The organism is Photorhabdus sp. CRCIA-P01, assembly GCF_003545805.1.
Classification (GTDB): Bacteria; Pseudomonadota; Gammaproteobacteria; order Enterobacterales; family Enterobacteriaceae; genus Photorhabdus; species Photorhabdus antumapuensis.
This window is the reverse complement of record NZ_NMQR01000013.1, coordinates 57,672-115,342: the sequence shown is the minus strand read 5'-3', so window position 1 is coordinate 115,342 and position 57,671 is coordinate 57,672. Positions and strand designations below refer to the sequence as shown.

52 protein-coding genes and 6 pseudogenes (1 of these 58 only partly in view) are annotated in these 57,671 nt (G+C 41.0%); 39 read left to right on the top strand and 19 right to left on the bottom strand.

What is annotated here, in order from left to right; genetic code table 11:
• Nucleotides 1–933 precede the first annotated feature (933 nt).
• The 3 genes from metF to metB form a co-directional block, all read right to left on the bottom strand.
• Complete coding sequence (gene metF / locus D3222_RS10570; protein ID WP_118986118.1) at nucleotides 934–1,818, bottom strand: methylenetetrahydrofolate reductase; 885 nt, start codon at nucleotides 1,816–1,818, stop codon at nucleotides 934–936.
• A 344-nt stretch (nucleotides 1,819–2,162) separates the two neighbouring features.
• Entirely contained in the window at nucleotides 2,163–4,598 is a 2,436-nt protein-coding gene (locus D3222_RS10565; protein ID WP_118986117.1) for a bifunctional aspartate kinase/homoserine dehydrogenase II, read from the bottom strand.
• Between the two features lie 2 nt (nucleotides 4,599–4,600).
• On the bottom strand, nucleotides 4,601–5,761 hold the full coding sequence (gene metB, locus D3222_RS10560) for a cystathionine gamma-synthase (protein ID WP_118986116.1): 1,161 nt from the start codon (nucleotides 5,759–5,761) through the stop codon (nucleotides 4,601–4,603).
• A 287-nt stretch (nucleotides 5,762–6,048) separates the two neighbouring features.
• Between metB and metJ the strand changes: the two genes are divergently transcribed.
• Complete coding sequence (gene metJ / locus D3222_RS10555) at nucleotides 6,049–6,366, top strand: met regulon transcriptional regulator MetJ (protein WP_036780112.1); 318 nt, start codon at nucleotides 6,049–6,051, stop codon at nucleotides 6,364–6,366.
• Nucleotides 6,367–6,485: 119 nt separating this feature from the next.
• Here metJ and rpmE read toward each other — a convergent pair whose 3' ends face one another.
• The gene (gene rpmE, locus D3222_RS10550; RefSeq protein WP_118986115.1) at nucleotides 6,486–6,701 is read right to left on the bottom strand and encodes a 50S ribosomal protein L31; all 216 of its coding nucleotides are present in this window, start codon (nucleotides 6,699–6,701) and stop codon (nucleotides 6,486–6,488) included.
• Nucleotides 6,702–6,920: 219 nt separating this feature from the next.
• On the opposite strand from rpmE, the gene priA reads away from it, so the two are divergent.
• From priA to rraA, 7 genes are all read left to right on the top strand, one after another.
• Nucleotides 6,921–9,119, top strand: coding sequence for a primosomal protein N' (gene priA / locus D3222_RS10545; RefSeq protein WP_118986114.1), 2,199 nt, complete (start codon nucleotides 6,921–6,923; stop codon nucleotides 9,117–9,119).
• Nucleotides 9,120–9,445: 326 nt separating this feature from the next.
• Nucleotides 9,446–10,474 (top strand): DNA-binding transcriptional regulator CytR, encoded by a 1,029-nt coding sequence (gene cytR / locus D3222_RS10540; protein ID WP_118986113.1) that lies wholly within the window; start codon nucleotides 9,446–9,448, stop codon nucleotides 10,472–10,474.
• A 69-nt stretch (nucleotides 10,475–10,543) separates the two neighbouring features.
• On the top strand, nucleotides 10,544–11,371 hold the full coding sequence (gene ftsN, locus D3222_RS10535; RefSeq protein WP_118986112.1) for a cell division protein FtsN: 828 nt from the start codon (nucleotides 10,544–10,546) through the stop codon (nucleotides 11,369–11,371).
• Between the two features lie 123 nt (nucleotides 11,372–11,494).
• A complete protein-coding gene (gene hslV, locus D3222_RS10530; protein WP_118986111.1) occupies nucleotides 11,495–12,025 on the top strand; it encodes an ATP-dependent protease subunit HslV in 531 nt (176 codons plus the stop codon).
• 11 nt (nucleotides 12,026–12,036) lie between these two features.
• The gene (gene hslU / locus D3222_RS10525; RefSeq protein WP_118986110.1) at nucleotides 12,037–13,368 is read left to right on the top strand and encodes an HslU--HslV peptidase ATPase subunit; all 1,332 of its coding nucleotides are present in this window, start codon (nucleotides 12,037–12,039) and stop codon (nucleotides 13,366–13,368) included.
• A 94-nt stretch (nucleotides 13,369–13,462) separates the two neighbouring features.
• Nucleotides 13,463–14,380 (top strand): 1,4-dihydroxy-2-naphthoate polyprenyltransferase, encoded by a 918-nt coding sequence (locus D3222_RS10520; protein ID WP_118986109.1) that lies wholly within the window; start codon nucleotides 13,463–13,465, stop codon nucleotides 14,378–14,380.
• Between the two features lie 149 nt (nucleotides 14,381–14,529).
• Nucleotides 14,530–15,039: a ribonuclease E activity regulator RraA gene (rraA, locus tag D3222_RS10515; protein WP_118986108.1), complete on the top strand. Its 510-nt coding sequence runs from the start codon at nucleotides 14,530–14,532 to the stop codon at nucleotides 15,037–15,039.
• Nucleotides 15,040–15,107: 68 nt separating this feature from the next.
• On the opposite strand, the gene zapB is transcribed toward rraA, so the two are convergent.
• Nucleotides 15,108–15,350 (bottom strand): septal ring assembly protein ZapB, encoded by a 243-nt coding sequence (zapB, locus tag D3222_RS10510; protein ID WP_011148831.1) that lies wholly within the window; start codon nucleotides 15,348–15,350, stop codon nucleotides 15,108–15,110.
• Nucleotides 15,351–15,654: 304 nt separating this feature from the next.
• Here zapB and D3222_RS10505 point away from each other — a divergent pair, with 304 nt between their 5' ends.
• From D3222_RS10505 to fpr, 3 genes are all read left to right on the top strand, one after another.
• Nucleotides 15,655–16,485, top strand: coding sequence for an MIP/aquaporin family protein (locus tag D3222_RS10505; protein ID WP_118986107.1), 831 nt, complete (start codon nucleotides 15,655–15,657; stop codon nucleotides 16,483–16,485).
• A gap of 30 nt (nucleotides 16,486–16,515) precedes the next feature.
• A complete protein-coding gene (gene glpK / locus D3222_RS10500; protein ID WP_118986106.1) occupies nucleotides 16,516–18,039 on the top strand; it encodes a glycerol kinase GlpK in 1,524 nt (507 codons plus the stop codon).
• Nucleotides 18,040–18,458: 419 nt separating this feature from the next.
• Nucleotides 18,459–19,205, top strand: a complete 747-nt coding sequence (fpr, locus tag D3222_RS10490; protein ID WP_118986105.1) for a ferredoxin--NADP(+) reductase — start codon at nucleotides 18,459–18,461, stop codon at nucleotides 19,203–19,205.
• A gap of 2 nt (nucleotides 19,206–19,207) precedes the next feature.
• On the opposite strand, the gene D3222_RS10485 is transcribed toward fpr, so the two are convergent.
• The gene (locus tag D3222_RS10485; protein ID WP_118986104.1) at nucleotides 19,208–19,642 is read right to left on the bottom strand and encodes a DUF805 domain-containing protein; all 435 of its coding nucleotides are present in this window, start codon (nucleotides 19,640–19,642) and stop codon (nucleotides 19,208–19,210) included.
• Between the two features lie 61 nt (nucleotides 19,643–19,703).
• Between D3222_RS10485 and D3222_RS10480 the strand changes: the two genes are divergently transcribed.
• Both D3222_RS10480 and tpiA read left to right on the top strand, forming a co-directional pair.
• Nucleotides 19,704–20,312, top strand: a complete 609-nt coding sequence (locus D3222_RS10480) for a YiiQ family protein (protein ID WP_118986103.1) — start codon at nucleotides 19,704–19,706, stop codon at nucleotides 20,310–20,312.
• A 132-nt stretch (nucleotides 20,313–20,444) separates the two neighbouring features.
• The gene (gene tpiA, locus D3222_RS10475) at nucleotides 20,445–21,212 is read left to right on the top strand and encodes a triose-phosphate isomerase (RefSeq protein ID WP_118986102.1); all 768 of its coding nucleotides are present in this window, start codon (nucleotides 20,445–20,447) and stop codon (nucleotides 21,210–21,212) included.
• Between the two features lie 48 nt (nucleotides 21,213–21,260).
• Here the strand turns inward: tpiA and D3222_RS10470 are convergent, their stop codons facing one another.
• The 7 genes and pseudogenes from D3222_RS10470 to D3222_RS10445 all read right to left on the bottom strand — a co-directional run bounded on the left by D3222_RS10470 (nucleotide 21,261) and on the right by D3222_RS10445 (nucleotide 26,439).
• Nucleotides 21,261–22,256, bottom strand: a complete 996-nt coding sequence (locus tag D3222_RS10470) for a sulfate ABC transporter substrate-binding protein (RefSeq protein WP_118986101.1) — start codon at nucleotides 22,254–22,256, stop codon at nucleotides 21,261–21,263.
• A gap of 234 nt (nucleotides 22,257–22,490) precedes the next feature.
• Nucleotides 22,491–23,462: a 6-phosphofructokinase gene (gene pfkA / locus D3222_RS10465; protein WP_118986100.1), complete on the bottom strand. Its 972-nt coding sequence runs from the start codon at nucleotides 23,460–23,462 to the stop codon at nucleotides 22,491–22,493.
• A gap of 224 nt (nucleotides 23,463–23,686) precedes the next feature.
• Nucleotides 23,687–23,957, bottom strand: a pseudogene (locus D3222_RS10460) (type II toxin-antitoxin system RelE family toxin).
• A complete protein-coding gene (locus tag D3222_RS25470; RefSeq protein ID WP_198672785.1) occupies nucleotides 23,947–24,114 on the bottom strand; it encodes a hypothetical protein in 168 nt (55 codons plus the stop codon). The pseudogene D3222_RS10460 and the gene D3222_RS25470 overlap by 11 nt, the downstream one beginning before the upstream one ends.
• 75 nt (nucleotides 24,115–24,189) lie before the next feature.
• Complete coding sequence (locus D3222_RS10455; RefSeq protein WP_198672784.1) at nucleotides 24,190–25,134, bottom strand: phosphatidate cytidylyltransferase; 945 nt, start codon at nucleotides 25,132–25,134, stop codon at nucleotides 24,190–24,192.
• Nucleotides 25,131–25,772: a lysophospholipid acyltransferase family protein gene (locus D3222_RS10450; RefSeq protein ID WP_118986098.1), complete on the bottom strand. Its 642-nt coding sequence runs from the start codon at nucleotides 25,770–25,772 to the stop codon at nucleotides 25,131–25,133. The genes D3222_RS10455 and D3222_RS10450 overlap by 4 nt, the downstream gene beginning before the upstream one ends.
• Nucleotides 25,765–26,439, bottom strand: a complete 675-nt coding sequence (locus tag D3222_RS10445; RefSeq protein ID WP_118986097.1) for a CDP-alcohol phosphatidyltransferase family protein — start codon at nucleotides 26,437–26,439, stop codon at nucleotides 25,765–25,767. Before D3222_RS10445 ends, D3222_RS10450 begins: the two co-directional genes overlap by 8 nt.
• Before the next feature lie 327 nt (nucleotides 26,440–26,766).
• Here D3222_RS10445 and D3222_RS25925 point away from each other — a divergent pair.
• From D3222_RS25925 to D3222_RS10415, 5 genes and pseudogenes are all read left to right on the top strand, one after another.
• Nucleotides 26,767–26,958, top strand: a pseudogene (locus D3222_RS25925) (helix-turn-helix domain-containing protein); the annotation flags it as partial.
• 369 nt (nucleotides 26,959–27,327) lie between these two features.
• Entirely contained in the window at nucleotides 27,328–27,570 is a 243-nt protein-coding gene (locus D3222_RS10435) for a type II toxin-antitoxin system ParD family antitoxin (protein ID WP_118986096.1), read from the top strand.
• Nucleotides 27,563–27,847 (top strand): type II toxin-antitoxin system RelE/ParE family toxin, encoded by a 285-nt coding sequence (locus tag D3222_RS10430; RefSeq protein WP_118986095.1) that lies wholly within the window; start codon nucleotides 27,563–27,565, stop codon nucleotides 27,845–27,847. The genes D3222_RS10435 and D3222_RS10430 overlap by 8 nt, the downstream gene beginning before the upstream one ends.
• 895 nt (nucleotides 27,848–28,742) lie before the next feature.
• A pseudogene (locus D3222_RS10420) lies at nucleotides 28,743–29,020 on the top strand (type II toxin-antitoxin system RelE/ParE family toxin).
• The gene (locus tag D3222_RS10415) at nucleotides 29,020–29,334 is read left to right on the top strand and encodes a HigA family addiction module antitoxin (RefSeq protein ID WP_118986093.1); all 315 of its coding nucleotides are present in this window, start codon (nucleotides 29,020–29,022) and stop codon (nucleotides 29,332–29,334) included. Before D3222_RS10420 ends, D3222_RS10415 begins: the two are co-directional and overlap by 1 nt.
• 706 nt (nucleotides 29,335–30,040) lie before the next feature.
• Here D3222_RS10415 and D3222_RS10405 read toward each other — a convergent pair.
• The 5 genes and pseudogenes from D3222_RS10405 to D3222_RS10385 all read right to left on the bottom strand — a co-directional run.
• Complete coding sequence (locus D3222_RS10405; RefSeq protein ID WP_118986092.1) at nucleotides 30,041–30,388, bottom strand: type II toxin-antitoxin system HicB family antitoxin; 348 nt, start codon at nucleotides 30,386–30,388, stop codon at nucleotides 30,041–30,043.
• The gene (locus tag D3222_RS10400; protein WP_118986091.1) at nucleotides 30,381–30,659 is read right to left on the bottom strand and encodes a type II toxin-antitoxin system HicA family toxin; all 279 of its coding nucleotides are present in this window, start codon (nucleotides 30,657–30,659) and stop codon (nucleotides 30,381–30,383) included. Before D3222_RS10400 ends, D3222_RS10405 begins: the two co-directional genes overlap by 8 nt.
• 312 nt (nucleotides 30,660–30,971) lie before the next feature.
• On the bottom strand, nucleotides 30,972–31,211 hold the full coding sequence (gene gpM / locus D3222_RS10395) for a phage terminase small subunit (RefSeq protein WP_232832474.1): 240 nt from the start codon (nucleotides 31,209–31,211) through the stop codon (nucleotides 30,972–30,974).
• 116 nt (nucleotides 31,212–31,327) lie between these two features.
• Nucleotides 31,328–32,050 (bottom strand): annotated as a pseudogene (locus D3222_RS10390) (P2 family phage major capsid protein); the annotation flags it as partial.
• Nucleotides 32,044–32,172 (bottom strand): annotated as a pseudogene (locus D3222_RS10385) (GPO family capsid scaffolding protein); the annotation flags it as partial. The pseudogenes D3222_RS10385 and D3222_RS10390, both read right to left, overlap by 7 nt.
• A gap of 161 nt (nucleotides 32,173–32,333) precedes the next feature.
• On the opposite strand from D3222_RS10385, the pseudogene D3222_RS10380 reads away from it, so the two are divergent.
• Nucleotides 32,334–32,810, top strand: a pseudogene (locus tag D3222_RS10380) (tyrosine-type recombinase/integrase); the annotation flags it as partial.
• Between the two features lie 235 nt (nucleotides 32,811–33,045).
• Here D3222_RS10380 and cpxP read toward each other — a convergent pair.
• Entirely contained in the window at nucleotides 33,046–33,540 is a 495-nt protein-coding gene (gene cpxP, locus D3222_RS10375; RefSeq protein ID WP_118986090.1) for a cell-envelope stress modulator CpxP, read from the bottom strand.
• Nucleotides 33,541–33,697: 157 nt separating this feature from the next.
• Here cpxP and cpxR point away from each other — a divergent pair, with 157 nt between their 5' ends.
• The 20 genes from cpxR to D3222_RS10275 form a co-directional block, all read left to right on the top strand.
• A complete protein-coding gene (gene cpxR, locus D3222_RS10370; protein WP_118986089.1) occupies nucleotides 33,698–34,393 on the top strand; it encodes an envelope stress response regulator transcription factor CpxR in 696 nt (231 codons plus the stop codon).
• Nucleotides 34,390–35,760: an envelope stress sensor histidine kinase CpxA gene (cpxA, locus tag D3222_RS10365; RefSeq protein WP_118986088.1), complete on the top strand. Its 1,371-nt coding sequence runs from the start codon at nucleotides 34,390–34,392 to the stop codon at nucleotides 35,758–35,760. Before cpxR ends, cpxA begins: the two co-directional genes overlap by 4 nt.
• A 400-nt stretch (nucleotides 35,761–36,160) precedes the next feature.
• On the top strand, nucleotides 36,161–37,471 hold the full coding sequence (locus tag D3222_RS10360; protein ID WP_118986087.1) for a nucleotide sugar dehydrogenase: 1,311 nt from the start codon (nucleotides 36,161–36,163) through the stop codon (nucleotides 37,469–37,471).
• Between the two features lie 14 nt (nucleotides 37,472–37,485).
• Nucleotides 37,486–38,535, top strand: a complete 1,050-nt coding sequence (locus D3222_RS10355) for a Gfo/Idh/MocA family protein (protein ID WP_118986086.1) — start codon at nucleotides 37,486–37,488, stop codon at nucleotides 38,533–38,535.
• 18 nt (nucleotides 38,536–38,553) lie between these two features.
• Nucleotides 38,554–39,141, top strand: coding sequence for an acyltransferase (locus D3222_RS10350; protein ID WP_118986085.1), 588 nt, complete (start codon nucleotides 38,554–38,556; stop codon nucleotides 39,139–39,141).
• Between the two features lie 15 nt (nucleotides 39,142–39,156).
• Nucleotides 39,157–40,227, top strand: coding sequence for a DegT/DnrJ/EryC1/StrS family aminotransferase (locus D3222_RS10345; RefSeq protein WP_118986084.1), 1,071 nt, complete (start codon nucleotides 39,157–39,159; stop codon nucleotides 40,225–40,227).
• Nucleotides 40,228–40,247: 20 nt separating this feature from the next.
• Nucleotides 40,248–41,456 (top strand): lipopolysaccharide biosynthesis protein, encoded by a 1,209-nt coding sequence (locus D3222_RS10340; RefSeq protein ID WP_232832473.1) that lies wholly within the window; start codon nucleotides 40,248–40,250, stop codon nucleotides 41,454–41,456.
• Nucleotide 41,457: 1 nt separating this feature from the next.
• Nucleotides 41,458–42,564, top strand: a complete 1,107-nt coding sequence (locus D3222_RS10335; protein ID WP_118986082.1) for a D-glucuronyl C5-epimerase family protein — start codon at nucleotides 41,458–41,460, stop codon at nucleotides 42,562–42,564.
• 346 nt (nucleotides 42,565–42,910) lie between these two features.
• Nucleotides 42,911–43,783: a hypothetical protein gene (locus tag D3222_RS10330; protein WP_232832472.1), complete on the top strand. Its 873-nt coding sequence runs from the start codon at nucleotides 42,911–42,913 to the stop codon at nucleotides 43,781–43,783.
• A gap of 11 nt (nucleotides 43,784–43,794) precedes the next feature.
• On the top strand, nucleotides 43,795–44,883 hold the full coding sequence (locus D3222_RS10325; RefSeq protein WP_232832471.1) for a glycosyltransferase family 4 protein: 1,089 nt from the start codon (nucleotides 43,795–43,797) through the stop codon (nucleotides 44,881–44,883).
• 5 nt (nucleotides 44,884–44,888) lie between these two features.
• Nucleotides 44,889–45,959, top strand: a complete 1,071-nt coding sequence (wecB, locus tag D3222_RS10320) for a non-hydrolyzing UDP-N-acetylglucosamine 2-epimerase (RefSeq protein WP_118986079.1) — start codon at nucleotides 44,889–44,891, stop codon at nucleotides 45,957–45,959.
• 44 nt (nucleotides 45,960–46,003) lie between these two features.
• Complete coding sequence (locus D3222_RS10315) at nucleotides 46,004–47,194, top strand: glycosyltransferase family 4 protein (RefSeq protein WP_232832470.1); 1,191 nt, start codon at nucleotides 46,004–46,006, stop codon at nucleotides 47,192–47,194.
• Nucleotides 47,187–48,344, top strand: a complete 1,158-nt coding sequence (locus tag D3222_RS10310; RefSeq protein ID WP_118986077.1) for a DegT/DnrJ/EryC1/StrS family aminotransferase — start codon at nucleotides 47,187–47,189, stop codon at nucleotides 48,342–48,344. The genes D3222_RS10315 and D3222_RS10310 overlap by 8 nt, the downstream gene beginning before the upstream one ends.
• A complete protein-coding gene (locus tag D3222_RS10305) occupies nucleotides 48,345–48,956 on the top strand; it encodes a sugar transferase (protein ID WP_118986076.1) in 612 nt (203 codons plus the stop codon).
• 9 nt (nucleotides 48,957–48,965) lie between these two features.
• A complete protein-coding gene (locus D3222_RS10300; RefSeq protein ID WP_118986120.1) occupies nucleotides 48,966–50,840 on the top strand; it encodes a polysaccharide biosynthesis protein in 1,875 nt (624 codons plus the stop codon).
• 280 nt (nucleotides 50,841–51,120) lie between these two features.
• Entirely contained in the window at nucleotides 51,121–52,074 is a 954-nt protein-coding gene (locus D3222_RS10295) for a DMT family transporter (RefSeq protein WP_232832469.1), read from the top strand.
• Between the two features lie 636 nt (nucleotides 52,075–52,710).
• Complete coding sequence (locus D3222_RS10290; protein ID WP_118986074.1) at nucleotides 52,711–53,040, top strand: hypothetical protein; 330 nt, start codon at nucleotides 52,711–52,713, stop codon at nucleotides 53,038–53,040.
• Entirely contained in the window at nucleotides 53,041–53,799 is a 759-nt protein-coding gene (locus D3222_RS10285; protein ID WP_118986073.1) for a glycosyltransferase family 2 protein, read from the top strand. It begins immediately after the preceding gene.
• Nucleotides 53,800–53,853: 54 nt separating this feature from the next.
• Nucleotides 53,854–56,901: an HAD-IA family hydrolase gene (locus D3222_RS10280; protein ID WP_118986072.1), complete on the top strand. Its 3,048-nt coding sequence runs from the start codon at nucleotides 53,854–53,856 to the stop codon at nucleotides 56,899–56,901.
• Nucleotides 56,902–57,015: 114 nt separating this feature from the next.
• Nucleotides 57,016–57,671 carry the 5' portion of a WavE lipopolysaccharide synthesis family protein gene (locus tag D3222_RS10275; RefSeq protein WP_118986071.1) on the top strand. It continues 376 nt past the right edge of the window, so the window shows 656 of its 1,032 coding nt (coding positions 1–656); the start codon lies at nucleotides 57,016–57,018; the stop codon falls past the right edge of the window.

Below are 57,671 nucleotides of genomic sequence, written 5' to 3'. Positions count from 1 at the left end.
TAAATAAGTAAATAAGTAAATAAGTAAATAAGTAAATAAGTAAATAAGTAAATAAGTAAATAAGATAAGTATAAACCAGAAACCATATAAATTAAACTTAAAGAATATAGAAAACCTTAAATTAATTTAAAATTACCTTCTATAAATAAATAACGTTTCATAATTCTGCTACACATGGCCTTCTTCAACCCATTGTTATACATAGAATTATGAGTGGTATAAGATGTAGCACTATTTTGGAATCTTATTTATCTCATAAATTGCTTCTATCAAGCTCTCCCGAAGGAGAGCCTGTATTATGTAATCGCGAAATTAATTAACGGATGGTATAACGAATATGCAAAACAATATCGCCTGAGAACACCCACAGGGCTGATTTATCCTCTAATTTGGTTGGTATGAAATAGTGAATACGACAAAATGCCACATAATAATGTCAAACATTATAAATATATTTATCAACCAATAAGGGAAAGCCACAAACATATTTTTTACGTTGCAATATTAAAAGTTAAAAAATAATATGGCAATGGTTAATATTAACCAGAGTGCAGAATTTTATACGAGATATAAGTCTGACGACTACAATTAGTTATCTGTAGAGTGACTTTATTTCCTAATAAAGAGATTTAGAGAGTAATAATTATGTGAAAAACATTATAACCAGAGTCATTATTTACTACAATCTACCTTTAATAATTTAATTAATAACAAAGTTTTATTTATTACTATTCTAACCCCTCCATTCCTTCAATTCTATAAAATTAGATTTCATAAATAGATTAAATAATTTTCCAAAATAGTGCCCCACTTCGGACAACGCCTTGTGTAGCAAGGGTTGTGCGCTATGTTAATTATCCAACTAGATAATAAAGATTTACACTTTATAAAAACATGCTCTTACTAAGAGATTTCCTTAGTAAGAGCCAAAGATTAAGGACGAACACCCAAAGTATGACAAATTGCATAACTCAGTTCCGCGCGGTTTAAGGTATAAAAATGAAAATCCTTCACACCTTCGCGGCTTAAAATCTTCACCATATCCATTGCAATAGAAGCACCAACCAGATTAGAGCTCTCAGGGTCATCATCCAGCCCCTCAAACATTCTGGTCATCCAGCTTGGAATACGAACATTGGTCATTGTCGCAAAACGTTTCAGCTGACGGAAGTTGGATACCGGCAAAATTCCCGGTACGATTTCCACCTCAATTCCGGCGGCAACACAGCGGTCACGAAAACGCAGATAACTTTCCACATCAAAGAAGAATTGAGTAATCGCACGGTTCGCACCCGCATCAATCTTTCGTTTCAGGCAAATTAGATCAGCCTGAGAATTTTTCGCTTCAGGATGAACTTCAGGGTAAGCAGCCACTGAAATATCAAAATCAGCTTCTTTCTTAAGTAATTCAACCAGATCAGCCCCATACATTTTGGGTTTTTCACTGTTATCAGGTAAATCCCCCCGCAAAGCCACAATATGACGAATTCCATTATTCCAATAATCACGGGCGATTTCACACAATTCATCGCGGCTGGCATCAATACAGGTGAGGTGCGGAGCAGCCTCAAGACCGGTTTTCTCTTTTATTCCTTTGATAATGCTATGGGTACGATCACGCTCGCCAGAGTTAGCACCATAAGTAACGGAAACAAATTTAGGCTTGAGGGTACTCAGGCGACTAATGGATTTCCACAGGGTTTTTTCCATCTCGGCTGTACGCGGTGGAAAGAATTCAAATGAAACACGGATCTGTCCTTCCAATTCAGCCAGATTCTGATTCAGCGCCTCTCGCTGATTTGCGTGAAAAAAACTCATACCCTGCACCTCGTTAACAAGCGGAATAATTTTCCATCTTAATAATTTGCCAGTTACTTTTATTTACACATCTAAACACCTATACGTTTAGACGTCTAAATAAGATGAGGGATCGGCATTTTTTAGTCAACAGAAAATTTGAGTTAAATCGGTGAGAAATATTCACCCTGAATCGGAAAAAAATTCATCAAGGGATCTTTGGCTTTGTTTATATTGGCTTAGCAGATCGATAGCTAAGGCAACAATGAGGAAAGATGCCCTGCTCAGGACATCTACCCTCTCGTTACCTCAAATATCAAACGAAGGAAATCACATTTGATCAATCAGTGGAGGTGTTAGAAAGCTTAAAGCAGTTGTGACAAACGGTTAAGATCAGACTGAATCGCTCCGGCTGTCACGTCACGACCCGCCCCCGGCCCACGGATCACCAACGGATTATCACGATACCAACGGCTCTCAATCGCAAACACGTTGTCGCACGGTAGCAAGGAAGCCAATGGGTGATCAGGGAGTACCGCCTCAACACCCACCTTTGCCTTACCATTCGCATTAAAACGAGCAACATAACGCAGCACCATACCCATTTCCTGCGCCGCAGCTAATCGCTGCACCATTTGCTCATTGATAGCACCGCTATTATCAAAGAGCTGTTCGATAGAGCCTGACTCTGCTTCTTTCGGGACCAGTGACTCAACACGCACCTGCTCTGGCTCAATCTCATACCCTGCTTCACGGGCAAGGATAATCAATTTACGCATCACATCCTGACCAGATAGATCAATACGCGGATCAGGTTCTGTCAATCCCTGTTGCCACGCCTGTTCGACTAAATCACTAAACGGGACTGAACCATCAAATTGCAGAAACAGCCAAGATAATGTGCCGGAGAAAATGCCACTAATGGACAAAATGGTATCACCACTCTCCCGTAAGTCCCTCACGGTATGATTGATAGGTAAGCCAGCGCCAACTGTTGCATTGTAAAACCAATGGCGACCGGTTTTGGCAAATGCGTCACGGATAAGACGATAATCACTGCTACTGGAAGCACCAGCAATTTTATTGGCACTGATAACATGAAAACCATAGCTGGCGAAATCGCTATAACATCGAGCTAGTTCTTCACTCGCCGTCACATCCAGGATCACCAAATCGTCATAAGGATGCGCTCGCATCCACAGAAATAATTCATCAACATCATATTCCGTCGCTTCATCATCAAAAAAAGCTAATGCTCGACTAGCATCAATCCCTTGATAGTCGAGTAAACTCCGGCGACTATCCGCCACACCGGCCAGAACAAATTCAAAATCACTGCGAGCCGAAATGTTTTTCTGCTCACGAGCGAATAACTCCAGCCAACGAGAGCCGATATTTCCTTTACCAAACAAAATCAGACCAATCCGCTTTTCAGCACGGAACAAACTCTGATGCAATCCCTGAATAACATGTTCAGTCTGATGAGTCCGCAACACAGCAACAAGGCTGATGCCATCCTCCGCATGCCAGATAAATTCTACCGGCTGATCTTTAAGTTGCTGATAAAAACGGTGGCAATGTAATGGGTTCTTGCATACACCAGCTCCAACCAGCGCCACCAGCGCCAAACCTTCCCTTAGGGAAAGTTTCCCCGGAAGCGTAGCATCTTCCAGCACGCCCAGTGCACTATTCACCACTTCGGAAGTGTAACAGAGCTGAATCAAATTACAGTCTAGATGGATACCTATCGCCAATGGGCGAATTTGTTCTCGCTTTAACAACAGATCAATATCTTTGTATATCTGTTTAAAATCATGATGAGCAGCCACATGCAACTCAATCAGGCAAACATCATCATGACTAGTAACAATTTTTGCGCCAGTCCCAGAAGCCAAAACCCTTTCAATACGCGTTGATCCTTGCTCCGGCTGGTAGCTGCAACGTAATAGCAAATCAATATCACTGAAGGAAACAGGCTGTAAGGTACGAGCATGCAACACAGGTGCGGCAAGACGAGCAAGCTCGCTGGCTTCATCCAGGCGTAATAGCGGTAACAAACAGGCATCTTTGACTTTTCTAGGATCAGCACTGTAAACACCAGCAACATCACTCCAGATGGTTACCCGTCTCGCCCCTGCCAAAGCCCCAACCTGAGTTGCAGAGTAATCACTGCCATTTCGCCCCAATAAAACCGTTTCTCCATCATGATTACTGGAGATAAAACCAGTCACCACCAATCGTTTATTTAGGTTTTGTGTTAGCAACTGATTTAGCAATGGTTGGGAAAGGGTAACATCAATTTGCGGCTGAGCCGCCCGTTCCGCGCGTAAAAACTGGCGAGCATCCACCCAAGCGCTAGGAATACCCTGAACTTCAAGCACAGCCGACATCAAACGCGCGGACCAGATCTCTCCGTGCCCCACCACTTCTGCATAAGTCACATCACTAACCGGTTTATCCAGTAACGCACCTAGCTTTTCAAGATCAGCAATAAAACGCTTCACCAACTTTTCAGCAACAGTTTCAGGTAGCAAACCTCTAATCAGATCCTGTTGATAACGGCGCAGAACCTGCTGCACCTGATGGGCGGAGATACGGTCATTCTGGCTAAGTTTAAGCCAATTAATTAACTGGTTAGTCGTGCTGCCCGCTGCGGATACCACCATTAAATCACCAGGTTGGCTGTAATTCGCCATAATCTTGGCTACCCGTTGATAACATTTCACATCCGCGAGACTACTTCCACCAAACTTATGTAATTGGCGGCCATTTTCCGCCACTGCAACTGTCAGTGCACTCATGGTTACTCCTTTACTACTGCCTGAAATGCATTTTCCAAATCAGCGATTAAATCCTGACTATCTTCAATACCCACAGAAACACGCAATAGTGAATCCGCAATCCCCGCTTCCGCCCTTGCCTGTGCTGACATTCCAGCGTGAGTCATGGTAGCGGTATGGGAAATTAAGGTTTCCACACCGCCCAGTGATTCCGCCAAAGTAAATAACTTTAACTCAGACAGAAAACGGCGTATCGCCTGTTCACCACCATCGAACTCAAAGCTTATCATTGCGCCAAAACCAAATTGTTGCTTACAAGCAATTTCATGCCCAGAATGATCTTTCAAAGCAGGATAAAAAAGTTTTTTCACTAACGGTTGCTGTTGAAGATAATTGACAATCTCCAATGCATTCTTTTGCTGTAACAGGACCCGTGGCGATAAAGTGCGCATGCCGCGCAACAGCAGATAGCTATCAAACGCCGCACCGGTTACACCAATATTATTCGCCCACCAAGCGAGCTCCGCTGCGACCTCTTCATCCTTTGCAATAATAGCTCCGGCAATCACATCAGAATGTCCATTAAGATATTTAGTACAGGAATGCACAACCAGATCCGCCCCCAACTCCAAAGGCTTCTGTAATACAGGGCTCAGGAAAGTGTTATCAACAATGACTGTCGCACCTACCTCATGGGAAAGCTGGCATATATGAGCAATATCGACAATACGCAATAAAGGATTGCTGGGCGTTTCAATCAATACCAACTTTGGCTTTTTGGACAAGACTTGCTTTAATGCCTGTTCATCACTTTGATCGACAAAAGCCACTTCATAAGCACCACGTTTAGTCTGGCTGTCAAATAAACGGTAGCTGCCACCATAACAGTCATGAGGCGCAACCAACAGATCCCCAGGTTGAAGGAAAACCGTGCATAACAGGTGAATAGCTGACATTCCGCTGCTGGTCATGATAGCACCCGCCCCTCCCTCCAGCTTAGCTAATGCCTGTTGCACCATATCGCGGCCCGGATTACTCCTGCGGGAATAATCATGTGTCCTTGGCTGATTAAAATCAGTAAAGTTATATGTGCTGGAAAGATAAATAGGCGGAACAACACAGCCATACTGTTCATCATTATTCAGCCCATTGCGAACTGCTATCGTTGCCGGTTTGCGTGTCATATCAGCTACCACTATCTGTCATAAATTAAGTCAGGGAAGAATATCCGCTACCACAATAGACGTCAACACATCTAGACATCTAAACCTCTTTACGGTTAGATTAGACAATGGGATAATTATTCATCATAACTAATGCTGCTTTATTTATTAGTAGCCATTAGTTTATCGCATATACTATAACTGTATAATTGATAAGGAAATCACGATAAAATGGCAATATGTTACAACGAAAGCTGGTGCTGTTATCTGGCTTAATTTTATGATTTTACGACTATTTAAGGTACCCCATGGCTGAGTGGAACGGTGAATATGTCAGCCCTTATGCTGAACATGGCAAAAAAAGCGAACAAGTGAAGAAAATCACAGTCTCAATTCCTTTGAAAGTGTTGAGAATCCTCACTGATGAACGCACTCGTCGCCAGGTCAATAACCTGCGTCATGCAACTAATAGTGAATTGCTGTGTGAAGCATTCCTGCATGCATTTACTGGGCAGCCACTGCCCGATGATGCTGATTTACGCAAAGAGCGTAATGATGAAATCCCAGAGGCAGCCAAAAAGATCATGCGGGAATTAGGTATTGATCCTGATACCTGGGAATATTGATAGCAGTGCAAAAAACTCCTGTAAAAAGTCAGGAGATTTTTAAATGCAAAACGCCCGATGCAAAACACCGGGCGTTAGTACCAGTCGGCCTGTCATCATGGACAGACGCAATTCTGCAATTACTTGCTGACACCTGGAACGTGGAAACGTTTATTGAAGCGATCAACACGACCACCAGTAGCAACATCACGTTGTTTACCCGTATAGAATGGGTGACATTGGCCGCATACGTCCAGGTTCAGAGCGTGACCAACGGTAGATCTGATTTGCATTACATTACCGCAAGAACAAGTTGCAGTAACTTCTTCATATTTAGGATGAATACCTTTTTTCATGGGATAACCTCTGTTAAGGCCGTGTCGCTATCCAGCCCTGTTGCCGCCAGACACCACACGTCGTGTTGATAAAATGAGTTTGGTACATTTCATACCAAAGGCGGCGGATCATACAGAATATCTGCCCATCCCGCAATGAAATCCACTCAACACCTATGGTACTCTATAATCAATTTTTGATTATACTCTAACTTACCCATTGATTTTAGGAATAATTCTATGGCTGTTGTTCAGGTTGCCCTGCCTGTCCCTCTTACCCGCTCTTTTGACTATCTGTTGCCCGCAGAGAGTCAATTACCTGTTGCGGGGATGCGGGTCATTGTCCCTTTTGGCAAACGTAAAGCAATTGGGATCGTCACCAGAATAACTGACAACAGTGATATTCCAGCAGAACAACTGAAAACCATAGAGTCTATTCTCGATACTCACTCCTTATTTTCAGAAAATCTTTGGCAATTATTGCTCTGGGCATCCAGTTATTACCATTACCCCATCGGTGAAGTCCTGTTCCATGCATTGCCAGTACTGCTTCGTCAGGGAAAACCCGCAGAATCAACTCCACTATGGCAGTGGCAAGTCACGCCAACAGGCGCTGAATTACCGCTGGCGCAACTGAAGCGCTCGCCAAAACAGCAGCAAGTACTGGCAACCCTACGCCGTAAAGCAATATATCGCCATCAGATGACAGAACTGGAACTGAGCGAAAGCGCTTTCCAATCGCTCAAAAAGAAGTCACTTATCGATTTATACCCTGTGCAACCTGAATCTGAGAACTGGCGAAATCACTTCCAAATCACCGGCGAACGCCTGAAATTGAATACCGAACAAGCCACAGCAATTGGTGCTATCCGTGCAGAAGACCAGCAATTCTCTCCCTGGTTACTGGCTGGCATCACCGGATCAGGTAAAACAGAAATTTATCTCAGTGTACTGGAGAATATTCTGGAGCAAGGTAAACAAGCGCTGATACTTGTACCGGAAATTGGCCTGACACCACAGACCATCCGTCGCTTCCGTGAACGTTTCAACGCACCGGTTGATGTTCTTCATTCAGCCCTGAATGACAGTGAGCGTCTTGTTGTATGGCTACGAGCTCAAAAAGGTGAGAACGCAATTGTTATCGGTACACGTTCAGCCCTATTTACCCCTTTCTCCCACCTTGGCATCATCATTATTGATGAAGAACATGACAGTTCTTATAAGCAACAGGAAGGCTGGCGTTATCATGCCCGTGATTTAGCGGTATTCAGAGCAAAAAAAGAGAATATCCCGGTGATCATGGGTTCTGCCACTCCAGCGCTGGAAACACTTTACAATGTGCAACAAGGCAAATACCGCCCGCTAACATTATCCAAACGAGCAGGTCATGCTCAGCCAGCGGCTCAACATCTATTGGACTTAAAAGGTTTACCACTCAAAGTCGGGTTATCTCAACCACTAATAAAGCGTATTGAAGAACATCTACAAGCCAATAATCAAATCATACTTTTCCTTAACCGTCGCGGTTACTCACCTGCCCTACTCTGCCATGAATGTGGCTGGATTGCAGAATGCCAACGCTGTGACCATTATTACACGCTGCATCAATACCATCGTCAGTTACGTTGCCATTATTGTGACAGCCAACGCCCCGTTCCCCGTCAGTGCCCGCAATGCGGTTCTACTCATCTTCAACCCGTTGGCCTTGGCACAGAACAGCTTGAAGATGGTATCTCGGCCTTATTCCCTGATGTACCCATTACTCGCATTGACAGGGATACCACCAGCCGCAAAGGAACACTGGAGCAACAACTGGCTGACATTCACGCCGGAAATGCCCGTATATTGATTGGCACCCAAATGCTGGCAAAAGGTCACCATTTTCCTGATGTCACACTGGTTGCTTTACTCGATGTTGATGGTGCTCTGTTTTCAGCAGATTTTCGAGCAGCGGAACGCTTCGCACAACTTTATACACAGGTTTCTGGTCGAGCTGGTCGAGCTGGCAAACGGGGAGAAGTAGTTCTTCAGACTCATCATCCTGACCATCCATTACTGCAAATTTTGCTAAATAAAGGCTACGATGCTTTCGCTATTCAAGCTATGGATGAACGTAAAAGTGTGTTTTTGCCGCCATTTACCAGCCATATTATCTTGCGGTCAGAAGATCACGATAATCAGCAAGCACCTGCTTTCTTACAACAATTGCGCCTGCTTTTTGAACACCACCCTTTGCGGGATGATAACTTATGGATCATGGGCCCGGTTCCTGCATTACAGTCAAAAAGAGGTGGTCGCTATCGTTGGCAACTATTAATTCAACATCCATCCAGAACTGTTTTACAAAAAATCATGGCACTGGTTTATCCACAGATAACAGCTTTACCGCAAACCCGAAAAGTGAAATGGAATATCGATGTTGATCCAACAGATAGTTAGTAATTAATCGCCTCTATTTTAAAACAGATAACCTGAGCAGATTAAACATACTCTTATTTACTATTTAAAAAATCATACTCGACAATCAGTAATCAATGAAAAATTACTCACTAATTTGCGAGCCATATCGAATAAATGATTTATATCACACTTTTTTACAAACTAAGGAATAAACGAATTTGCCAAACTGTTTAGAATGATCCCTTAATAACATTGTCATAACCTTAAACCGCATGTCGTAACTTTCCTTAAAGTCACTGACGGTTTCCCGGCAACCAGAAAATGACAATCGTTTAACTAATCAGTCAGGAAATGAGGAGTGAGTTTTGGAGCAGAAAAAGAATGGCACCTCCGCAACGATGAAAGATGTCGCTGAAGTGGCTGGCGTTTCTACCGCAACAGTATCAAGAACACTCATGAATCCAGAAAAGGTTTCTTCCCAGACCCGACAAAAAGTGGAACAAGCTGTACTGGCTGTGGGTTATTACCCCAATAACTTATCCCGTAATCTTAAACGCGGTGAGTCAAAAACTATTTTAGTGATAGTGCCAAATATCAGTGATCCCTTTTTCACTGATGTGATTTGCGGCATTGAAAAGACAGCGGCACAACATGGCTATTTGGTTTTAATCGGTGATTGCCAACATCAGCAAAAACAGGAACACACGTTTCTCAACCTGATTGTCACTAAACAAATTGATGGTCTGTTGCTACTGAGTTCGCATATCCCGTTTGATGCCAGCAAAGAAGAACAAAAAAACCTACCACCCATGGTAATGGCAAACGAATTTGTACCAGAGCTAGAACTGCCGACTATTCATATTGATAACCTAACCGCCGCATTCAATGCGACTCATTATCTGCAAACATTGGGGCATAAACGCATTGCCTGCCTTTCCGGTCCAGAAAACATACCGATTTGCCGCTATCGCCGTCAGGGATATATCCAAGCACTACGTCGCTCTGGCGGAACAATTCGTGAAGATTATATTGTCCAAGGTAATTTTACCCATGAAAGCGGCGCAAAACTGACCGAGCAGCTACTCTCCCTGCTAGATCCTCCTACAGCCATCTTCTGCCACAGCGATGTTATGGCGATTGGCGTGATGTGGCAGGCTAAAAGAATGGGCTTAAAAATACCGGAAGATTTATCAATCATTGGATTTGATAACTTAAGTCTCGCCATGTACAGCGATCCACCATTGACTACCGTTGGTCAACCCCGTTATCAAATTGGTCATAAGGCAATGTTACTGTTGCTAGATAAAATCCAGGGCCACACAATATCTGGCGGTTCTCAGTTACTGGAATCGGAATTAATTATTCGGCAAAGCACCTGTTCGCCTAAAAGCTAGGCAAATAACCGCAGGTTAAGTAACATATCGTTTATTTTCTTTTACTTAAATTACTCAGCGAATTAGACAGTGGCACAACGAGATTATGTGAGTCGCGGGCGTTCAAACGCCCGCCGTAAAAATACCGATAAGAAAAAATACCAAGCCCAAGGGCTGCCAAAAATAACGCTGGCCGTCGCAGTAGCCTTAGTCGTTATCTTTATTGGTGGCCTTTACTTTATTACCCACAATAAACAGAAAAGCGAACCAGAAACACTGCCAGAACATTCCAGACAAAACAATGAGTTACCACCAAAGCCAGAAGAACGCTGGCGCTATATCAAAGAATTGGAAAATCGCCCCGTTGGTATCGAGACACCACGTGATCCCTCATCCAGGGGGCAAATCAATTCACAAACTCAGCTGACCTCAGAGCAACGGCAGTTACTTGAACAAATGCAGGCGGATATGCGCCAACCGGCGACTTCACTGCCAGAAGTACCATACAATGGTGTTCAAGTGCCGCGTTCACAAGTGATCATCAAACCATCAGCGGAGACACAACAACCGCTGGAAACAAGACCACAACCACAACCTCAACAAACGTTACCACAACAACCAATGCAGACTCAGCCAATTCAGCCAAAAACTCTACCACCGGCTGAAACCAGTAAACCTAAGCCCGTAGAAAAGGCACAGCGTATGATTTTACAATGTGGTTCATTCCGCAATATGGACCAAGCTGAATCAGTACGTGCCAATCTGGCATTCGCGGGTATTGAAAGCCAGATCACAACGGGAGACGGCTGGCATCGTGTTATTCTTGGTCCCTACAGTAAAAACACCGCAGAAAAAATGCGGGAACGCCTAAAGGGCGTTGGCATATCAGGTTGCATTCTCCGTGTTACTGGGGGTTGAAAAATTATAATTCTCCCCCATCTATACTGCTAACACCGTGCACACGGTATTTTCGATAGCCGTATACACTGTCGAAAGTACCGTGCGTCACATTTATCTATTTTTGTAACCAAGGGCTTACTCGTGACTACAATCGTAAGTGTTCGCCGTAATGGCCAAGTCGTAATCGGTGGTGATGGACAGGCAACGATGGGTAATACCGTCATGAAAGGCAATGTCCGTAAAGTTCGCCGCCTCTATAATGACAAAGTAATCGCGGGTTTTGCCGGCGGTACAGCAGACGCTTTTACTCTGTTTGAACTGTTTGAACGTAAACTTGAAATGCACCAAGGGCATCTGACCAAAGCAGCGGTTGAGCTTGCTAAAGACTGGCGCACTGATCGCATGCTACGCAAACTGGAAGCACTACTGGCAGTTGCAGATGAAAATACCTCCCTGATCATTACAGGCAACGGCGATGTCATTCAGCCAGAAAATGACCTGATTGCCATTGGTTCCGGTGGCCCGTACGCCCAATCCGCCGCACGGGCAATGCTGGAAAATACCGATCTCAGTGCCAGACAAATTGCAGGGAAAGCGCTAACAATTGCCGGTGATATCTGTATTTACACCAACCATAATCACAACTTCGAAGAACTTCCTTCAAAAGCGTAAGGGTAGATAGTATGTCTGAAATGACTCCACGCGAAATTGTCAGCGAACTTGACAACCACATTATTGGTCAGGACAAAGCGAAACGCGCTGTAGCTATCGCACTCCGTAACCGCTGGCGGCGTATGCAGCTAGATGAAACGCTGCGCTACGAAGTAACACCTAAAAATATCCTGATGATTGGTCCGACTGGGGTAGGTAAAACCGAAATCGCCCGTCGTCTGGCAAAACTGGCAAATGCGCCGTTTATCAAAGTCGAAGCGACAAAATTCACCGAAGTTGGCTATGTTGGTAAAGAAGTCGACTCTATCATCCGTGATCTGACAGATGCCGCAGTTAAAATGGTTCGCCTGCAATCCATCGAAAAAAACCGTTATCGGGCAGAAGAATTAGCAGAAGAGCGTATTCTGGATGCCCTGATCCCACCAGCAAAAAATAACTGGGGACAAACGGAGACACAAGTTGAGCCATCAGCCGCACGCCAGGCATTCCGTAAGAAACTACGTGAAGGTCAACTTGATGATAAAGAAATCGAGATTGATGTTGCTACTACACCTGTGGGCGTCGAGATCATGGCACCTCCGGGCATGGAAGAGATGACAAATCAGTTGCAATCTATGTTCCAGAACCTTGCCGGTCAGAAACACAAATCTCGTAAGCTAAAAATCAAAGATGCTTTCAAGCTACTGATCGAAGAAGAAGCCTCTAAACTGGTTAACCCGGAAGAATTGAAACAACAGGCTATTGATTCCGTTGAACAACACGGTATTGTCTTCATTGACGAAATCGACAAAATCTGCAAACGAGGCCAGACTTCAGGCCCTGATGTTTCCCGTGAAGGTGTTCAGCGTGACCTGTTGCCATTGGTGGAAGGTTGTACGGTATCCACTAAACACGGCATGGTAAAAACAGACCATATCCTGTTTATCGCCTCAGGTGCATTCCAGGTTGCCAGCCCTTCCGATCTGATCCCTGAATTACAAGGGCGTCTGCCGATTCGGGTGGAGTTACAGGCACTAACTACAAAAGATTTTGAGCGTATTCTGACTGAACCGAGTGCATCCCTGACGGAACAGTACAAAGCACTGATGGCAACGGAAGGTATGAGCATCAGTTTCACGGCTGATGGCATTAGCAAAATTGCAGAATCCGCATGGCAGGTAAATGAATCAACCGAAAATATCGGGGCCCGTCGCCTACATACTGTGCTTGAGCGGCTGATAGAAGATATCTCCTTCGAAGCCAGCGAACGTCGTGGCCAGTCAGTTGATATTGATGCCGACTATGTTAAAAAGCATCTAGATGAATTGGTTGCGGATGAAGATCTGAGCCGCTTTATCCTATAATCGGTATATACGATTCCTGATCCACTATAATTAATAATGGGAGGCTTGCCTCCCATTATTAATTATAAATTTACAGGAGTAAGTAAACACAGAAATGAACTCATCAACTTCCATCAGTCAAACTCAAGCATGGCTGGAAAGTCTGCGTCCTAAAACGCTACCACTCGCCCTTGCCGCCATTATTACTGGCTCAGCTCTCGCTGCCTGGACAGGGCATTTCAAGCTACCGGTTGCCTTACTGGCGCTATTGACAGCAGCTATACTGCAAATTCTGTCCAATCTCGCCAATGATTACGGTGATGTTATCAAAGGCAGTGATACTGAAAAGCGTATTGGGCCACTACGTGGGATGCAAAAAGGCATTATTACCGTATCACAGATGAAAAAAGCACTGAAGATTATTGTCCTACTAGCTTGTCTGTCTGGTAGTGCCCTGATTGCCGTTGCCTGTGAAGAACCCAGGGATATATTCGGTTTTCTGGTCCTTGGCCTGCTAGCAATTATTGCTGCAATTACCTATACAGTCGGTACAAAGCCTTATGGCTATATGGGACTTGGCGATATTTCAGTACTGATTTTCTTTGGCTGGTTAAGTGTTGCCGGTACTTATTATCTTCAAGCAGGTTTTTTTGACTCGGTTATCATACTCCCGGCAACAGCCTGTGGTCTTCTCTCTGTTGCTGTTTTAAATATCAATAATTTGCGTGATATTGAAGATGACAAACGGCATGGCAAAAACACCCTAGCTGTCCGTCTCGGCCCTAAAAAAGCCCGTTATTATCACGGATGTTTAATAATCACAGCAATACTTTGCTTGGTATTATTCACCGTACAAAACCCGTCTGGTTGGTCAGGCTGGTTGTTCCTGCTCACTCTGCCTTGGTTGTTCAAACATATGTGGTATGTACTTAATGAACCCACACCGGAAGGAATGCGTCCAATGTTGGGACAGATGGTTAAAGCGGCATTATTGACTAATATTCTATTTTCAGTTGGTCTTATTTTTAATTAGACAGTATTTGTGCTGTTTTTCCGAAGGTGTTGTAACTTAATCATTCTGGATACCTGTTAACAATATCAATTTAATAATTGATGATTTTGCTAACATCGGCCTGAAAGGGATATACTTACTGTTCCATACCTTAACCAGACGTAAATCCTATGAAATATGATACTTCCGAGCTTTGTGACATCTATCAAGAAGAAGTAAATGTGGTAGAGCCTATGTTCTCCAATTTTGGCGGGCGTACTTCATTTGGTGGTCAAATCATCACGGTTAAATGCTTTGAAGACAACGGGTTACTTTACGACCTGCTTGAAGACAACGGTCATGGACGCATTTTACTGGTAGATGGTGGTGGTTCTGTACGCCAAGCATTAATTGACGCTGAGCTGGCACAACTCGCCGTGCAAAATGGATGGGAGGGCATTGTTATTTACGGTGCTGTACGTCAGGTTGACCAACTAGCAGAGTTAGACCTCGGCATTCAAGCTATAGCCGCTATTCCTGCTGGCTGTCGTGATGAAGGGACCGGCGCAAGCGATATCCGGGTGAATTTTGGTGGTGTCACCTTCTTCTCTGGCGATTATTTGTATGCCGATAACACCGGTATCATTTTGTCTGAAGAGCCACTGGGACTTGATGATAACGAAGAAGATGAGATCATCTGATGATAACGTATAGTAAAACTAAGGGCGATTTTTCAGATCGCCCTTCTTTTGTCTGCTGGAAATTTTAATTACTGAACATCTTCCATTTTGCCTAACAAGGCACGCAAACGTTCTTGCCATACTTGTTGCTCTTGTTTTAATTGCTCATTTTCATGAGCCAGAGACTCGCGGCCGCTGGTTGCATTCTGAATTTCCTGAGACAAAGATCGATTTTTTTCTTTTAATTCTTCAATTTCCATTTGTAGCAGGGTAATAGTATCAATCGCCTGCTGAACCTTGGCTTCCAGCTTTTCAAAAACTTCAAATGACATTCTCGGTTCCCCCTTATAAGCAATGGTCTGATTGTATGTAGCCAAAGCGCCCCTGTCTAGCAACATCCCCAACACATGAAAAATAACTATCAAATAAAAACCCCAAAGTACCTCACACTTTGATTTTTAGCAAAATAGCGGATAAATGCGGATTCGCTCATTTTGTTGACACAACACACACATTTCAATTTCGCTATTTCTCGTTTCCGCGCATTAACGATAAATTTACATAATCCCCTTTTCAATTTCTGAAAGGTGACAATAATAATTACGCCTCTAAAATCTTCTTTGTAGGATAGAACATATGAGCCAAACCACTAGCACGACATTAACCGGACAATGTATCGCTGAGTTTCTTGGTACCGCACTATTGGTTTTCCTTGGAGTAGGTTGTGTTGCCGCTGCACGTATCGCCGGCGCACAATTAGGCTTGTGGGAAATCAGTATTATTTGGGGTATGAGCGTTGCGTTGGCTGTTTATCTCACCGCAGGTGTTTCCGGTGCTCACCTTAACCCGGCGGTGACGATTGCCTTATGGTTGTTTGCCCGTTTTGATGGCAAAAAAGTTATCCCTTTTATTATTGCCCAGATGATTGGTGGCTTTATCGCCGCCGCTCTCATTTACATGATGTACTACAGCGTATTCCTTGATTACGAACAGGTACACAATATCGTTCGTGGTACGCCTGAAAGCCTGTTTACAGCAGGTGTATTCTCTACTTACCCAATGGCGCCACTGTCCATTTCTCAGGCTTTTATGATAGAAGTTATCATTGCCGCCATTCTACTCTGCTTAATTCTGTCGCTGACTGACGATGGCAACGGTATTCCCCGCGGTCCTCTGGCCCCGTTACTGATTGGTATTGTGATTGCCGTTATCGGCGGTGCATTTGGCCCATTAACCGGTTTCGCGCTGAACCCGGCCCGGGACTTTAGCCCCAAATTAGTTGCTTATCTGGCGGGTTGGGGAAATATTGCCCTGACGGGTGGGCGTGAAATCCCTTACTGTCTGGTTACTCTGACCGCCCCCATTATCGGCGGTATTGTGGGAGCATTTGGCTACCGCAAACTTATTGGTCGCAATTTACCATCTGATGTTCATAAGACTGAAGACCAGAAGAAAAAGAATGCCTAAAGTAGAGCATCACCAGAACAGGTTATTATCATGACAACAGAAAATATGATTGAGAAAAAGTATATTGTCGCCCTTGATCAGGGAACCACCAGCTCCCGAGCAATAATTCTTGATCACGACGCCAATATTATCTCAATTTCCCAAAGAGAGTTTACGCAAATTTATCCTAAACCGGGTTGGGTAGAACACGATCCAATGGAAATCTGGGCAACCCAAAGCTCAACGCTGGTAGAAGTATTAGCGAAAGCGGATATTCGTTCTGATCAGATTGCCGGTATTGGTATTACCAACCAACGTGAAACAACGATTATTTGGGAAAAAGAAACCGGTAAACCTATCCACAATGCCATCGTTTGGCAATGCCGCCGTACCGCGGACGCGTGTACTAAACTAAAACAAAAAGAGGGATTGGAAGAATATATTCGCCAGAATACAGGGCTGGTAGTAGATCCTTATTTCTCCGGCACCAAAGTGAAATGGATCTTAGATAACGTCGCAGGCGCCCGGGAACGGGCTGAAAAAGGTGAGCTCCTATTCGGTACTGTGGATACCTGGCTGGTATGGAAAATGACTCAAGGCCGAGTCCACGTTACCGATTTCACAAACGCCTCCCGAACAATGCTGTTCAATATCCACAATCTGGAGTGGGATCAGCATATTCTTGATGAGTTACAAATCCCTCGTTCCCTACTGCCTAGCGTTCATTCATCTTCTGAGATTTATGGTCAGACCAATATCGGTGGTAAAGGTGGCACTCGGATCCCTATCTCAGGTATCGCAGGTGATCAGCAAGCTGCTCTATATGGACAACTTTGTGTCCAACCGGGTATGGCGAAAAACACCTACGGGACAGGCTGTTTCCTGCTGATGAACACGGGTACAGATGCCGTGCGCTCCAACCACGGCCTACTGACAACCATTGCCTGTGGTCCTCGCGGCGAAGTGAACTATGCACTTGAAGGTGCGGTTTTCGTTGGTGGTGCCTCTATTCAGTGGTTGCGTGATGAACTGAAACTTATTGCAGATGCGGCTGACTCCGAATACTTTGCCACTAAAGTTAAAAATAGTAACGGCGTGTATGTAGTCCCTGCTTTTACCGGCCTTGGCGCCCCCTACTGGGACCCCTACGCCCGAGGGTCAATTTTCGGCCTAACCCGCGGTACCAACAGTAATCACATCATTCGTGCGACGCTGGAATCTATCGCCTATCAGACCCGTGATGTACTGGATGCCATGCAAGCTGATGCAGGCACCCGGCTGCAAGCACTACGGGTAGATGGCGGAGCCGTTGCCAATAACTTCCTGATGCAATTCCAATCAGATATTCTTGGCACACGTGTAGAACGTCCTGTGGTGCGTGAAAGCACTGCATTGGGCGCGGCATTCCTCGCAGGATTGGCAGTTGGCTACTGGAAAGACCTGGATGAAGTGAAAAGTAAAGCCACCATTGAAAAAGAATTCCGTCCAAGTATTGAAACCACTGAACGTAATTACAAATACAATGGCTGGAAAAAGGCGGTTGCCCGCGCGCAGGATTGGGAAGATAAAGGCTAAGATTTACTGACAGTAAAATAAAGAAAGGGTGGAATTTTCCACCCTTTGAAATTCTATTTATTTCCTACCTTCAGAAATTTTCTTTTAAAACTGAACCGAACATTAAGATCTAGCATAAAACCTAATATCGACAGACTTTTTATTATCTCGTAGATAAAATCAAAATATTCCTTTGATAATTTATCTCCATATTTATAGATAAGATCTATAGCATGGCAAGCTGTTAGTTTTCTGCATCTTCTACTGAAATTCTTATCGGCTATTAAGATAACCTCGACTATTCAAACCAGATATTAAGAAAAAATGGATTCATTTCCCTATGACACAGAATCGATAATGGTATTTAGCTCTATAGACTAAAATAACGACGTAAAAACAAACGGTTCGGGGATTTCTTTCAGGATAGGAGACAAGTTCCAATGGCAAACTGGGTTACAGGAAAAGTCACACAAGTTATTCACTGGACGAACACCTTATTCAGCATCAGGATGCATGCACCGGTTGAAGAATTCACCGCTGGTCAGTTTGCAAAACTAGCGCTGGAAATAGATGATGAGCGGGTGCAACGGGCCTATTCTTACGTTAACGCTCCGACAGATAATAATCTTGAATTTTATTTAGTGACGGTTCCTGAAGGCAAACTCAGCCCACGGTTAGCCGCACTACAACCTGGTGATAATCTATTAGTGACAGAACAAGCAGCAGGCTTTTTTATTCTTGATGAAATACCTGATTGCAAAACATTATGGATGCTTTCAACGGGAACAGCCATTGGTCCCTATCTGTCAATTCTTCAACAAGGGGACTACCTAGAAAGATTCGAGAACATCGTATTGGTGCATGCAGTCAGACTAACACAAGATTTAAGCTATCTGCCCTTAATGCAGCAATTAGTTGAGCGTCTTCATGGCAAGCTACGAATTCAAACTATTGTCAGCCGTGAACAAAACCCCGGCTCATTGACTGGTCGTATCCCGGCATTGATCGAGAGCGGCGAACTTGAGGCCACTCTCGGGCTTACGATGAACAGTGACAACAGCCATATTATGTTATGCGGTAACCCTCAAATGGTGAAAGATACCCAACGACTGCTAAAAGAGCAGCGTGGAATGACAAAACACTTACGCCGCAAACCGGGGCATATCACCAGTGAGCAATATTGGTAATTTCAGTCATCTTTGACAGAAATAAAATCCACTTTCTCTGTTGCCTCACCAAACCGGTTTGGCCCATCCGTACCACGGAATACACCGCAATCAAGCGCTATCATTACAATGATCAATGTGGGGATAAAACGGCCAATCCCCCATTGCCAAAATGGTGCCATGCCACCCCAGTCAACAGTAATCAACAATCCTGACAGTAATAAAAGCAGCGACCACCCTCCCCGCTTATTTCGGTCATGCAGACGCTTAACCATCATTGCCGCTACGGGATACATCACCAAGACAAGCGCAAAAATAGCATAGTACATGGTTAAAGAATTCATTCCCTGAATAGTCAAGATAACAAACATCAAGGCCAAGCAAACACCGATGCCAATCCAGAATTCACGCCGCCCAATTCGTCCTTTAAATGAAAAACCCCATTGTTGTAATGTCATCTATTCTTTTCCAATCGTGTATTCTGTTTCTCAACGCAGTTTAACCTAAGCGAGCGGCAACATGAAAATAGACGTTAATAAATTTCCAGCCATAATATTAGCAGCAAGCAGCGTCGGTTTGCCGTTGGTAGCCAATGCTGATAAATCCACAACCACAGAACCTACAATACAAGCGATCTATCTTCTGCCGAATGCCCCCTCTTTCGATGAAACTATCCCGCGATTTCGCGAAAAATATAATCGCCGCAACCCAACATTGCCACTACGCGAGTATCGGGTAATCATAAGTAAAAACATTTATCTGCCACTGACACGAGCTGCCAGCAAAATCAATGAAAAACTTTATTCTTCCGCCGTACTTGAGCGAGGAAGTGAAAAAATCAAAAGTCTGCAACTGACATTACTACCATCGGAAAATACCGCTGAAACTCAGCAAAACCAAATGCTGGCAGAGCAATACATGGTAGCGCTGATGCGCCACTTTAACCCAACGCTTTCACAGGAACAAAGCAAAGAGAATATTGATAACTTACTCATAAACAGCAAAAAATCGCCATTTTACAGCCACAACATCGGCGCTATTCGCTATATTGTGGTAAATAGTAGCGAAAAAACGCTTACTTTCGCTATTGAACCGATTAAGCTATGGTTATCTGAACCCGATAACTAATCAAATTTAGTAATAAAAAAAGCTATTGTCTGCAATGATCACTATACTGTGAAGCGCTGATCTACCGAATCGATCCTAAGAATGAATTTCATTCAGCTCACTACTTAAACTTCTCTGGTTGGAGGAAAAAACATGCGACATCCATTAGTTATGGGTAACTGGAAATTGAATGGTAGTACCCACATGGTTAACGAACTTATCACTGGCCTGCGTAAAGAATTAAGCAGTGTTACCGGCTGTGACGTCGCTATCGCACCACCAGCACTTTATCTCTCTCAGGCTAAACAAGCGCTGGCTGGCAGCCGGATTGCTCTGGGCGCACAGGATGTTGACGTTAACCTATCTGGTGCATTTACCGGTGAAACTTCCGCCGCAATGTTAAAAGACATTGGCGCAGAATACATTATCATCGGCCACTCTGAACGCCGTACTTACCACCAAGAAAGTGACGAATTCATTGCGAAAAAATTTGCCATTCTTAAACAGCAAGGTCCAATTCCTGTTTTGTGCATCGGCGAGACTGAACAGGAAAATGAAGCTGGTCAGACTGAAACCGTATGCGCAAGGCAAATTGATGCAGTTCTGAACACATTGGGAGTAGAAGCATTCCAAGGTGCGGTCATCGCTTACGAACCTGTTTGGGCAATTGGTACAGGCAAATCAGCAACACCGGCACAAGCTCAGGCTGTACACAAATTCATTCGCGATCATATTGCGCAGAAAGATACAGCAATCGCAAAACAGGTCATTATCCAGTACGGTGGCTCTGTGAACGCAGATAATGCTGCCGAACTCTTTGCTCAGCCAGACATTGACGGTGCACTGGTTGGTGGTGCATCCCTAAAAGCTGATGCTTTCGCTATTATCGTAAAAGCCGCAGCCGCTGCGAAAAAAGCATAATATTTTAATGCTAATTGACCGCCGTATACCTACGGCGGTTATTCCTTTTTAGCGCTGAATAATCTCATCAAACACACCACCCGTCGCAAAATGTACTTTTTGCGCTTTTCCCCAACCACCGAATACTTTATCAACAGTAAATAACTCCAACGCAGGGAAAGAAGAACTATACTTATCGGCAACCGCTTGATCACGTGGTCGATAATAGTTTTTAGCCGCTATTTCTTGCCCAACTGGAGAGTAAAGGTATTGCAGATATTCTGTTGCTAACTCACGGCTATGGCGTTTATTAACGACCTTATCAACGACGGAAACCGTCGGCTCAGCCAGAATTGAAAGACTAGGTGTCACAATTTCGAATTTATCTTTATCAAGCGTATTAATCGCTAATAATGCCTCATTCTCCCAGGCAATCAATACATCACCGATTCCACGCTCGACAAAAGTACTAGTTGCTCCTCTTGCGCCAGAATCTAGCACTTCAACATTCTGATAAAGGGCTTTAACAAACGCTTTCGCTTTGTCCTGATCCTGATTGTTATGAATCAACCCATAACCCCATGCGGCCAGATAATTCCAGCGTGCACCACCTGATGTTTTTGGATTAGGTGTCACAACAGATACTCCTGGACGAACTAAATCTGACCAGTCTTTAATTTGCTTTGGATTACCTTTCCGCACTAAAAAAACAATAGTTGAAGTATAAGGGGCAGAATTCTCTGGCAAACGCTTAATCCATGCCTTCGCTATCCGACCACGTTCCGCAATGGCATCCACATCATAGGCCAAAGCCAGTGTCACCACATCCGCCTCAAGGCCATTGATAACAGAAGTTGCCTGTTTACCCGAGCCACCATGAGATTGCCGGATTATCACTTTATCCCCTGTCTTCTGCTGCCAATAATCACTAAAAGCCTGATTATATTGCTGATATAACTCGCGGGTTGGATCATAAGAAACATTAAGAAGCTGAAGATCTTTTGCCCAGACGCTGCTACTGGTAATCAATAGTAAGGTCAATGCTACACGCCGTCTGATTCTCATTTGAATCTCTCCACAAACTGTTTTAGCTGTTATGAAATCCAAGGCTGACAGAAAGCGTTATCACTCAGAAATAATTAAAAGCATTTATTTATATGTGATAGGAATATAGTGACTGCTCCCCGCCGTCAAGAGGATGTCGCAAAAGGTTAAGGGTTTACGGCGGTTTTTGCTTAAGGAGACATTACAGCCTCCAAAGAGGCTGCAACAGGTTTAAATTTGCTGATATTGACGTGATTAGTACAACTTTTTCGCGGTTTCCAACCAATCCTGTTTAAACACACGTTTCATATTCTGCACTGCATCAATGATATCATGATGAACAAGTTTCTCGTTCTGAATACCAACACAACGACCACCATAACCTTCCAACAATAATTGAATGGAATATGCCCCCATACGGGAAGCCAGAATACGATCATAGGCAACCGGGGAACCACCACGCTGAATATGGCCTAAAACTGTGGCACGGGTTTCATGATGCGTCTCTTTTTCGATATATTTCGCAAGTTCGTAAACATCACAAACATGTTCGGTAATTGCAACGATGGCGTGGCGTTTGCCTTTACCGATACCCGCTTTAATTTCAGCTACGAGCTCATCACAACTGAATGAGACTTCCGGCAGAACAATAAACTCACAACCGCCTGCAATAGCGGCTGACAAAGTGAGATCACCACAATAACGCCCCATTACTTCAACAATGGAAATACGTTTGTGGGAAGTCGAGGTATCACGCAGACGGTCAATCGCTTCAACCACCGTTTCCAGCGCAGTGAAATAGCCGATGGTATAGTCGGTACCCGCCACATCATTATCGATAGTGCCCGGCAGGCCGATACAGGGAAAACCCGCTTCTGTCAGTTTCTTCGCGCCAAGATAGGAACCGTCACCGCCGATAACGACCAGAGCATCAAGGCCATTGTTTCTCATGTTCTCAATAGCGACAGTACGAACCTTCTCATCCCTGAACTCTGGGAAACGGGCTGAACCTAGAAAGGTGCCACCACGGTTAATCATGTCGGATACACTAAAGCGGTCAAGTTTCTTCATGCGGTTTTCATACAAGCCAAGATAACCATCATAAATACCGAAAACTTCTAACCCTTCGGTTAATCCCGCACGAACCACACCACGAATAGCTGCATTCATACCCGGCGCATCACCGCCACTCGTTAAGACACCGATTCTTTTGATCTCATTGCTCATGATGACCTCTGACTTGTAGATGTAATAATTGCAAACCCGCTAACGGCGGACTCCGTATGCGATCACTTTGCCTGAGAAATCTGCCTTTTTAACCTATTACTACCCGACGTACTGAAACAATCAAGCTGAATTGATTCAACTTTTCATATAATACGGTAAAAAACTCAGTCTGCATTAACAATAAGTCCCTTTTTTGAGATCAAGTTGGCTAAAAAACCATTTAATTATGCTCCTATAGCTCTTAAGGTCATCAACCTACCAATAGCAATGACGAGCAAGATAATCTCATTGTCATTCACCTCATAAATCAAGCAGTAGCCAGAAGACCATAGTTTGATTTTATACCGGTTAACTCGACCACTTAGTCTTGCTGACGGCACATGAAGGTTTTCTAAACGCTCTGCCAGTTTTTTCTTTAACTTGCTCCTTGACTGGATAACCTAACGTCTCCCACTCCTTTAAAGCTCGCTTTTCAAATTTCAGACTATAGGTCATCAAGGCTCACACTAACAAATTCAGTATCTTTTAAACGTTCATCCGCAATTTTGTTCAATGCGGCACCCTCAACCAATTCCTGTAAATATGTTCCCATAAGGTTACATTTCAGATCGATAATACTCGCCGCTGTGTTTGTTAAGATTTGATATGCCATACACCACCTTATGCAATTATATACTTCAACATTAGATCATTTAAAAGCACCTTAAAATGATCTTTTATTTGATCTCTATGTATAAAAATAACGTGTCAGATGGAAAAAGACTGGCGCGGCAAAACATAACGAATCGATCCGATCTAACATACCACCATGACCTTCAATCATTTCACCGAAATCTTTAATGCCACTATCACGTTTTATCGCCGACATACACAAGCCACCAATAAAGCCCATCAGCGTAATCGCTAATGACATCAAACCTGCCTCCCACGGAGAAAATGGCGTTACCCAATAAAGTGACATTCCTAATAACACTGAAACCAAAATACCACCAACAAAACCCTCAACGGTTTTATTTGGGCTCAATTTAGGCACAATAGGATGTTTGCCAAATAATTTACCAAACACATACTGCAAAACATCCGACATCTGCACCACAATCATTAAAAACAACAATAATTCGACATTTTCCCCCTCATAACCAGGAATATCTAACATTAATAAAGCGGGGGCATGGCTAATACAAAATACAGCAACTAACATACCCCACTGTATTTTGGCTGTCCGTTCCAGAAAGTTGGTCGTATCCCCGGCTAATGCAATACGGGCAGGTAAAAATAGGAACACATAAACAGGAATGAAAATAGAAAATACGCCATACCACTGAATACCAACTGCAACGTACTGTAATGGCATAAAAATAAAGAAACACCAAAACATGGCTTCATGGTCACTTCGTCGCGTTGGTGTCAAAGTAAAAAATTCCCGTAAGGCAAAAAATGACATACTTGCAAATAATAAAACTGAGCCTACTGGCCCAATAATAACTGCCAACACACAAACAATGCACATCATCCACCAACCACGAATGCGGGCATTTAGATTATCGATTGTTGCATTATTCCTATCTTCTGAATATTTGGAGGCCAATATTGCCCCAACAATACTGGCAATAATTAATGGTACGAACATACCCCCCATCAATAGCAACAGCTGCTTATTAAGTATGATCATAATATTAACGCCTCCAATGCCAAACGAGCCCGCTGTAAAAAATCAGCTTTTTCCTCTTTTGCCCCTAATTTTTCCAAAGGTTGCCCAAATGTTGCTGAACAAATAACAGGAACAACAAGTGCCGAGCCTTTTGGCAAGACCCTATTTAAATTTTCCAGATAAACTGGAATAAGCTCAACATCAGGATATTTCTTCGCTAAATAATATAGACCACCTTTAAATTTATTAATTTGTTCCCCACTTCCTCGCGTCCCCTCCGGGAATAAAATTAAAGATTCCCCTCGTTTTAATACATCCTCCATTGGCGTCAGGGTATTTCCCTTTAAACAATCCTCTCCTTTACGATCAATAAGCACAGCCCGAAAAACTTTATTAATAAAATATCTACGCAGATAAGTTTTACTCCAATAATCACGAGCAGCAACTGGATGCACCCGAGAACGTAGCACCCGAGGAAACCCGGCCCAGATAACTAACCCATCCAGATGACTGCTATGATTAGCATAATAAATTCGGGAAGCTACCGATGGCTTACACCCAATCCAACGAATTCTCACTCCTGTTAACAAACGGCAAAGCCCAGACAGAAACGAACCCATACCTTTACTTACCAGCGTCACTTCTTGTGGTCTATTCATTACAAGCATCCTTCTCTTGTAATTCATTCAATATGACTCTGGTTCGCCGAACACATGTCCAGAGACAACCCAATGTGATAACGACTAATACCGCCAATAAAAGATACTGGCTCCATAACTGCGGTAAAAAAGCGGCAACAATTGAACTAACGGTAATTAATGCCATCCGATGCTGTTTCGCCATCGGCCCTAGAAAACGCTGAGGTAAACCACAAGCCCCACCTAACAAGCGAATATAAGCGGTCAAAACAGCTAATAATGCAGCCATACAGCCAAGAGAAATCGCAAATGGAAAAAGTGTTAAACCATACCCCACCCCAATCAGAATAAAAGAATCAGCAATACGATCAGGAAGATCATTAAAAACAGTACCGGCAGCCGTCTTCAATCCCCCTTCGACAGCAACCATGCCATCCAATAAATTACACATTAGCCGGCCTTGAATAAGCAAGGCACCAATAATCAATAAAACTGAAGTCAACCCAAAAGACGCGACTAAAAAACACACGGCAAAACACACGCCAGCTAATACAGCAAAAACAACGCTGGCAACAGATATGCCATTTGGTGTCGCCCCTTTACATTGCAACCATTTAGCCATTTTACTGGCCCACACTGCATTGCGTGTTTTGATCGGACGCCGATCTTTTACCTCGTTACCAGACATACCCTTTCCCTTTTTGAGCACAAATGAACAATCAAATCCACTTAAGTTAAATGAAATAAGATAAACAGGATTGGTTAGAATAACAACAATAAAAAAACCTGCCGGTGGGAGGAGGGAAAAACGAAGATGGCGTCAATTTTTCCTTGTTGATTCATTTGAAATAACAGAATTTATTTCAACAAGTACCCACACATTGACCGCCAGAAAGCAGGGGAAAAGGCAGGGATAGAGTTCGTCTTTATAACATAACACTATGTAATAAAATGATTTATTTAAATAAATCTTCAACTTTTTGGGTACAGTTCAATTGGGGCTTATCAATTTCAATTGCAAGAGAAAATGAGATCATGGAGAGAACAGGCTGGGTTAACAAGTGCACAAGTAGCCGAAAGAATGGGGGTTAAACCTCCTACAATTTCAAGACTTGAAAAAAACGCAGATAGGGCAAGCATTAAGAGAATTTTAAAATATGCTAGTGTTTGCGGAGTAAAGGAAATCAAACTTACTATTGCATCGTAAAAAACCACCTCCAAATTGAGGTAATGCTGTTCGGTTAAAGTTTCTTATAACGGGCCGGATATTTTTCTGGCAATAAGGCACTGAACGTTCGTAACTGTGGGCTCCTTCTCCACCATCAGGCCGGACGGGGAGCTTTCCCCTTTAGCTGCCGTGCATGTCCGACACACTAAAAATTGAATACTGCTTGAGACAGCTTTGATACCTAATAATGGCGCTAACCGTATCCAGCGCCATTGGCTCAAATTCACCCTTTTTTACCTTCTACGTGACGGCCAAATATCGGATGGATGTAAACCTAAACAGAACGTTGGTAATGCGGCCTGATTTGCTGCATACTTGATGTATTAACTATTAATACATTGGTGAGATATGAGAAAAATTACTACTGTCAGTATGGGCGAACAGCTTGACGGGTTCGTACAGCACATGATTGAAAGTGGCCGTTATGGAAATGCCAGTGAAGTTATACGCTCGGCGCTGCGTTTGCTGGAGCAACAAGAAGCTTACGATGAGATTGTACGCAAGGCGGTTATTGCTGGCTTGGAAAGTGGGGAAAGCTCGCTGACCCTACGGGATATAGTGGAACAACGGAAACGCAGACATAATGTATAAGCTCACGGATCAGGCTGTTGAAGATTTTGCTGGGATTTATGATTATACACTTTTGCAGTTCGGTGAAGCTCAGGCTGACCATTATACGGAGGCACTGGAAGCATTTTTTGACACGCTAGCAGAGATGCCACATATAGGGAGGGAATACCCATCTGTCCCAGGTGTAATGCGGGTTGAGTTTCACCGCCACACGGTTTTCTATACTATCCGGGATACCGATATTCTGATTGCGCGTATCCTTCATCAACAGATGAATCACCCCCGTTATCTTCTTTGAGCGGGCGGGGGCTACGTTGTGCTGTGCCAGCGTATCTGTCTCGTCCTGCGAGCTGCCATTGCCGATCGCAGTGCTTTGTTGCTTTTATTTCTGGAGAACAAGCATTTTATTGCAGGAGAAGTGAAAATAACGCCCTAGCGGGGGATTAGACCGGGTTAATGAGGAAAATGGAGACATTATGATTCATTAATGAAAGAAACAAATCCCGTTATTTTCAACGAAGTTTGTCAGCAGTTTGAAACCCCTCATATATGTATGAGGGGTTATAAGCCCTTTACGGGAGAAATTTTTAACAAAGCCTTCATGGGGAATAATCATACTCTAGTTGATAGAATCCAAAAGTCAACTTTCAGATTTACCGATAAGATTTGATGCGCCGATGATTTTGATTATTGCACGTTGTATCTTTTCAACATCTTCACACGTCAAATATTGCTGAAATCGTTCATAGCTAAAATAACGTGCTCAAGCACCAAAAATATTCGTTTTTAGTAACTGATATTCATGTCACTTCACCTTGCCAAAAAATTTATACACAAGCCATCTTTGCATAAATCAACCAGATTAAATAAAACATATAGCAATTAGATCTTTAATTATCATAAATATAGGTAGTTTCCGGGTAGCTACGATAACTGCTAACTTTTCTCTACACCAACCATAAGAACAAAAACATTCGTTTGTACAATCCCATTCTTCTGACCGATAGCTCAGTGGTTTATCCATTGCAAAAAGCTATTGCCAAATCTCCTCAAATGGCAATTAGTTAACGCAACCATTGTCTGCAAAATTTTTTGATATTTAGAGTTACGACCCTTGGTGATTTATTGTTGGCGTTGCATGCCATGTAACAGCGGCGTATATGTTACGCATGGTGTAACAAGATTGGGGGCAAATGATTAAGTCATTTAAACACAAAGGGCTGAAACAACTTTTTGAAAAAGAAGTTATTTCAGGCATCCCGGCGCAGGATGCTGTCCAAATCAATGACCGCTTACAGGCCATCGACACGGCTAGCTGATAGAAGATTTAAATATTCATGCCTACAAGTTACACCCCTTGAAAGGGGATCGGGCTGACATATGGTCAATTACTGTCAGAGCTAACTGACGTATCACATTCGAATTTAAAAATGGTGATGCTTACATTTTAAACCTGGAGGATTATCACTAATGAGACAGGCTATTGTTTCTCATCCGGGCGTTATGGTATCCAACATACTGGAGGATTTAGGGGTTGGCGTTCGCCAGTTTGCTAAAAACATCGGCGTAACTCCAGCGACGGTTTCCCGCTTTCTTTCGGGCAAAACGGCGTTAACCCCGGCGCTTGCCATCCGACTATCTGCTGCGCTGGGGAACAATCCGGCGTTTTGGATGCGCTTACAGACGAACTACGACTTGCGCCAATTGGAAGATGAGATCGACACGTCAGGGATCATTCTATACGGCGACAATGACAAAACGCCGCAAGTCACTTCAAAGCATTAAGCAATAGTAATAAAGCTAACAAATGTGGGGTCCAGTGTAGCCCGCATTTGTTGGCGGTTATCGCAGCTACCCGGTAACTGCCCAAATAACAAATTAAACATTAAGAATATTGCTAAGTAAATTTTGACAAAAAAAGCACTAATAAATGTTATATACCTAATAGATTTCGAGTTGCAGCGCGGCGGCAAGTGAATGAATCCCCAGGAGCATAGATAACTATGTGACTGGGGTGAGTGAAAGCAGCCAACAAAGCAGCAGCTTGAAAGATGAAGGGTATATATATTGTCAGCTACATTTCTAATAACTGACGGTTAACTTTATGATTAACAAACGTTTAAAAGCCGCTCGTTTACGTGCAAAGATCACACAAGAAAAACTAGGGATCTACAACCCATAACATATTGAAAATAAATATACTTTTTCTATCATCGTCCACCCAATGTCCACATTGACGACAAAGCCCCTTAAACGGGGCTTTCACCACAAATTACTTTCATAAGAAATAATCAATTAAAATTTAATAATCATCTTAACAGATCTATCAATCCCACATACTATAGGCTTTTTCATTTATCAAGGCCGAACAGGAAAGTATCCTCGATAAGTCACTATTGCAGTATCTGTTACCGCTGGGGTGGCTGAGTAGACCCCAACAACCCCAAACAGCAATAAAAACAAGTTTTGTCACTGTCCGGCGTTATCTATTTTATTGAAGTTCCCGCTCAAGCAACTGAACTATGAACTGGTTCTTTGAGACTGCGTGTGATATTGTCGCCGCAGTCAAGCGAGCTTCCAGCCTGCCAGGATAACGAAGAGTAAAAGATTTTAGCTTGTCCTCTTCCTTGAATGGGTTAATTCCCTCTTCCTCGCACGTTTCTATATATTCAGCCAGTGAGATTTGTCCCTCTTTTTCAAGCCCGTCAATACTGTTTGATACGAAATCACAATATCCGGTGACATCCAGAAACTTGCCGCGAAAGGCCCTAATTTCTGCTTCGTAGGTAACAGAAGCAGGATGACCGCCGATAGTCATAATGTTGTTACTTTTAATCATGTTCGACCCCTATTACATTTTCGAACCACTCACGAAGGCCATTTACTGCGCCTTTATCCATTACGTTACCAGGATGAGGTTGATGAGTCTGATAGACTGAGCCCATGAGGATAAACTTCCGGCGTGATCCGTTGCCGTTCTTGATCTTCCCCCCCAGTTTGTTAATCAGGCTGGCTACATCATCCCATTTTATGCCGGATTTCGGCGGGATGGTCAGCACATCCGCAAGGGTCTTGCGGTGCTTTGAGCTCAGCTCTTTAACCTTAATCATCTTTCATCCCATTGACGTCATTTGATGATATCATTCTACTTTGGCCCCATTATGATGTCAAACAATGACGTCATTTTTGCTTCTTAAGTTTGTTAATTGGAGTTTGAGTTGAGTAGACCCTCCGGTTACCCGGACGGACCCCTTTCTTAGAACCGGACGTGCGGAACTAACGCATCCGGCTCCCGACAGATCAGAGTCCTCACACATATTCAGCGAACCCTGAGTACTGATCGGATTTTCCATTTCGTTGGATAATCCAGTATTTTCAGGATCAGATTCAGCTTTTTCCACGTCAGTTGGCGACGATCACCTTTACGGTTGAACCATCTGTAAATTATTCGCGTACTCGGCGATATCCAGCGCACCATCATAATCACCTGTATCAATGCGCCACAGCAGGACATACATCAGCACATCATCTTGATGACCTATGCCCCCCTGTAATACCCCAGTAATCCACGGCGCATATTTAGGCAAGATCTGCCTTTTGTGCTGCGCTTTGCGCTCCATAGACTGGATTTTTTTAAGGTGACGGCGGTCTTGCTCCAGCATCAGCAGCATCTGGTTATAACGCCGTGATTTTGCAGCGCGGGGCTACTCAGTTGAGCGGCCTCGGTCGCCTGTAATCGCATTCGGTGACGCTGCCACGGGCTAGCCATTATTGTTCCTCAGTTGTCGGTGTTGTGCTCAGATGCGGCATTATCTGGCTGCAACGACGCTGCTTTTTTGCTGGCTGCCAACATCTCGATATTTTCAATCAGAGCCACACCGCGATAGTCTTCAACGACATACGCCTCATTGACTGATTCGTAGTTTTCAATGCGATCACGTTTGGGGTTATCCAGCACAGAACGTCGGCGAGTGCCTTCCTGATAATAGATAGACAGATTATCCAGACGGCTGATTAGCAATGCTTTGGGCGGGAAATATTTGTCAGCCAGCAGTTCACGGCCACAGATGACCATCAGTTCCGTATCATCCTGATATTCTGGGTCGATAGCATTGTTGACAGTATCTATCACCAATGCGTCCAGATTATTGAAATCGCCGCCTTCTCCCACACGGATGGTTTCAGATATAACCTTACCGGCTTCGTCAGTGATATTGCTCATGACATGATCCGGTGCATCCTGTCGGATTTTCTCCAACCAGCCGATATTTACATCCTGCAATAGTGGATATTGAACGCGGTTTGAGGTTTTGGCCCGTTTAACCCCATTCCAGCCGATCATAATGCGGTCCAGTGCCTGACGTCTGATAATGGCGTTACGAATACGTAACTGGAAATTTTGAAATTTCGCCCACAAGTCAAGTTTTTTGTAAGGGATACTGGTATCAAAGTTGGTTTGTTCGCATTTGTACTCAATAGCATTGAGTCGGGTTGGATACGTGCGCCGTAGGTCTGCGGGTCATAGTTGGCGGCAATCTGCGTCAGCCATTCGCGCTGGACCTTGCGCCCGTCTGTGATGGCGCCTTCCACACAAATTCGAAAGGGTTTGGATTTTTTCGGCATTGTAAGCCCCGGTTATCTATGGGTCAGTCATGGCCTACTAGTTTGTATCGTCAGGTCGAAGAAACAATAAAATGCGGTTGTGTCTGGTCTGGCACACAGGGCAGACACAGAGAAATAACAGGCGGGTCTGTAGTCTGGCAGCATGAAAACAACACCTGATTTTGATCCCCGTACCAGAAAAGAATGTGTTCAGTGAAGAACAAGTCAAAACGCTGTTATCAGTACTATCAGGGGATGAAAGAAAAATTGCGCTGCTATGTCTCAGCACGGGTGCCAGATGGGGAGAAGCATCAACCCTAAAAAGCGCACAAGTAAAGAGTAGTCGAGTGACATTTTTAAAAACCAAAAATGGCAAGCAAAGAACTATTCCGATATCAAAAGAGTTAGAAAAGGAAATCAAACAGAAGTCAGGGGAATTATTTGACGTTGATTACGAAAGCTTTCGTACAAAGTTAAAGTCAATAAAACCTGATTTACCAGAAGGACAAGCAACGCACGTTCTACGCCACACATTCGCGAGTCACTTTGTGATGAAAGGTGGAAACATTGTTGCACTGCAACAAATACTCGGTCATGCCAATATACAACAAACTATGGCGTATGCTCATCTGGCACCCGACTATTTGCAATCACGTTAAATCCACTGAATGGCGAGCAGTAACAAGCAACCGTAGCACTCAAAAGTGTCCACACTTAGAAATTTCCACGCTACTTACAGTTGCTTGTAAAAATTTTATCTGGTTGATTTTAAAGTGAATTAATCTTAGCCAGATAAAAAAATCCCGCCATAAGGCGGGGGAAAAGACAGGGATGGTGTCTATGGCAAGGAAAAATTCTCATTTGCTACTACGTTGCTGCTATGGGTATTACAAATCAGTTCGGTAACTGAGACATACGCTGTCGATAATGTTGCTCCAATTGTGCTTGTTGCTCAGGCGTCAATAGTTGGTACATCTGATGATGAATACGGACCATCTCTAGCTGACGTTCCACATTACATCTGACCATCTTTTCAACCAGAGCTTTTACTGCCACTTCATCAAAATCCTTCGCAGTGACCAGCTTGCGCATCTCTTCTCGCTCTGCGCGGCTCATTAATATCGATGAACGCTGTTGATGATTCTGCCCTACCAAATCACGCATTTGTTGACGCTGCTGCTCAGTTAAAGTGATACCGTTAAACATATGGTTGTTATCACCAATATCGTTATTATTACGATAATGATAGCTTCCTACATTTTTATAATCACAAGGTGCACAATTATCAGGTACCGTAGCAGCGTGGATTGTACTTGCTGTTCCAGCTAAAGATGCTGTCAAGCTAAGAACAAACATTGACGCTAAAACTAACGCTGCTATGTTACGCATTAAACAACTCCTCGTTTCCCCGAACGATGTTATTAGGTCCAATGTGGACAACTATACCTACGCGGCTGCAAACTAGCGTCAAAGGCTTGTAAAAGAACGTAAAGTCGTGGAATAGCAAAGTTTGTTATCGTATTTTTGCTCTTGGAGGAAGTAATCGATGCATAAAATCCTATTAGTTGATGATGACCGTGAACTGACATCACTATTAAAAGAATTACTTGAAATGGAAGGATTTAACGTTGTGATCGCTCATGACGGAGAGCAGGCATTAAAATTCCTTGACGATTCGATCGACTTATTACTACTCGATATTATGATGCCGCGTAAAAATGGCATTACGACATTAAAGGAGCTTCGTCTACACCATCAAACTCCAGTCATTATGTTGACAGCGCGAGGAAGCGATTTGGATCGTGTCCTGGGACTAGAATTAGGGGCGGATGACTATCTTGCCAAACCATTTAATGATCGTGAGCTAGTGGCACGTATACGTGCTATTCTTCGCCGATCAAACTGGAGTGAGCAACAACAAACAGACAACGGACCACCCACGCTTCAGGTCGATAACCTACAATTGAACCCTGGCCGACAGGAAGCCAGCTTCGCTAATCAGATTCTCGATTTAACGGGTACTGAATTTACCTTGCTCTATTTATTAGCTCAACATTTAGGTCAAGTTGTCTCCCGCGAACATTTGAGCCAGGAAGTATTAGGTAAGCGACTCACCCCGTTTGACCGAGCAATTGATATGCATATCTCTAACCTACGCCGTAAATTACCTGAACGAGAAGATGGACTCGCTTGGTTTAAGACTTTACGTGGCCGAGGATATTTAATGGTTTCCGCGACATGATAAACAGTTTAACGGCACGCATCTTCGCAATTTTCTGGTTTACTCTGGCGTTAGTCCTGATGTTGGTATTAATGGTGCCGAAACTGGATTCCAGACAACTGACCTCTCTGCTGGAAAATGAATACCGGCAGGGAGTTATGCTAGAACAACATATCGAAGCAGAATTAGCTCAAGATCCCGCTAACGATTTACTTTGGTGGCGCCGCTTATTTCGCGCGATTGAGAAATGGGCCCCCCCAAGTCAACGCCTGATACTGGTCACCAGCGAAGGGCGAGTTATTGGGGCACAAAGAAGTGAAATGCAAGTTGTCCGTAACTTTATTGGGCAATCCGATAACGCGGATCATCCTAAAAAGAAAAAGTATGGCCGCTCTGAAATGCTAGGGCCCTTTTCCATTCGAGATGGAGAAGATCACTATCAACTTTATTTAGTTCGCCCGGCGAATAGCCCGCAATCGGATTTTATTAATCTGATGTTTGACCGGCCACTATTATTATTAACCGCCACCATGTTAATCAGTGCGCCATTACTGTTATGGCTGGCATGGAGTTTGGCTAAACCTGCCCGTAAACTAAAAAATGCCGCGGACGATGTCGCTAAAGGTAATTTACGCCAGCATCCAGAACTGGAAGCCGGCCCACAAGAATTTCTGGCCGCCGGTAACAGCTTCAACCAGATGATCAGTGTATTGGAAAGAATGGTCACCGCACAACAACGGTTAATTTCCGATATCTCCCATGAACTACGCACGCCTCTCACCCGACTACAGCTTGCAACAGCATTACTTCGCCGCCGTCATGGTGAAAATAAAGAGCTGGAAAGAATTGAGACAGAAGCCCAACGGCTAGATAGCATGATTAATGATCTGTTAATACTCTCCCGCAGTCAGCATAAAAACGAACTGCTGAGAGAAAACATCAAAATGACAGATTTATGGGACGATATTCTTGACAATGCCCGCTTCGAAGCTGAACAGATGGATAAAACCCTTGAAGCAACCTTACCACCAAGTTCCTGGACAATTTACTGCAATCCATTAGCACTTGGCAGTGCTTTTGAAAATATCGTGCGTAATGCCTTACGCTACTCCCACCACCATATTGCGGTTGCATTTCACACCGATAATCAAGGGATCACCATTACCGTTGATGATGACGGCCCAGGCGTCAACCCGGAAGACCGCGAACACATATTCCGCCCCTTCTACCGTACAGACGAAGCCCGCGACCGGGAATCCGGCGGCACTGGCCTTGGCTTGGCAATTGTTGAAACCGCAATTAACCAGCACCGCGGTTGGGTACGTGCTGAAGACAGCCCACTCGGCGGCCTACGTTTGGTTATTTGGCTACCACTTCATGGCCGGTAATACAAATTTCTGCTAACCTTATTCTACAAATTTACTAAATAAATAAATTTTATTTATGCTTGACCCGACAAGCTTGACGGTTTAACCTCCCCTATTATTCATTAAAAAACCTTATCTTTAGTTGCTTTTCTATTACAACAGACAAAAGCATTGAAAAATCAAAACAGTAGATAAAATTATAACATCCTATGGAGTTCTAGGAACCAATAACCTAGTGCGGTAGCTTTGTTATTACCTTATTTATTATTTCAGCAATATATCTTACACAACCTATTTAAAAAGCTTGTTAAAGTTTCACTTGCCAAATAAAACTTATGAAAATAGATAGCACCCTATTAAAAACCAAATGTAATTTATTTTCACAATTTCATTTTTAAGTCATCATCTTAAAAGGCAAAATATGTCCTCACTCAACATTCTCACCGAGAAATTTGATAATAAAACCGCCACCATTGCCATTGTTGGCCTGGGTTATGTTGGCTTACCGCTCATGCTCAGATATAACGATATCGGTTTTAAAGTCATTGGTTTCGATATTGATAAAGAAAAAACAGAGAAACTCAATCAAGGCCAAAGTTACATTGAACATATTCCCTCCGCCAAAATCAGTAAAGCAATAAATACCGGTTTTGAAGCCACGACGGATTTCACCAAAATCGCTCAATGCGATGCCATTATTCTTTGCGTCCCCACGCCGTTAAATAAATACCGTGAACCCGATATTAGTTTCGTGATTAACACCACCGATAGGGTAAAACCTTATTTAAGAGTCGGCCAAGTCCTCTCCTTAGAAAGTACCACTTATCCAGGCACCACCGAAGAAGAATTATTACCCAGAGTTGAAGAAAGCGGGTTAACCGTCGGCGAAGATATCTTCCTGGTCTATTCACCCGAACGAGAAGACCCCGGTAACCCTGATTTCGAAACCCGCACCATTCCTAAAGTCATAGGCGGCCACACGGAAAACTGTTTAAAAGCCGGTATCGCCGTTTATCAACACGCGATTGACCAGGTGGTTCCCGTCAGTTCAACCAAAGCCGCCGAAATGACAAAACTCCTGGAGAATATCCATCGGGCGGTCAATATTGGCTTAGTCAACGAAATGAAACTCGTGGCCGATAAAATGGGCATTGATATTCACGAAGTGATTAGAGCCGCGGCAACCAAACCTTTCGGCTTTGTTCCCTACTATCCCGGCCCCGGATTAGGCGGGCACTGTATTCCGATTGATCCCTTCTATTTAACCTGGAAAGCCCGAGAATATGGTATCAATACCCGCTTTATTGAACTCTCCGGTGAAGTCAATTCCTCTATGCCCGATTATGTGGTCACTAAAACCGTATTAGCACTGAACAAAGCGAATAAATCCATTAATGGCAGCCGCATCTTAATCCTCGGCATCGCCTATAAAAAGAATGTGGATGATATGCGAGAAAGTCCTTCAGTGCATATTATGGAAAAATTAAGAGAATTAGGGGCCAATATTGAATATGCCGATCCGCATGTCCCAGTCTTTCCTAAGATGCGTGAGCATCATTTTAATTTAATCAGCCACCCTATCACTGAAAATAGTCTCAAAACCTTCGACTGCGTTATTTTAGCCACCGATCACGACAAATTTGATTATGAATTAATTATCAATCACGCCAAATTAGTTGTTGATACCCGTGGCAAATATTCACCTAATCACACAAACATTATCAAAGCTTAACTTTAGGATAAGATATGCTGAGTATTATCAAAGACAGAAAGATAAGATTTGCTTTAGTTGGTTGTGGGCGGATCGCTAAAAATCATTTCAATTCGCTGGAAATACATCAAAACGCGGCCGAATTAGTCGCCATCTGTGATAACGATCAAGACGCATTAAACGCAGCGGTAGAAAAAACCGGCGTCCCGGGTTTCAGCGACTTAAATACGATGCTGGATAACATCACAGCGGATATCATTATCCTGACCACCCCCTCTGGCCTTCATCCCGCACAGGCGATCACCTGCTTTGATAAAGGCTTTCACGTCGTCACCGAAAAGCCAATGGCAACCCGGCTGGCTGAGGGGGAAAACATGGTCAAAGCGGCTGATAAAGCCGGAAAACATCTCTTTGTCGTCAAACAGAATCGTTTAAATGCCACCTTGCAATTACTGAAACGGGCAGTCAGTGAAAAACGTTTTGGCAAAATCCATATGGTCCACCTCAATGTTTTCTGGACCCGTCCCCAAGCCTATTATGACCAGGCCGCCTGGCGGGGCACCTGGGAATTTGATGGTGGCGCCTTCATGAATCAGGCAAGCCACTATGTTGATTTAATTGAATGGCTAATCGGCCCGGTCAAAGATGTTCAGGCCATGACATCGACCCACTTAGATATCGAAACAGAAGATACCGGGGTGCTCAATATCCGCTGGCGGGATGGCACATTAGGCTCGATGGCCGTCACCATGTGCACTTATCCTCAGAATCTCGAAGGTTCAATCACCCTCCTAGGGGAAAAAGGCACGGTCAGAGTGGGAGGATTAGCCGTCAATGAAATCCAGGAATGGCATTTCGCTGACGAAAAAGAGTATGACCAACAAGTCAAAGCCGCCAATTACGAAACCACTTCGGTGTACGGATTTGGTCATCCGCTTTATTATAAAAATGTCATTGAGGTGATGAAAGGCGAAGCCAAACCGATAACCGATGGCCGGGAAGGCTTAAAATCCCTGGAGCTGCTTATCGCCGCTTATTTGTCAGCCAGAGATAATAAAACCATTTCTTTGCCTTTAACCTATTAAATCCCTGGAACCGGTCTCATGTCAGCAGAACACGTAATGATACATCCCAGTGCCATCATTGATGACGGGGCCCAAATCGGCAAAAACAGCCGTATCTGGCATTTCACCCATGTCTGCTCTGGTGCTCAAATTGGCGAAGGCTGTTCTCTAGGCCAAAATGTCTTTATTGGCAATAAAGTCACTATCGGCAATCACTGCAAAATACAAAATAATGTTTCTGTTTATGACAATGTTCATCTGGAAGAGGGGGTATTTTGTGGTCCCAGCATGGTTTTTACTAACGTTTATAATCCCCGCTCATTGATTGAAAGAAAAAATGAATATCAAAACACGCGGGTAAAAAAAGGCGCCACCTTAGGCGCCAACTGTACCATTGTTTGTGGCACCACCATTGGCGCTTATGCTTTTATTGGCGCTGGCGCGGTGGTGAATAAAGATGTCCCTGATTATGCCCTGATGGTGGGTGTGCCGGCCAAGCACATTGGCTGGATGAGTGAATTTGGTGAACAATTAGATTTACCGCTACACGGACAAGCCACTGCCACCTGTCCTCATACTCACCATATTTATCAGCTAGAGAATAATCGTGTCGTGCGAATAAAGTAATTAAAGGATAAAGGCATGCAATTTACCGATTTAGCAGCACAGCAACTGAGAATTAAAGATAAAATTGACGCGAATATCCAGAAAGTCCTCACACATGGAAAATATATTTTAGGGCCCGAAGTGGCCGAATTAGAAGAAAAGCTCATTGAATACACGGGGGCGCCATATTGTATTACCTGCGCCAATGGCACCGACGCCTTGCAAATTGCCTTAATGGCGATTGGCATTAAACCCGGCGACGAAGTGATTACTCCCGGCTTTACCTACATTGCCACCGCTGAAACCGTTGCGCTACTAGGCGGGGTTCCGGTTTATGTTGATATCAAGCCCACCACGTATAACTTAGATCCGGTGCAACTCGAAGCAGCGATTACCCTGAAAACCAAAGCGATCATTCCGGTTTCCTTATTCGGCCAATGTGCCGATTTTGACGAAATTAATGCCATCGCAGCAAAATATAACCTGACCGTCATAGAAGACGCGGCCCAAAGTTTTGGCGCGACTTATAAAGGCAAACGTTCCTGTAACTTAACCGCCATCTCCTGTACCAGCTTCTTCCCCAGTAAACCATTGGGGTGTTACGGTGATGGCGGCGCCATTTTCACCTATGATGAAGCACTGGCGAAAATTATTCGTCAAATTGCCCGTCATGGGCAAGACAGACGATATCATCATGTCAGAGTCGGGGTTAATAGCCGTTTAGATACCCTGCAAGCGGCCATTCTGCTGCCCAAACTGGAGATATTTGATGAAGAAATGGCACTACGTCAGACGGTGGCAAAAAACTATAATCAGGCGTTGAATGACATCGGCATCATGACCACCCCGTATATTGAACCCCATAATCTCTCCGCCTATGCGCAATATACTATCCGGGTTAAAAACCGTGATGAATTACAGCGCAAATTAAAAGAACAAAGCATTCCCACCGCCGTGCATTACCCGATCCCCTTGAATAAACAGCCGGCGGTGGCCTGCAATAGTGTTCTGCCTGTTGGAGACGAAATTGCACAAGAAGTTATTAGCTTACCGATGCATCCCTATTTATCCATAGATTTAATTAATAAAATTGCCAGTTCAATTTAAAATCTATGAATTATAAATTATTGAAGAATATATCTGGCTTATTACTCTCATCATTATTCAGCCAGATATTATTATTACTATCAACACCTGTATTAACAAGATTATTTTCACCGGAAGAATTAGGTATTTATGCTTCATTTTCATCGCTTTTAAGTGTTTTTGCCGTAGGCGCTTGTCTCCGTTATGAATTTTCAATAAGTTCATCAGAAAAAAATCGTGAAATTAATTCATTAGTCACATTATCTTGCATTCTTCCAATAGCCATTAGCCTAATAGTTATCACTGTTTTTGCAATATCTAACATTTCAGAAAAAATAATTATAGGAAACTATCTATACTATATCCCGCTAGGTATTATCACTTATGGGTTTTATCGGGCAATAAGTTTCAAGAGTATAAGAGAAAAACAATACCATGCACTCTCTATCACTAAAATAACGCAAACCGTTGCCATGATTAGCACCCAAATCATTGGCGGTATTGCCCATTTAGGAGCAAGCAGTCTCATCTTAGGCCAAATATTAGGTCAATCATTAGGTGTCCTATTTTTAAGTAAAAGATCCAAATATCGTTTAATTACAGGCAAACATGAATTTAGAAAAATAAAATTGCTGACTCATAAATATTATAAATTTCCGGTTTATGACTTCCCTGCGGCTCTCATTAACACATTGAGTAATGAGCTCCCTCAATTATTTATCATGTCCACCTATGGGCTAAAATCTGCGGGGTTTTATTTAATTGCCTCTAGAATATCAGGCGCGCCAATTACACTATTAACCCAAACCGTTTCGTCTATATTACAAGGATATTTAAAAGACACGGCTGCATCCCCTTTCTTCAAAATAAAAAAAACATTTTATTGCCTAACATTTATTGCTCTTTTATTTGCTATCGTGACCTACTTTACGGGCATACCCATCATCACCTTTATTTTCGGTGAAGAATGGCATGAATCAGGTAAATATCTATTATGTTTAATACCACATTTATGCGGACAAATAATATACTCATCGTTATCGATATATTTATCCATTTATGAACATCAGAAAAGCAATTTATTTATTCAAACAACATCGATTATATTAAGACTAATAGCCCTCCTTACTGGATATCTATTAGGCGATATTTATCTCACCCTTTTATTATTTTCACTCACAAGTTTTGCTCTTTATCTGACGAGTACGGCTTATATTTTAAAATTATCTTTCATGCGTAAAGAAGGTTAACATGAAGAAAATCATAATAAAAATAATCCCCTATATCATTATCGTGATGATTGTCAGCTATACATTCAATAAATATGCTTATGAGCTGGATGAATTCAATGGCAATGTGAGAAACTTAGTCATGAAAGGGAAATTCACGCAACGCGAATTTAATAGCAATGGCTTTCCATTATCGCATTCACCTCATATTCCCGAACCCTTCTTATCCCCATTTTATGTTGTTCACTATGGCCTGATATACTCTTCTTTAGGCTTAAATAACGATAACGTCAATATATTATGGCGAACCGATTCCTCCTTACCCGGATGGAATGTACCACCACCTCAATTCAATCAAGACAAATTGATTGATAATTTTAAATTTTCAGCAGATTGGTTATTAAATAATATAAAATTATTTCATGGTGAAAGTCATTACTTATATGATTTTGATTGGTCATATAAAGGCTACAAAAACAATAAACTCTCTGCCCCCTGGTGGTCAGGATTAACAGATGCCTATGCCATTATTCTGTTATTAAGAGCTTATGACCATTTTGGCGATGATAAATATCTGCTAACGTCGAAATTACTCTACCAATCATCACTAGCACCTATCCATAAAGGCGGCAGTTTAACCACATTAGACAATATGCTGTGGATTGAAGAATATGTTGATCCTCAAGCCAATTCAGACCAATTGGCTTTTGTATTAAACGGCATGATCTATTCTACTTATGGCATTGAGTCCTTTGAAAATTATTTAAATACAGATGAAAATACCAGAACAGCCGATAAATTATATCAATCAATCAGCCATAATATATTTAAGTTCGACATAAAGAATGAATGGTCCAGCTATGATTTAATTGGCAATCCAAGTAACATTAAATATCATAAAATCCATACCCTTCTATTAAAAGATCTGATAGAAAGAAATCAAAATTTTAAAAATAAAGAAATAATAGACTTATATAATAACTGGAATAAATCCGCCGCTAATAGCGGATATTATTACATAAAACATGGCCCTGCGAGTTGGGCATACTATCAATTTATCACGATGTATCTCCTGTCTATCTTAATATTATCACTCATTTACTTCTTTATCCGCAAAAATGCAAAATAATATTAAAATAATCCTGAAAATATTTATCTATCAGGTTATTATCTACCTGAATTCAGTGCTTATATTAGACACATTCCATGAGGTAAGAGGCTATAATATTACCCCACAGGGTTACTTAAGTATTTTTTTCTGTTGGATATCATTTTTACCGCTCATTTTACTCAACAACCAGAAAAACCCCGTGATGGTTTTTTTATGGTTAATCTATATCACTTACATTATACCGGTATCCATTATATTCCCACTGATTAATTCAGCTTCTGTCTATTCAATCATTTTCGTATGCACAATAAACATATTATTTTTCTCATCGATATTATTTTTTCGGATAATAGATAGAATAACCATGCCGAAACTAAAAATCCCGTGGGACTTATATAAAATACTGATAATAGGATGTGGTATTATTGTACTGTTATTCGTCATGAGCAATCCTGGATTAAGTTTAATACCCCCTAATATATTTAAAGTTTATTCCGTGAGACAGCACTTTAAAGACAACACACCACTACTCACGATGTACATCATCACCAATGGGGGATATGTTATCTCACCATTACTCCTATTAGCTTCACTCTATCTCAGAGGTCCGATTAGATATATCCTCATTACAATAAGCATTTTGATTTCCTATTTAATCTACAGCTCTTCAGGATTAAAAAGCATAGCATTTATGAATCTCGCCGTTATTATTTTATTCTTCTATATAAAAGAAACAAAATCGATAAGTAATTCGGTGATAAACATCATTCTCTATTTATTCCTTACCGCCGGAGTATTATATTTTATTTTCGATTTTTATGATCCACTGATACATTGGCTACGCAGAGTATTCTTCACACCGACATTAAATACCTATTACTTTTATGATTATATCTACAACAACAATAGCGAGTTTACAACAGAGGCGCCTCAAATCGTTTCTCAAATCTATTATGGTACCTCAGGATCGGCTAATACCGGCTTTATTGGCGACGGTATCGCCAGATACGGCACACTGGGTTTACTCATAAACTTTTTTATATTTAATATATTAATCTTTGCAATGAACCTGTGCTCAAAAAAGGTTCCATTTGAATTTTCAACAACACTCTATTTACCCTTCGTATACACGATATCAAACTCAGCGATTACAGCATTACTACTGACCTATGGGCTGCTGGCATTAAGCATATTATTATTTTTATTCCCTACGAAAACTAACAAAATATCCTTATGAAAATCACACATATGACCTCGGTACATTCGCGTTTCGACATCCGTATTTTCCTAAAAGAGTGTTCTGCCTTACAACAAGAATATGAGGTCTCCCTTATTGTCGCAGATGGTAAAGGTAATGAAGTCAAGAATAATATTGCTATCATTGATGTCGGCACATTACCCGGTCGATTAAATAGAATCTTTAAAACAACCGATAAAGTTTATAAAAAAGCATTAGAATTAGACGCTGATTTATATCATTTCCATGATCCGGAACTCATCCCTATCGGATTAGAACTCAAAAAGAGCGGTAAAATAGTCATTTTTGATGCCCATGAAGATGTCCCTAAACAAATTTTCAGCAAACCCTATTTAAATAAATTCACTAAGATTATTGTCTCTAAATTATTCGCCCTCTACGAGAAATATGCTGCGGCTAAATTTGATGGCATTATTACGGCCACCCCATCAATAAGAGACAAATTTTTAAAACTCAATAACAATACCCTAGACATTAATAATTATCCCATATTAGGTGAATTACATAACAAGAACGCCAACTGGCATGAAAAAGAAAAACAAGTCTGCTATGTCGGCGGCATTTCCGACATCAGAGGTATAGCCGAGATGGTTGAATCCCTCTCTCACCTCACGACGAATACAACAATGAAATTAGCGGGCAATTTTTCAGATAAAGATTTAGAGACTAAAACAAAGAGCATGAAAAATTGGCACAAAATAGACGCACTGGGATTTTTAAATCGCATAGAAACCAAGGAGCTTTTATCTAAATCTATTGCGGGTATCGTTCTATACCACCCACTACCCAATCATATTGATGCCCAACCCAATAAAATATTCGAATATATGAGTGCCGGCATCCCCGTTATCGCTTCAAATTTCCCATTATGGAAAGATATTGTTGTCAAAAATCATTGTGGTATTTGTGTCGATCCATTAAACCCTAAGGAAATCGCTGATGCGATAGATTACTTATCAAATAACCCTGATATAGCAGAAGAAATGGGTAATAATGGGCTTCTGGCAGTCAATGAAAAATACAACTGGGATATTGAACAAAATAAACTAACTAAATTTTATCAACAAATTGGACGTTAATCGATATGAAAAAAATCATTACCGTATTAGGCGCCAGACCGCAATTCATTAAAGCAAGCCCAGTATCTCGCGCTTTAAAAAATCATAATAAATTTAAAGAAATTATCATTCATACCGGTCAACATTTTGATACTAATATGTCCGATATATTTTTTAATGAATTAGCCATTCCCAAACCGGATTACACTCTCAATATTCATGGCGGCTCGCACGGTGAAATGACCGGAAAGATGCTAATCGAAGTTGAAAAAGCCCTTATTACAGAAAAACCGGATGCCGTCATGGTATATGGTGATACAAACTCGACTTTAGCGGGCGCATTAGCCGCATCTAAATTACATATTCCCATTATCCATGTTGAAGCCGGTCTACGCAGTTTTAATATGCAGATGCCCGAAGAGATCAATAGAATATTAACCGATAATGTCAGCTCAATTCTCTTCTGCCCAACAGATACCGCCGTCAATAATCTACAAGAAGAAGGCTTCAATTCAAAACCCGTTCATATCAGAAAAGTCGGCGATGTAATGGAAGATGCCGCTTTATATTTCAGCCAAACAGCCAAAAAACCTGATGGGCTGGATTCGATACAAAACTTCATATTAACCACACTTCACCGTGCTGAAAATACCGATAATCAGGCACGTTTAACTGAAATAGTAAACGCATTGAATGATATACACAGAAGAATTGCTACTGTTGTAATACCAATTCATCCAAGAACTAAAAAAATGTTAGCACAATACGGCTTGCATTTAGATGTCCATTTAATTGAGCCAGTGGGATATTTAGAGATGATCTGGTTACTCAAAAACACCGCCCTGATTATTACCGATAGCGGCGGACTTCAAAAAGAGGCTTTCTTCTTCCGAAAACCTTGTATCACCGTGAGAGATCAAACTGAATGGGTAGAATTAATTGCCGCAGGCGTCAACAAACTCTCAGAGGCTGAAAGTAGCAAAATAACCCAATCAGTTCATGACATGATGGGTATAGATATAGGCTCGGTTCAATCCATGTATGGCGGCGGTATCGCTGCAACAAGAATTGCTGACGAATTAGAAACATTACTATGAATATCGTCTATATAAACCATTATGCCGGGTCGCCGGACCTGGGTATGGAATTTCGTCCATATCATTTAGGGCAAGAATGGGTTAAATCGGGACATAATATTACGATACTCGCAGCCTCTTATTCTCATGTCCGAACAAAACAACCTAAACTGATAGACAATAAAAAAACCACCGAAAATATTAACGGATTAGAATATATCTGGTATCCCACCCCGAGCTATAACGGAAATGGATTATCCAGAGTCAAAAATATTTTCTCTTTTTTACGACAAATTTGGTTTGATAGCCATAACTTAGTCAAAAAATATCGACCTGATGTTGTCATTGCTTCAAGTACATATCCGATGGATATATGGATTGCAAAACGTCTCGCCAAAAAAGCTAATGCCAAACTGGTCTTTGAAATCCATGACTTATGGCCTCTTTCCCCCATAGAATTAGGAGGAATGTCACCTAAACATCCATTTATTCAATTATGTCAACTCGCGGAAAACGCGGCTTATAAATATCCTGATGTGGTCATTTCCATGCTGCCTAATGTACAAGAACATACGAAAACACATGGATTAGGGCTCAGCAAATTACATATTATCCCTAATGGCGTGGTTGTAGAAGATTGGATAAATCAACTTACTCCATTAAACAGTTCACTAGAAGAGCTTATTGCAACCGAAAAAAATAGAGGACATAAAATTGTATGCTATAGCGGAGCTCACGGGCATCCAAATGCGCTAGAAAAACTACTCAAAACCGCTTCACTTCTTCATAATAAACCGATGACATTCTTATTAGTCGGCACGGGCCTTGAAAAGGATAACTTAATAAAAGAATCTCAATTACTAGGAACAAATAACGTTATATTCTTTGATCCGATCCCCAAAAATCAAATACCGACATTACTCAATAAAATTGACATTGCTTATATAGGACTACAAAAACAATCATTATTCAGATTTGGCATCAGCCCTAATAAACTTATTGATTATATGATGGCGGGAAAACCCATTTTATGTGCGATTGATGCAGGTAATGATCCCGTTTCTGACGTGAATTGCGGTATTACCGTTAAATCAGGAAAGCCAAAAGACATTGCTCAGGCCCTATTAAAACTCAGTGAATTATCAACTGACGAATTAAGCCAAATGGGGCAACGAGGCAAAATTTATGCTTTAGAAAATCACGCTTATTCCGTATTAGCAGACAATTTCATAAAGGCAATCATCAATCATGAATAATAAATTCCTTCCTTTTGCATTACCTGAAATTGGACAATCTGAAATTGATGAGGTTATTGACTCACTTAAAACCGGTTGGATAACCACCGGGCCTAAAACCAGAAGATTTGAACAAGATTTTGCCCAATATTTAGGGTCTGATGTTGAAGCCATTGCGGTAAATTCAGCAACGGCAGGATTGCATTTAGCATTGGAAGCCATTGGTATTCAGCCGGGTGATGAAATCATCGTTCCTACCTATACCTTTACGGCGACAGCAGAAGTTGTCCGTTATCTGGGGGCTCATCCCATTTTTGTTGATTCCTTACCTGATAGCCTGAATATTGATCCAATAGCAATAGAAAAAGCCATAACCACCAAAACTAAAGCCATTATGCCGGTGCATTTTGCAGGTTTATCCTGTGATATGGATACCATCATTGCGATAGCTAAAAAATTTAATCTACGAATAGTTGAAGATGCCGCCCACTCATTTCCGACTTTATATAAAGGAAAAAAAATTGGCACTCTAGATACCGATGTCACTGTATTCAGCTTCTATGCGAATAAAACCATGACAACAGCGGAAGGTGGCATGCTAGTCTCCAGACATCCAGATATCATAAAAAGAACAAAAATAATGCGCCTCCACGGCATTAGCAAAGACGCCTTTGATAGATATCAATCTAAAATACCTGCCTGGTATTATGAAGTGATTGAGCCGGGCTATAAATATAATATGCCAGATATTTGTGCATCCATCGGCATCCACCAATTACAGAAAATAGACACTTTTCACAAGAAAAGAGAGGAAATGGCTAAATTCTATGACAATGAATTAAAAGATCTGCCCATTATCTTACCGACTAAACCTAAAGAGCCTAATAGCCAACACGCCTGGCATCTATATACCATTAGATTAAATAATGAAGTCAAAATATCCAGAGATGACTTTATCATAAAAATGGCAGAAAAAAACATCGGCTGCTCTGTCCATTTTATTCCACTGCATAAACAACCCATCTGGAAAAACACCTACTCTCTTAATGAAAACGACTTTCCCGTCGCAGAAGAAAATTTTAAAAGAATTATCTCCATCCCTTTATATACAAAAATGACAAAAGAAGACCAAATCTACGTTATCAAAACAATTAAAGAGATCTTGGCATAAATGATGACATATTATTTAGCGATAAAAAGGCTTTTTGATTTTATTTCTTCTCTCATTGGACTCACTCTATTATTCCCTATCTTAATAACTATTGCCATCTGGATAAAAATGGATTCGACAGGACCCATTTTTTTCCGACAAAAACGAGTAGGCCAATATAATCACGATTTTTATATTCACAAATTTAGGAGCATGACCACTGGATCAGAGCAAAAAGGACAACTCACTATCGGTAATGATCTCCGTATTACCAATTCTGGAAAATTCATACGCAAATATAAAATTGATGAACTAGCTCAACTCATTGATGTTGTTCGAGGCAAAATGAGCTTAGTCGGGCCAAGACCCGAAGTCCCACAATTTATGGACAAATATCCAGATGATGTCAGAAACAAAATATTATCGGTAAAACCCGGCATAACAGATTTGGCTTCCATAGAAATGATCGATGAAAATCAGATATTGAGTCAATATAAAGATCCTCATCAAGCCTATATCGACATTATTATGCCGATAAAAGCTAAGTACTACTTAGAATATATAGATAAAAAGTCATTTTTCCATGACCTGAAGATTATTTTTAAAACCATTTACAAAGTAGTTTTTAGGTAATTAACCATGATGAACAAGAGAATGTTTTTCAATCAAGATAGATTAATCAAAACCATCGTTCTTCTGATTGTAGATATATTTATCATCATTATTTCATACTGGCTAAGCATGTGGCTACGCCTTGATAGAGAAGTACCTATCTACAGCTTACAACATTGGTTAACGATTATATTCACCATACCTTTCACGCTATTCATTTTCTTAAGAATTGGCTTTTATCGATCGATATTAAAATATGTCAACATGAGTATATTGAAATGGGCCATTATTGGTTCATTTCTATCTACTCTACTATTAACTGCAATTTCCTTATACCAACAAGCATTTTTGCCCAGAACGGTACCGATTATCTATTTCTCTTTTCTGGTTATCTCACTCTGCGGTACAAGATTTGTCTATAGAACGCTACGTAATTTACTAAAATATAAAGGCGCTCCTGTTATCATATACGGAGCAGGAGAATCTGGTAGGCAACTCTTACCCATATTAAGAGAACATAGAGAATTTAACCCGATTGCTTTTGTTGATGACAATGACAAATTACATCATTTATCGATTCATGGGGTTTATGTCTTCCCTCCAGAGAAGATAACGATTTTAGTAGAAAAATATAATATAAAGAAAATATTATTAGCCATACCCAGTGCATCAATATCTAATAGAAAAAAAATACTTGAAAAACTCCAAAAAGAACATTGTGAAATCCTCACCATCCCAAGTTTCAATGATCTGGTTGAAGGAAAAGCCCAAATAAACTCACTGAAACGCGTTTCTATTAACGACCTACTGGGAAGAGAACAAGTAAACCCATTACAAAGTTTACTCAATAAAAATATCAAAAACAAAAACGTTCTTATTACCGGTGCCGGCGGTTCCATCGGATCAGAGTTATGCAGACAAATCATTACTCAGTCACCCTCTCAACTAGTCTTATTTGAATTAACCGAATATTGCCTTTACTCAATAGAAAAAGAGTTACAAAAGATAAATTCGGACAGAGATCTAAATATAACGATTACTGCGATTTTAGGTGACATAAAAAATTCAGACAAAATAAATAGGATAATCAATAAATTTAACATTAATACCATATACCACGCTGCGGCATATAAACATGTTCCCCTGGTAGAAATGAATACCATAGAGGGCATTAATAACAATATCTTTGGCACCCTCTCACTAGCCAAAGTAGCAATCAATCAAAAAGTTGACAAATTTGTATTAATCTCTACCGACAAAGCTGTCCGCCCGACAAATACAATGGGCGCGACAAAAAGATTTGCAGAACTGATATTACAAGCCTTTGCTAAAGAGAACAGCCATACAAAATTCTCAATGGTTCGCTTTGGCAACGTTCTTGGCTCATCCGGTTCCGTTGTCCCCCTGTTCGAGAAACAAATAAAAAGTGGTGGACCGATAACCCTCACCCACAAAGAGATTACCCGTTACTTCATGACGATCCCAGAAGCCGCCCAATTAGTTATCCAGGCAGGAGCACTGGGCAATAATGGTGATGTTTTTGTTCTGGACATGGGAGAATCAGTAAAAATTTATGATCTTGCCCGGAAAATGATTCATCTTTCAGGACTGACAGTGAAAGATGAAACCAATCCTCATGGCGATATTGAAATCAAAATTACCGGATTAAGGCCCGGTGAAAAACTTTATGAAGAGTTATTAATTGGTGATAACGTCTCTGGCACCAATCACCCAAGAATCATGACAGCTAATGAAGTTTTTCTGACTTGGGATAAATTAAATCCGTTATTAAATGACTTAAAAACATCTTGTGAAAATTACGATTTTGAAAATATTAGGCAGATCCTTATTAATGCTCCCATTGATTTTCATCCTAAAGATTACATTTACGACCTTTTAAAATAACATCTAAGCTTTCCAACAAGCTAAATAGACAAGTCATATTACCGACATTGGCTTTCTTGATAAACAACAATTCTATGAAATTCTTAACATACGAGTAATTAGAAATCCTATAATTCAAAAAATTAAAATAGCAAGCCAATAAAACCTCATCATTAGCTATATCATATGCATTATACTTACTTCAGTTTTTCCCTCAAAAAAGGAAAATGGTTAAACATCTGGAAATTATGGAGCTAGCCTCTTGGAGCCTATAACTTTATGAAAAAGTATCCAAATAGCTATGTTCACAAGCCGTAAAGTAACAGCCAATGCCTATGGACTATTCTCCGGTATTTTCTGGGGACTAAGCGGCGTACTTTTCGCATTATTACTAAAAAACACTGCACTTTCCTCTTATTTTTTTATTCCCATCGTACTTGCTTTCCTGAATGATATGATTTCATGCGGATATATGTTTATATATCTTTTAATTAAAGGAAAGTACCAAGAGATATGCCTTATCCCCAAGAACAAGAAAAACGGAATAATCGTACTAGCGGCCATATTTGGCGGCCCAATGGGCATGTCTTGCTATATCTTAGCTATTCAATACATTGGCATTAGCTACACAGCAACTATTTCAGCCACTTACCCTGCTATTGGCGCGTTAATTTCTTTTTTTCTACTTAAAGATCGTATCCACCTTATCGGCATATTGGGATTAATATTAGCCGTTGTGTGTACTATGATACTAGGTTACTCAGCATTAACTCAGACAATATCTGGCTGGATAGGCTTTCTTTTCGCTTTTATATGCGCACTAGGCTGGAGTTCCGAAGTTGTTATCAGCTCTTATGGCATGAATAAAGATATACCTGCTGATATTGCTTATTTTATAAGACAATTATCATCCTCCATAGGCTACTTAATCATTATCATATTACTCGTTCACTCTTTTCCTAGAGTTACACATATTTTTTCAAATATAGAATTATACTCCTTATTATTCTTCACTTCTCTGGTCGCCACGCTATCGTATCTCTTCTACTACAAAGCAATCAGCATACTTCAACCCATCCGTGCTATGAGTTTGAACATCACTTACGCTATCTGGGCAGTCATCTTTGCTTGTTTGCTGGTAGATGAACCCATCTCTATAAATCTATTGCTCCTATGTGTAGGCGTCTCCGCTGGCTCATTCCTGACGGCTGTAAATCCACTTAATATCAAAAAATTGATTTTAACACTTAAATAAGTACGATTCTATTCGTAGCAAGTTTAAGTTCGTTTTAATGTTATCGTTAAAGAAAATCACTAAGGCTCTACTGGCTATCAAGAATATATCGCCAAGTATTCTCGAACCTACACCAACCACTCTCTCCTTCCCTCACTTTTAAACAACAATCACCGCTGGATTTACCTATATTTTGGTCAAAGGATAGGGGCATTGTTATCTCACTAACCACAATGCTAAATAAGCATGATGTCACAATTAATCATTACTACCGAATAGATATCACGGAAATACTGCTACATCCCTAGGCGAATGGAATAGCAGGAAACCTGTTGAAAAGCAAGGCATCATAGTACGTTGTTGGTAAGATCTAACCGCCATTCCATGAGCAGTAATACAGATTTCAACTAACTGTATTCTACCAATTAGTTAAACAAGTTGGCTGTTAAGCTTGACCCAGATAAGTTTACAGTCTAATCTCCCCCCAACTAGTTACAAAATCTTATCCCCCATTACTTTTTGTTAGAACCAAACTGATTCTCTTTTGGCCTTTACTTAAACTAAATCGTCGACCTTCGTGCACAGTGCACTGGTAGCTGAAGAGCCAGGGGCGGTAGCGTATATTAATATCTTAGAATCAATTAAGAAAGGATACTCATGGAAATTTCCAGATTAGAGGATATGGTCAAGGGCTGGTTCGTCGGTGGTTTTGAACCAACCTTATATAAAACCACGAATGTTGAGGTTGCCGTTCAACATTTTACTACTGGAGAGAGAGAGAGTGCACATTGTCACAAAGTCGCAACTGAGATAACAGTAATTGTATCTGGTCGGGCAAAGATGGCAGGTGCAGAAGTAAAAGCCGGTGATATTGTTAAAATATCTCCTGGTGAATTTACAGATTTTGAAGCACTTGAAGATACAGTAACCGCTGTCGTTAAATTACCTGGGGCATTAAATGATAAATATCTTAAAGGAGATACTTAAGTGTTAAATATTGTTGTTCCAATGGCTGGTCGTGGGAGTCGTTTTTCTAAAAAAGGGTATGCTGATCCGAAGCCATTAATTCCTCTTGGTGATAAAAGAATGATTGAGGTTGTTATTAATAACCTTAAACCGAAATGCGAGCACCGATTTACTTTTATTTGTCAGCAAGAACATCTTGATAAGTATAATTATAAGCAGGAGCTACTGCGCATGGCTCCTGGGTGTGAAATCATTGGCATAAATGGTATAACAGAAGGTGCGGCATGCACGGTAATGTGTAGTGAACATTTGATAAATAACGATGAGCCACTAATGATTGCTAACTCTGATCAGTGGGTTGATATCGATATCAATGATTATTTAGATTGCATGCAATCAAAAAATCTTGATGGGCTCATTATGACGATGAAAGCTGACGATCCTAAGTGGTCTTTTGCGAAAATTAATGATGCTGGTTATGTGACTGATGTTATAGAAAAAAAAGTTGTGTCTGATGAGGCTACTGTCGGCATTTATAATTATAAGAAGGGCTCTGATTTTTGTCGGCATGTTAAGACTATGATTGAGCGGAATGAACTCAGCAATGGTGAATTCTATGTAGCTCCAGTTTATACGTATATGTATGAATTAGATAACGCAAAAATTGGTATTTATAACGTTGGTTCAGAAGCCAATGGAATGTATGGTCTGGGTACACCCACTGATCTAGATTTTTTTAAGAGTTGTGAACATATTTTTAAAAAGGCAGTCTCATTTTAAATCTAACTGCTGGCATAATGTAATTTACAACATTTTCTTGAGATAATATGTTTTATGATAAACAGTCGAGACATCTCTGTCGTAGTCCAAGGTCAAATAAATAGCGGAATTTATAATAAGGAACAGATTACATGGACTGAAAAGTGTCTGTCAGAATTGAGGGATTTGTTCCCTGATGCTGAATTGATTTTAAGTACATGGAATGATACTAATTTAAAAGAAGAGTATGATGTAGATATTCTCGTTAAAAATAAACCCATTAGCGCTGTTTATTATGATGAATTTCTTGGCATATATGATAATACTAATAGACAAATAGTTACGACTATTGAGGGGCTAAAAAAGGCTACAAGGAAATACACTTTAAAAATTCGAACTGATACAGTTTTATTTAAAAAAGATTTTCTAGATTATTTCAATCTTTATAATAAAAGAAACTCTGAATATTCTATCTTTGATTCTCGAATTGTAGCGTCAGCTGTTTATGCCAAAAAATATGCAGGAAGTGATTCTGCTATCACAAAACAGTTATTTCAACCAAGTGATATAATACTATTTGGTAATACATCTGATTTAATAAAATTATATGATATACCTCTAAATGCTATTGATGACTCCCGATATTTTAAATACTTAGATAAACCGTGTTTAGATGTTTATACGCATATGTTGAGCAGATATACACCGGAACAACATATCTTTATATCTTGTCTGAGAAAGGCAGGAAAAGAAATTTATTGGCCTCATAGGCTATTCATTACTGATTCTTTGCAAGAGGAATCAGAAAGATATATTTGTGATAACTACGTATTTTTAGATCAATCTATCTGGGGATTTGAACTTAAAGGCCATATTAAGCAAAGACTATTAGATGACTTTGTTTGGAATGGTTTATATAGATATAAAGTATGGTTACAAGATTATAATAAATATTATCATGCGGATGAAAAAATTGCCCATTCTGCTGATGAGCGTTCGAGGAATAGTCTTTTAAATTTAACTAAATTGAAGAGCAGTACGAAAAAAATCGTTAGATATGGTATTATTTCTTTGTCATTGCTGACTAGAATTAAATACATTAATCGTATAACCATGCCAATACAAAATAACATTTATGTCAGACGTTATAAGGAAGAGTTTAAGAGAAAACTTGTTAATATTCCAAATCTTGGTAAGCAAGGTAATATCGTAAAAAAAGATAAGAAAGCCATTAAAAATATTAGTGAATTACTGAATCATATAAATGGATATGATGTAATAAGTTTTGATATTTTCGATACTTTGCTTAGAAGGTACGTTGAACCCGTATATGTTCCCTTAGCTCAAACAGGTATTTTTGCTGAATATCTTCTAAAAAAACAAGGAATAGATATCACAGCTGATTTGTTTAACAGAGTTAGGCAGGAAACAGTAAATGAATATTATGAGAATAATAGGAAAAAAGGACTAGAGTATGAGTATGTAATAAATGATGTAATTATTCAAGTTTTAACAAAAATTGGCCTTAAAGAAGATGATATACAAAAAAACTCTGAAGCAATAGTTAGCAATGAACTTAATAGAGAAATTGAAACTCTTTATGTAGCAAAAGGCGTTGATGATTTATTAGAAAAAATAAAAGCTTCTGGTAAAGTGATAATAGCAACATCGGATATATATTTCTCTACGGAAGATATTAAATATATTCTTTTAAAGAAAGGTCTTCTTAATTATTTTAATAATGTTTATGTATCTTCAAGTTTCATGGTAACAAAGCATTCTGGCCGCTTATTTGATCTAATTAAGGACGAGTTTAGGAATAAAAAGATCCTTCACGTTGGGGATAATTTACATTCCGATGCTATTGCTCCTCGTAGACGTGGAATATATAGCCTTTGGCTCAACGATGATCATGATCTCTTCCGAAGGCTGAAAAAGTCTAATCTGCCATCTAATAGAAAATTATTACGTAAAATAATTATGGCAGAAATACAACGGACAAATAAGTATGAAGAAGTGGTTTCAAAATATATTTACAAAAATGTAAGTTTTGATTTTATATCTTTTTCCCATCATATAATTCAATATTCATATCTGAATAACATAGAAAGAATCTATTTTCTTGAAAGAGACGGTACAATTTTCTGTGACTTAATCCAACGCCTTGCAAATAAGGCAGCAATGTTTAATGGCATTCAATTACCTGAATTAATAAAACTAAAAATGCCACGTAGGAAATCTGCCCCATTGAGTGATATATTCGATCCTTATAAGGTTATTAAAAGAGCATATAAAGTTGGTGCTCCTGATACTTTTTCGGTTTCCTTTGTTTTGGGCGCATATGGTGTATCAAAACAAATAGTAGAAGAGCATGTAGGTACTGGGGCTAAATCGAATATTGACAGCAAAGAGTTTATAGATAACTTCAAGGAAAAATATCAACCTATCCTTGAAAAACGCAGACAGGAAGTTCTTGATGAATTATCACTAATTGGGTTTTTCAAGGCAGGAAAAATGGCCGTAGTCGATATTGGCTGGGGAGGGACAACTCAGAAGGATATCGGTTCTTACATCCATGAAAAGAGTTTGGATGTTGAATGTCATGGTATTTACTATGGTGTTGACGGTCGTATTCATGAACTTGCGAAACATTACCCACACGCCCATAAATACTTCGGCTATCATGATGCTACAGCTTTCTTTGGGTCTTATAGTTTAATTGAATTCTTGATAAAAAATTATTCTCTTGAGGACAATCACGATGTGTCATATGAGACATTAGAGTTGAATAATACTTCAAGAAATATATTATTATCAGCTGTAGATGCTTATACTGAAGTAATCAATAAATGGTGCTTGACTGCAAATGATATATCGGTGGTTAGTTCGGAAAACATGATTAATTTTGTTAATAAGCCAGACTATAAGTTTGTTAATACGATAAAGGATGCTAGTTTTAGTTTAGATAGAAAAGAAGATGACGATTTTGTTCCATTAGTCCAAAAATTATCACTTAATTTAAATATCTTAAAAACAATGCGCCAGTTAGATGAAAATGCTCAATGGGTCTGGGGATCCCTAGTCTACAGTAAATTATCTTTTTTAGTTAAATTGTTTAAATAACTATTCCTTTATTTATAATACAAGAGACGCTTTCAAAATGAACGCCCCTTTATTTATATTCATATATAGGGATTTACTAATTTTATATGGTAAACGAATATTTAAATATAAACTATGAGCTGCACTGAATTAGTTAAAAATAATGTTTCAATCGTTATGCAAGGTTCCCTATTAAAAGGAGGGAAAGTCGATCAAGAAATTATCAGTAATATTCTTGCTGTGAGGAAAACATTTCCGTCGTCGGAGCTTATTGTATCAACATGGCAATTAGATGATTATGAATCCAATAAACTGGCTCTTCTTGCTAAAGAGAATAATATTAGTTTCATTTATAATAAAGATCCGGGAACTATAACATCTAGTGATGGTAAAGTATCATCAAATATTAACAGAATGATTGTTTCAACAAAAGCTGGAATACAACATTGTAATAATCTTTATGTCATAAAGATAAGAACTGATTCTTATTTCGATGATGACCAAATTATAAGATTATTAAGGTCAGTCTCGAATAGTAGATTTAATATATTCAGAGATACACGATATAAAGTTTTTAAAAATTATATCGTCAATTGTTCATTATTTTCCAGAGATGCAAGAGGATATTTACCATATTTGTTTCATCCCGGAGACATATGCCTTGCCGGAAATAAAGACGATCTACTGAGTCTTTTTGATGCCCCATATGCAGATTCCTCAATTTTCGGGAGCTTTTCTCGAAACTGTTTCCATTCTTTAATGAAATATGTACCGGAACAATATATCTGGAC

Bases quoted from the DNA above. Each gene is read 5' to 3' on its own strand.
- cpxP (WP_118986090.1), bottom strand. From the start codon at position 33,540: ATGCGTAACATAGCAGCGTTAGTTTTAGCGTCAATGTTTGTTCTTAGC.
- cpxA (WP_118986088.1), top strand. From the start codon at position 34,390: ATGATAAACAGTTTAACGGCACGCATCTTCGCAATTTTCTGGTTTACT.
- D3222_RS10305 (WP_118986076.1), top strand. From the start codon at position 48,345: ATGATGACATATTATTTAGCGATAAAAAGGCTTTTTGATTTTATTTCT.
- D3222_RS10480 (WP_118986103.1), top strand. From the start codon at position 19,704: ATGAAAATAGACGTTAATAAATTTCCAGCCATAATATTAGCAGCAAGC.
- cpxR (WP_118986089.1), top strand. From the start codon at position 33,698: ATGCATAAAATCCTATTAGTTGATGATGACCGTGAACTGACATCACTA.
- D3222_RS10350 (WP_118986085.1), top strand. From the start codon at position 38,554: ATGTCAGCAGAACACGTAATGATACATCCCAGTGCCATCATTGATGAC.
- priA (WP_118986114.1), top strand. From the start codon at position 6,921: ATGGCTGTTGTTCAGGTTGCCCTGCCTGTCCCTCTTACCCGCTCTTTT.
- D3222_RS10280 (WP_118986072.1), top strand. From the start codon at position 53,854: ATGATAAACAGTCGAGACATCTCTGTCGTAGTCCAAGGTCAAATAAAT.
- metF (WP_118986118.1), bottom strand. From the start codon at position 1,818: ATGAGTTTTTTTCACGCAAATCAGCGAGAGGCGCTGAATCAGAATCTG.
- D3222_RS10435 (WP_118986096.1), top strand. From the start codon at position 27,328: ATGAGAAAAATTACTACTGTCAGTATGGGCGAACAGCTTGACGGGTTC.
- rpmE (WP_118986115.1), bottom strand. From the start codon at position 6,701: ATGAAAAAAGGTATTCATCCTAAATATGAAGAAGTTACTGCAACTTGT.
- D3222_RS10450 (WP_118986098.1), bottom strand. From the start codon at position 25,772: ATGAATAGACCACAAGAAGTGACGCTGGTAAGTAAAGGTATGGGTTCG.
- D3222_RS10315 (WP_232832470.1), top strand. From the start codon at position 46,004: ATGGAATTTCGTCCATATCATTTAGGGCAAGAATGGGTTAAATCGGGA.
- D3222_RS10345 (WP_118986084.1), top strand. From the start codon at position 39,157: ATGCAATTTACCGATTTAGCAGCACAGCAACTGAGAATTAAAGATAAA.
- D3222_RS10430 (WP_118986095.1), top strand. From the start codon at position 27,563: ATGTATAAGCTCACGGATCAGGCTGTTGAAGATTTTGCTGGGATTTAT.
- D3222_RS10485 (WP_118986104.1), bottom strand. From the start codon at position 19,642: ATGACATTACAACAATGGGGTTTTTCATTTAAAGGACGAATTGGGCGG.
- D3222_RS10290 (WP_118986074.1), top strand. From the start codon at position 52,711: ATGGAAATTTCCAGATTAGAGGATATGGTCAAGGGCTGGTTCGTCGGT.
- D3222_RS10355 (WP_118986086.1), top strand. From the start codon at position 37,486: ATGCTGAGTATTATCAAAGACAGAAAGATAAGATTTGCTTTAGTTGGT.
- fpr (WP_118986105.1), top strand. From the start codon at position 18,459: ATGGCAAACTGGGTTACAGGAAAAGTCACACAAGTTATTCACTGGACG.
- D3222_RS10470 (WP_118986101.1), bottom strand. From the start codon at position 22,256: ATGAGAATCAGACGGCGTGTAGCATTGACCTTACTATTGATTACCAGT.
- metJ (WP_036780112.1), top strand. From the start codon at position 6,049: ATGGCTGAGTGGAACGGTGAATATGTCAGCCCTTATGCTGAACATGGC.
- D3222_RS10455 (WP_198672784.1), bottom strand. From the start codon at position 25,134: ATGATCATACTTAATAAGCAGCTGTTGCTATTGATGGGGGGTATGTTC.
- D3222_RS25470 (WP_198672785.1), bottom strand. From the start codon at position 24,114: ATGGCATATCAAATCTTAACAAACACAGCGGCGAGTATTATCGATCTG.
- D3222_RS10295 (WP_232832469.1), top strand. From the start codon at position 51,121: ATGTTCACAAGCCGTAAAGTAACAGCCAATGCCTATGGACTATTCTCC.
- D3222_RS10310 (WP_118986077.1), top strand. From the start codon at position 47,187: ATGAATAATAAATTCCTTCCTTTTGCATTACCTGAAATTGGACAATCT.
- glpK (WP_118986106.1), top strand. From the start codon at position 16,516: ATGACAACAGAAAATATGATTGAGAAAAAGTATATTGTCGCCCTTGAT.
- D3222_RS10405 (WP_118986092.1), bottom strand. From the start codon at position 30,388: ATGATTAAAAGTAACAACATTATGACTATCGGCGGTCATCCTGCTTCT.
- D3222_RS10505 (WP_118986107.1), top strand. From the start codon at position 15,655: ATGAGCCAAACCACTAGCACGACATTAACCGGACAATGTATCGCTGAG.
- hslU (WP_118986110.1), top strand. From the start codon at position 12,037: ATGTCTGAAATGACTCCACGCGAAATTGTCAGCGAACTTGACAACCAC.
- zapB (WP_011148831.1), bottom strand. From the start codon at position 15,350: ATGTCATTTGAAGTTTTTGAAAAGCTGGAAGCCAAGGTTCAGCAGGCG.
- pfkA (WP_118986100.1), bottom strand. From the start codon at position 23,462: ATGAGCAATGAGATCAAAAGAATCGGTGTCTTAACGAGTGGCGGTGAT.
- D3222_RS10335 (WP_118986082.1), top strand. From the start codon at position 41,458: ATGAAGAAAATCATAATAAAAATAATCCCCTATATCATTATCGTGATG.
- D3222_RS10445 (WP_118986097.1), bottom strand. From the start codon at position 26,439: ATGTCTGGTAACGAGGTAAAAGATCGGCGTCCGATCAAAACACGCAAT.
- rraA (WP_118986108.1), top strand. From the start codon at position 14,530: ATGAAATATGATACTTCCGAGCTTTGTGACATCTATCAAGAAGAAGTA.
- D3222_RS10415 (WP_118986093.1), top strand. From the start codon at position 29,020: ATGAGACAGGCTATTGTTTCTCATCCGGGCGTTATGGTATCCAACATA.
- D3222_RS10330 (WP_232832472.1), top strand. From the start codon at position 42,911: ATGCCGAAACTAAAAATCCCGTGGGACTTATATAAAATACTGATAATA.
- wecB (WP_118986079.1), top strand. From the start codon at position 44,889: ATGAAAAAAATCATTACCGTATTAGGCGCCAGACCGCAATTCATTAAA.
- D3222_RS10400 (WP_118986091.1), bottom strand. From the start codon at position 30,659: ATGATTAAGGTTAAAGAGCTGAGCTCAAAGCACCGCAAGACCCTTGCG.
- D3222_RS10325 (WP_232832471.1), top strand. From the start codon at position 43,795: ATGACCTCGGTACATTCGCGTTTCGACATCCGTATTTTCCTAAAAGAG.
- D3222_RS10300 (WP_118986120.1), top strand. From the start codon at position 48,966: ATGAACAAGAGAATGTTTTTCAATCAAGATAGATTAATCAAAACCATC.
- gpM (WP_232832474.1), bottom strand. From the start codon at position 31,211: ATGCTGGAGCAAGACCGCCGTCACCTTAAAAAAATCCAGTCTATGGAG.
- D3222_RS10520 (WP_118986109.1), top strand. From the start codon at position 13,463: ATGAACTCATCAACTTCCATCAGTCAAACTCAAGCATGGCTGGAAAGT.
- D3222_RS10360 (WP_118986087.1), top strand. From the start codon at position 36,161: ATGTCCTCACTCAACATTCTCACCGAGAAATTTGATAATAAAACCGCC.
- metB (WP_118986116.1), bottom strand. From the start codon at position 5,761: ATGACACGCAAACCGGCAACGATAGCAGTTCGCAATGGGCTGAATAAT.
- D3222_RS10565 (WP_118986117.1), bottom strand. From the start codon at position 4,598: ATGAGTGCACTGACAGTTGCAGTGGCGGAAAATGGCCGCCAATTACAT.
- tpiA (WP_118986102.1), top strand. From the start codon at position 20,445: ATGCGACATCCATTAGTTATGGGTAACTGGAAATTGAATGGTAGTACC.